General features: G+C 66.9%; 40 protein-coding genes and 3 pseudogenes. 19 read left to right on the top strand and 24 right to left on the bottom strand.

Annotated features, from left to right (window positions below; translation table 11 throughout):
• Nucleotides 1–254: 254 nt before the first annotated feature.
• Nucleotides 255–620, top strand: coding sequence for a DUF1428 domain-containing protein (locus HQN59_RS24335; protein ID WP_176071737.1), 366 nt, complete (start codon nucleotides 255–257; stop codon nucleotides 618–620).
• A gap of 56 nt (nucleotides 621–676) precedes the next feature.
• Here HQN59_RS24335 and HQN59_RS24330 read toward each other — a convergent pair whose 3' ends face one another.
• Nucleotides 677–1318: a Crp/Fnr family transcriptional regulator gene (locus HQN59_RS24330; protein ID WP_176071736.1), complete on the bottom strand. Its 642-nt coding sequence runs from the start codon at nucleotides 1316–1318 to the stop codon at nucleotides 677–679.
• A 399-nt stretch (nucleotides 1319–1717) separates the two neighbouring features.
• Complete coding sequence (locus HQN59_RS24325; protein WP_176071735.1) at nucleotides 1718–2956, bottom strand: DUF7453 family protein; 1239 nt, start codon at nucleotides 2954–2956, stop codon at nucleotides 1718–1720.
• Between the two features lie 896 nt (nucleotides 2957–3852).
• Between HQN59_RS24325 and HQN59_RS26650 the strand changes: the two genes are divergently transcribed.
• On the top strand, nucleotides 3853–3981 hold the full coding sequence (locus HQN59_RS26650) for a hypothetical protein (protein WP_259372779.1): 129 nt from the start codon (nucleotides 3853–3855) through the stop codon (nucleotides 3979–3981).
• A gap of 197 nt (nucleotides 3982–4178) precedes the next feature.
• Here the strand turns inward: HQN59_RS26650 and HQN59_RS24320 are convergent, their stop codons facing one another.
• A complete protein-coding gene (locus tag HQN59_RS24320; protein ID WP_176071734.1) occupies nucleotides 4179–4925 on the bottom strand; it encodes a TSUP family transporter in 747 nt (248 codons plus the stop codon).
• An 81-nt stretch (nucleotides 4926–5006) separates the two neighbouring features.
• On the opposite strand from HQN59_RS24320, the gene HQN59_RS24315 reads away from it, so the two are divergent.
• From HQN59_RS24315 to HQN59_RS24295, 5 genes are all read left to right on the top strand, one after another.
• Complete coding sequence (locus HQN59_RS24315; protein ID WP_176071733.1) at nucleotides 5007–5915, top strand: LysR family transcriptional regulator; 909 nt, start codon at nucleotides 5007–5009, stop codon at nucleotides 5913–5915.
• A 121-nt stretch (nucleotides 5916–6036) separates the two neighbouring features.
• Nucleotides 6037–6282 carry a hypothetical protein gene (locus HQN59_RS24310; protein WP_176071732.1) on the top strand — a complete coding sequence of 82 codons (246 nt, stop codon included), beginning with the start codon at nucleotides 6037–6039 and terminating at the stop codon, nucleotides 6280–6282.
• Between the two features lie 671 nt (nucleotides 6283–6953).
• Complete coding sequence (locus tag HQN59_RS24305; RefSeq protein WP_176071731.1) at nucleotides 6954–7925, top strand: Bug family tripartite tricarboxylate transporter substrate binding protein; 972 nt, start codon at nucleotides 6954–6956, stop codon at nucleotides 7923–7925.
• Between the two features lie 9 nt (nucleotides 7926–7934).
• The gene (locus tag HQN59_RS24300; protein WP_176071730.1) at nucleotides 7935–9341 is read left to right on the top strand and encodes a CoA transferase; all 1407 of its coding nucleotides are present in this window, start codon (nucleotides 7935–7937) and stop codon (nucleotides 9339–9341) included.
• Nucleotides 9342–9396: 55 nt separating this feature from the next.
• Complete coding sequence (locus tag HQN59_RS24295; RefSeq protein WP_176071729.1) at nucleotides 9397–10986, top strand: carboxylesterase family protein; 1590 nt, start codon at nucleotides 9397–9399, stop codon at nucleotides 10984–10986.
• Nucleotides 10987–11062: 76 nt separating this feature from the next.
• Here the strand turns inward: HQN59_RS24295 and pcaB are convergent, their stop codons facing one another.
• Nucleotides 11063–12433 carry a 3-carboxy-cis,cis-muconate cycloisomerase gene (pcaB, locus tag HQN59_RS24290; protein WP_176071728.1) on the bottom strand — a complete coding sequence of 457 codons (1371 nt, stop codon included), beginning with the start codon at nucleotides 12431–12433 and terminating at the stop codon, nucleotides 11063–11065.
• Nucleotides 12434–12459: 26 nt separating this feature from the next.
• Nucleotides 12460–14007: an AMP-binding protein gene (locus HQN59_RS24285; RefSeq protein WP_176071727.1), complete on the bottom strand. Its 1548-nt coding sequence runs from the start codon at nucleotides 14005–14007 to the stop codon at nucleotides 12460–12462.
• A 127-nt stretch (nucleotides 14008–14134) separates the two neighbouring features.
• Here HQN59_RS24285 and HQN59_RS24280 point away from each other — a divergent pair, with 127 nt between their 5' ends.
• Nucleotides 14135–15040 carry a LysR family transcriptional regulator gene (locus HQN59_RS24280; RefSeq protein ID WP_176071726.1) on the top strand — a complete coding sequence of 302 codons (906 nt, stop codon included), beginning with the start codon at nucleotides 14135–14137 and terminating at the stop codon, nucleotides 15038–15040.
• Here HQN59_RS24280 and HQN59_RS24275 read toward each other — a convergent pair.
• From HQN59_RS24275 to HQN59_RS24225, 11 genes are all read right to left on the bottom strand, one after another.
• The gene (locus HQN59_RS24275) at nucleotides 15037–15942 is read right to left on the bottom strand and encodes an SDR family NAD(P)-dependent oxidoreductase (RefSeq protein ID WP_176071743.1); all 906 of its coding nucleotides are present in this window, start codon (nucleotides 15940–15942) and stop codon (nucleotides 15037–15039) included. The two genes, HQN59_RS24280 and HQN59_RS24275, sit on opposite strands and share 4 nt — an antisense overlap.
• 29 nt (nucleotides 15943–15971) lie before the next feature.
• Nucleotides 15972–17123, bottom strand: a complete 1152-nt coding sequence (locus HQN59_RS24270) for an acetyl-CoA acetyltransferase (RefSeq protein WP_176071725.1) — start codon at nucleotides 17121–17123, stop codon at nucleotides 15972–15974.
• The gene (locus tag HQN59_RS24265; RefSeq protein ID WP_176071724.1) at nucleotides 17116–17517 is read right to left on the bottom strand and encodes a Zn-ribbon domain-containing OB-fold protein; all 402 of its coding nucleotides are present in this window, start codon (nucleotides 17515–17517) and stop codon (nucleotides 17116–17118) included. The genes HQN59_RS24270 and HQN59_RS24265 overlap by 8 nt, the downstream gene beginning before the upstream one ends.
• Nucleotides 17517–18419 carry an SDR family oxidoreductase gene (locus tag HQN59_RS24260; protein ID WP_176071723.1) on the bottom strand — a complete coding sequence of 301 codons (903 nt, stop codon included), beginning with the start codon at nucleotides 18417–18419 and terminating at the stop codon, nucleotides 17517–17519. Before HQN59_RS24260 ends, HQN59_RS24265 begins: the two co-directional genes overlap by 1 nt.
• A gap of 86 nt (nucleotides 18420–18505) precedes the next feature.
• Entirely contained in the window at nucleotides 18506–19318 is an 813-nt protein-coding gene (locus HQN59_RS24255) for an enoyl-CoA hydratase/isomerase family protein (RefSeq protein ID WP_246295137.1), read from the bottom strand.
• Nucleotides 19296–19817, bottom strand: coding sequence for a MaoC family dehydratase (locus HQN59_RS24250; protein WP_425342771.1), 522 nt, complete (start codon nucleotides 19815–19817; stop codon nucleotides 19296–19298). Before HQN59_RS24250 ends, HQN59_RS24255 begins: the two co-directional genes overlap by 23 nt.
• Entirely contained in the window at nucleotides 19814–20794 is a 981-nt protein-coding gene (locus HQN59_RS24245; protein ID WP_176071722.1) for a Bug family tripartite tricarboxylate transporter substrate binding protein, read from the bottom strand. Before HQN59_RS24245 ends, HQN59_RS24250 begins: the two co-directional genes overlap by 4 nt.
• Nucleotides 20795–21320: 526 nt before the next feature.
• Nucleotides 21321–22310: a relaxase/mobilization nuclease domain-containing protein gene (locus tag HQN59_RS24240; protein ID WP_246295136.1), complete on the bottom strand. Its 990-nt coding sequence runs from the start codon at nucleotides 22308–22310 to the stop codon at nucleotides 21321–21323.
• Entirely contained in the window at nucleotides 22307–22843 is a 537-nt protein-coding gene (locus tag HQN59_RS24235; protein ID WP_176071721.1) for a hypothetical protein, read from the bottom strand. The genes HQN59_RS24240 and HQN59_RS24235 overlap by 4 nt, the downstream gene beginning before the upstream one ends.
• Nucleotides 22844–22951: 108 nt before the next feature.
• Complete coding sequence (locus tag HQN59_RS24230) at nucleotides 22952–23803, bottom strand: DUF932 domain-containing protein (protein ID WP_176071720.1); 852 nt, start codon at nucleotides 23801–23803, stop codon at nucleotides 22952–22954.
• Between the two features lie 44 nt (nucleotides 23804–23847).
• A complete protein-coding gene (locus HQN59_RS24225; protein WP_176071719.1) occupies nucleotides 23848–24270 on the bottom strand; it encodes a single-stranded DNA-binding protein in 423 nt (140 codons plus the stop codon).
• Nucleotides 24271–25324: 1054 nt separating this feature from the next.
• On the opposite strand from HQN59_RS24225, the gene HQN59_RS24220 reads away from it, so the two are divergent.
• Complete coding sequence (locus tag HQN59_RS24220) at nucleotides 25325–25933, top strand: hypothetical protein (protein ID WP_176071718.1); 609 nt, start codon at nucleotides 25325–25327, stop codon at nucleotides 25931–25933.
• 47 nt (nucleotides 25934–25980) lie between these two features.
• On the opposite strand, the gene HQN59_RS24215 is transcribed toward HQN59_RS24220, so the two are convergent.
• The 4 genes from HQN59_RS24215 to HQN59_RS24200 all read right to left on the bottom strand — a co-directional run bounded on the left by HQN59_RS24215 (nucleotide 25981) and on the right by HQN59_RS24200 (nucleotide 32240).
• Nucleotides 25981–28050 carry a TonB-dependent receptor gene (locus tag HQN59_RS24215; protein ID WP_246295135.1) on the bottom strand — a complete coding sequence of 690 codons (2070 nt, stop codon included), beginning with the start codon at nucleotides 28048–28050 and terminating at the stop codon, nucleotides 25981–25983.
• An 82-nt stretch (nucleotides 28051–28132) separates the two neighbouring features.
• Nucleotides 28133–29080, bottom strand: coding sequence for a HupE/UreJ family protein (locus tag HQN59_RS24210; protein ID WP_342451305.1), 948 nt, complete (start codon nucleotides 29078–29080; stop codon nucleotides 28133–28135).
• Nucleotides 29077–29940 (bottom strand): peptidyl-prolyl cis-trans isomerase, encoded by an 864-nt coding sequence (locus HQN59_RS24205; RefSeq protein ID WP_176071717.1) that lies wholly within the window; start codon nucleotides 29938–29940, stop codon nucleotides 29077–29079. Before HQN59_RS24205 ends, HQN59_RS24210 begins: the two co-directional genes overlap by 4 nt.
• Nucleotides 29941–30005: 65 nt before the next feature.
• Nucleotides 30006–32240 carry a hypothetical protein gene (locus tag HQN59_RS24200; RefSeq protein WP_176071716.1) on the bottom strand — a complete coding sequence of 745 codons (2235 nt, stop codon included), beginning with the start codon at nucleotides 32238–32240 and terminating at the stop codon, nucleotides 30006–30008.
• A gap of 257 nt (nucleotides 32241–32497) precedes the next feature.
• Between HQN59_RS24200 and HQN59_RS24195 the strand changes: the two genes are divergently transcribed.
• The 3 genes from HQN59_RS24195 to HQN59_RS24185 all read left to right on the top strand — a co-directional run bounded on the left by HQN59_RS24195 (nucleotide 32498) and on the right by HQN59_RS24185 (nucleotide 34297).
• Entirely contained in the window at nucleotides 32498–33145 is a 648-nt protein-coding gene (locus HQN59_RS24195; protein ID WP_176071715.1) for a PEP-CTERM sorting domain-containing protein, read from the top strand.
• Nucleotides 33142–33852, top strand: a complete 711-nt coding sequence (locus HQN59_RS26950; RefSeq protein ID WP_217704298.1) for a putative 2OG-Fe(II) oxygenase — start codon at nucleotides 33142–33144, stop codon at nucleotides 33850–33852. The genes HQN59_RS24195 and HQN59_RS26950 overlap by 4 nt, the downstream gene beginning before the upstream one ends.
• 67 nt (nucleotides 33853–33919) lie before the next feature.
• On the top strand, nucleotides 33920–34297 hold the full coding sequence (locus HQN59_RS24185; protein WP_176071714.1) for a hypothetical protein: 378 nt from the start codon (nucleotides 33920–33922) through the stop codon (nucleotides 34295–34297).
• Nucleotides 34298–34381: 84 nt separating this feature from the next.
• Here the strand turns inward: HQN59_RS24185 and HQN59_RS24180 are convergent, their stop codons facing one another.
• On the bottom strand, nucleotides 34382–36169 hold the full coding sequence (locus tag HQN59_RS24180; protein WP_246295138.1) for a fused MFS/spermidine synthase: 1788 nt from the start codon (nucleotides 36167–36169) through the stop codon (nucleotides 34382–34384).
• A gap of 327 nt (nucleotides 36170–36496) precedes the next feature.
• On the opposite strand from HQN59_RS24180, the gene HQN59_RS24175 reads away from it, so the two are divergent.
• From HQN59_RS24175 to HQN59_RS24155, 5 genes and pseudogenes are all read left to right on the top strand, one after another.
• Nucleotides 36497–37528, top strand: a complete 1032-nt coding sequence (locus HQN59_RS24175; protein ID WP_176071712.1) for a hypothetical protein — start codon at nucleotides 36497–36499, stop codon at nucleotides 37526–37528.
• A 126-nt stretch (nucleotides 37529–37654) separates the two neighbouring features.
• Complete coding sequence (locus tag HQN59_RS24170) at nucleotides 37655–38857, top strand: gluzincin family metallopeptidase (protein ID WP_176071711.1); 1203 nt, start codon at nucleotides 37655–37657, stop codon at nucleotides 38855–38857.
• 99 nt (nucleotides 38858–38956) lie between these two features.
• Nucleotides 38957–39286 (top strand): annotated as a pseudogene (locus HQN59_RS26400) (transposase); the annotation flags it as partial.
• 77 nt (nucleotides 39287–39363) lie between these two features.
• Nucleotides 39364–40539: a zinc-dependent alcohol dehydrogenase gene (locus HQN59_RS24160; protein ID WP_026070728.1), complete on the top strand. Its 1176-nt coding sequence runs from the start codon at nucleotides 39364–39366 to the stop codon at nucleotides 40537–40539.
• 197 nt (nucleotides 40540–40736) lie between these two features.
• A pseudogene (locus tag HQN59_RS24155) lies at nucleotides 40737–41221 on the top strand (IS5 family transposase); the annotation flags it as partial.
• A 33-nt stretch (nucleotides 41222–41254) separates the two neighbouring features.
• Here HQN59_RS24155 and HQN59_RS24150 read toward each other — a convergent pair.
• From HQN59_RS24150 to HQN59_RS24140, 3 genes and pseudogenes are all read right to left on the bottom strand, one after another.
• Nucleotides 41255–42009 (bottom strand): annotated as a pseudogene (locus HQN59_RS24150) (IS5 family transposase).
• A 284-nt stretch (nucleotides 42010–42293) separates the two neighbouring features.
• A complete protein-coding gene (locus HQN59_RS24145) occupies nucleotides 42294–43097 on the bottom strand; it encodes a hypothetical protein (RefSeq protein WP_176071709.1) in 804 nt (267 codons plus the stop codon).
• A gap of 605 nt (nucleotides 43098–43702) precedes the next feature.
• Nucleotides 43703–44380, bottom strand: coding sequence for a hypothetical protein (locus HQN59_RS24140; protein ID WP_176071708.1), 678 nt, complete (start codon nucleotides 44378–44380; stop codon nucleotides 43703–43705).
• A 1124-nt stretch (nucleotides 44381–45504) separates the two neighbouring features.
• Here HQN59_RS24140 and HQN59_RS26645 point away from each other — a divergent pair.
• Entirely contained in the window at nucleotides 45505–45633 is a 129-nt protein-coding gene (locus tag HQN59_RS26645; RefSeq protein WP_259372778.1) for a hypothetical protein, read from the top strand.
• 490 nt (nucleotides 45634–46123) lie between these two features.
• On the top strand, nucleotides 46124–47236 hold the full coding sequence (locus HQN59_RS24135) for a hypothetical protein (RefSeq protein ID WP_176071707.1): 1113 nt from the start codon (nucleotides 46124–46126) through the stop codon (nucleotides 47234–47236).
• Nucleotides 47237–47943: the final 707 nt, after the last annotated feature.

Here is a 47943-nt window from a genome sequence, read left to right as displayed (position 1 = left end):
CGCCGAGCAGCACCGCCGGCATGCCGGCGGTGCTGCTCACCAGTCCACGGCAACCAACGAGATCACGTAACCTTCAACCCGGACTCCTTCCGAAACACTGGTACGCCGGAAGGGGGCAGGTCAAGTGGGTCAGGCGCTGCCCGAATCCCATGCCGGTGGCGTCAGAAATCGAAATTCGGCCGATCTAGGTTGTCGCGCGGGGCGACAGCAGCAGAGACCTTTTTATACATTGATCAACGCGAAGGAGCCTGACCATGTCCTACATCGATGGATTCGTCCTTGCCGTTCCGACCGCGAACAAGCAGAAGTTCACGGAACACGCCAGTACGTCGGCCGCCGTCCTGCTCGAATGCGGCGCCAGTCGTGTTTTCGAGTGCTGGGGAGATGAGGTGCCTGAGGGCAAACAGACCGACTTCCAGCGCGCCGTCCAAGCCAAAGACGACGAAACCGTTGTGTTCTCGTGGGTCGAGTGGCCGGACAAGGTCACCCGTGATGCCGGCATGCAGAAGATGATGAAGGACCCGCGCATGGACCCGAAATGGAACCCTATGCCGTTCGACGGCATGCGAATGATCTTCGGTGGCTTCGTGCCGGTTGTTGAGCGCGGCCCAGCGCGCTGAGGGGTAACAGGATCTGCTGCAGGCAAAGCGATTGCAGCGAGCAAGGCGGCACCAAACTACTGCTGGATAACGAGCCAGCCGTTCGCTTGGATCCGAACAGTGCCACGAGCTTCCAACTCCTTCATGACACGGCTGATCATCTCCCGTGAGGCACCGACCGTCTGGGCCAGTCGCGTGCGCGACACCGGTTCCCTGATGACGCGTTCCGTGCCGACGCTCTCGGACATGCTCAAGAGGGTCTCAGCCACTCGACCCTGAACGTCCAATAGGGCAAGCGACTGGATTTGCTGGTTGGCGGACCGCAGGCGCTGAACCAAGCCACGCATGAGACCGTACGCCAAGCTGGAAGGCTCGGGCATCAAGCGACTGAACTCTGCACGCCCAAGGACCAGAACGTCCGTTTGCGCCTCAGCGCGCACGCTTGCGGAGTGCGAACCTTCGTCGATGAGGCTCATCTCGCCGACGTAGTCGCCTGCTCTCAGTCGCGCCAGATGGACTTCGCGGCCCCGGCGATCGACCTGCAGGACACGAGCGCGCCCGTTGAGGAGCACGAACAACGCTTCGGACCTGGCGCCGTGCTCCACCAAGAACTCACCCCGGCGATAGCGTCGCCTGAGAGAGCGGTCGCAGATGCTCTGCGCCTCATCAGGGGTCAAGGCAGCAAAGACCGGCAACCGCCTTAGCGTTTCGATCGTCAACCGCCCGTCCGAGACATTCCCCTTCACGTCGCACCCAGCCCACCGTCACGCCAAGACCGAGCAGTTTGGGCGGGTCGCTCGAGCTCAGGGGCGCCGCAGGTCGACCGAGGCGACCCGACGTGACATCCACACGAAAGCGCGTGATCCAATGCACAAGGCGCCGTGCAGCAGCGCGCCGAGGCAGGCTTGTGGATCGATCCACCCTACCGAGGGCGCCCGCGGGTGCCTGACGAGGGCCTAGCGGCGATGAGAGGCTCGACCCGAAGCCCCGCAGCCCCGCGCCACTTCCTGCGGCCCGGCGAACCCACGGCCCCCCGCTGACCGGCGTGCGGAGGGAGCGAACGCGCGGGTCGGCGGACTTGTGAGTCGACCAATCGGCCCGCCGCACTCACGGGCGCGTCATGAAGCCGTCGCCTGCGGACTTGCTCTACGCGCCAGCCAAGCCAGCATTCCCAACCCGATGCCGAGCAATGGCAGCGTTCCCGAGACCGGCAGCGCCTGCGCAACCACCGGATCCGCCCGTCCGATTCCCCGCGTCCCGTTCGCCAGCTCGAAGTAGAACGCCAGCTGCCCCGCATCGTTCAGCGCATCGGTGAACACGTCGACGAACGCGACCGAGCCGCCGAATAACGCGTCGCCCGTCTGCAGCACCTTGTCGAGCAGCGGGTCCGGCCCCGTGAAGATGCCGTCGACGCCGGAGTCGAGCGTCGCGAAGAACGCCACCTCGCCCGCCGCGTTGATCGAGTAGAAGCTGCCGAAGTTGAGATACGGGCCGAACGTGTCGGCCACCGTCCTGATCGGGTTCGGCACCGTGCCGTCGCCGATGAAGAGGCCCTGCCCGCCCGCATCGAGAAGGGCATCGAACAGCACGGTTCCGACATTGTTGATCGCCGGCGACGGGCCCACGGTCCTCAGCGGGCCGGTGTCGTCGGCGATGGTCGTCGTCACGTTCGGCGTGCTGCCGTTGCCTTTGACGATGCTGATCGTGCGGTCGTTGAGATCCGCACGGAATGCCACGCTGCCTTGCGCGTTGATGTCCGTCGATTCGCCGAACCCGAAGAAGCGGCCGCTGCTGTCGGCGACCGTGGTGGTGGCGTTCGGCACCGTACCGTCGCTGGTGAAGATGCCCGACGACCCGCCGGCGAGGTTGCCGAGGAACGCGACCGTGCCCGCATCGTTGATCGACGGCGTGACCGACACGCGGTTGAAGCCGCCCGTGGTGTCGGCGATGGTTCGCGTCGCGTTCGGCACCGCGCCGGTGCCGGTGAAGATGCCCTGCGCGCCCGAGTCGAGCACCGCGCGGAACGCCACCGTGCCCTGCGCGTTGATCGATGGCGCCGAGAAGCGTTGGAACGCGCCGCTGTTGTCGGCGATCGTCGTCGTGACGTTCGGCACCGCGCCCGTGCCGGTGAAGATGCCTTCGCTGCCGTTGTCGAGCCGGGCCGAGAACGCGACGGTGCCGCCGGCGTTGATTGATGGCGGCTCGTAGCCGGCGAAGCTGAAAAGGCCGGTGCTGTCGGCGATCAGCGTGAACGTGTAGGCCCCGTCGGCGTGCGACACCGCGCCCAGCCCCAGCACCAGTGCGGCGCCGCAAAGCCCCGCACGCCGTGTCATCCAACCCTGTGCTCGCATGGCCATCTCCCGCTTTGGAAAGGTTCCCGGGCTGTGCAGGGTCCAGGTCCTGCCGCATCGGGTGGCGCGTGCCGAGTATCGACAGGCCGGGTCACCGCGGTATCGCCTGGTGGGGGGAGAACCGTTCGCGGCCGGGCGCTGCGCGGTCGCAAGCAGGAGCTCCGCGTCTCGGCTCGCGACTTCAGCGCCGCGCACGCACACGCAGGCGTGCCTAGCCTGCGTTCAGCAGCCCGAATCGTTGCTGCGCGCGCTTCGGACCCGCCGGCCTGCGGCTGCCCGCCAAGCCCGAAGAACACCGGCGCGATCGTCCGCCGCAGCCACTAGTTGCCGGGGTCGGCGTTGCAGCGCTCGTGCCAGTGCTGTTTCACCTCGTAGCGCGGCAGCTTCGGCGGCGGCGGCGCGAGCACCTGGATGCGCTCCTGCGACAGGTCTCGCTTGCGCCGCTCCTAGCAGCACCACACGTAGCGGCTCAGCGAGGACGCCTGTCCGGCAGCGCCCGCAGCCCTTGAGCGAGCCCGGCGGTCGATCCCCGTCAACCGCGACGTGCGGGCGAGCAAGACGAACGAGACCTTCGGATCGGTCTTCGTCGTGGTTCAGCTCGATCGTCAGGGGCCTGTGGTGAATGGCGCGGAGGCGAACGCAAGCGTTCTTCAGCGCCTTGACGACGACCTGCAGAGCGCATGCCCTGAGGCATTCGGCAAGAGGTCGCTTGAGCGACAGCTATTCGTAAGAGCCGACGTTCGGGCGGCGAACGTGATCGTCCTTGGTCAGTCTAGAGCGGTGTTGCCGTGGAACGAGGGCCTAGAACCGCCTGCCACGCGCCCATCGCGAGGTCTCCGGGGGCCGCTGGCCTCCCCCATCGGCACGATGCGATGTCACCGCGGCAGAGCCAGACTGCCGCCATGGCCTTGCTCGAACCCTTCGACATACACCATGAAACCGGGGATGCGCCCTCGTGGAGAAGCCTGCTCGTCGCACTCGTGCTCGTGGCTGCCGCCGCCAGTGCGGCCATCCTGACCCAAGCGGGGTGAACGAGCTCCTGAGATGCACACCCACAAAATATCGGGCGCGAGAGACGGTTGGCGCAGGCTAAGGGCAAACCACCCCTGTACCGCAGCGGGTTGGTTTCTGGTGCTGGTCGCGGAGCTCTTGCGAGTCATAGATGCCGCAGGGTGACTTGCCTATGTTGATGAATCCAGCGGATGACCCCTTCCGCTGGTCCTTCGCTTCAGGTAACCGCCTCATAGCTCCCGTGCGACAGATTCGCTAAACCGAGCACGATGAAAACATGGAAGAGCCCGCGCTGGAACGTGGCGGCGCCCATCCGGCCACGCACATGGGCCCCCACCCACATTCCCGCGAGCGCGGCGAGCAGGGCCACTGCTGCTTCAGCCCCTGGCATGAGCGTTTGCCTGTCGGCATGCAGCCTGACGGCGAGCGCGAGTGTGGCGAGGGTGAACGAGAGCCCGAGCGCTTGCACCATCTCGTCCTTGCCGAGCCGAAGCGACTGCAGGTAGGGAACGAGCGGCATGACGAACACGGCCGTGATCGCCGACACGGCGCCGGTTGCGAGGCCGGCTGCCGCGCCGAATACGAGCGTGCGCCCGGAAAGGTCGGGCAGGCGCGGCCGCCACAGGCCCCACGCACCATAGACGACGAGAACCAAGCCGAGCACAGCATGCGGCCCCGTGCCAGTGCCGAACACGAGCACGGTCGGCATCCAGATCGTTGCCCCGGCGAGTGCGCACCACGCGGGCCATAGTTGGCGCGCCAGGGGAAGCAGCCCGGGCCCGAGGCATTGCGACAGGTTGGTCGCCAGCGATGGCAGTACCAGCAGCGAGGCCGCCGCGGCGGGCGGCATCCACAGCCCCAGCAGGCTGACCGCCACGGTCGGCAACCCCATGCCGGTCATGCCCTTGACCCCGCCGGCGAAAACGAAGACGAGGGCGATCAGCGCGGTCGAGGTGATGTTCATACGGGGATGCTGAAGCGGCGCACAACGAGCGTCCATCTCTAACCGCAGCACCTATCCTTCGCGGATGCCGAAGGAACCCGCATGAGCGACCATCCCCGTGCCGCCGCATACCGCGTCTTACCATTCGACCTGCGGCTGTTCGCCGCAGTTGTCGAACACGGCAGCATCACGGGCGCCGCCTCCGTCATGAGCCTGTCGCTGGCTGCAGCGAGTGCGCGCCTAAAGGCGCTCGAGGCGAGCGTTGCCGTGCGCCTGCTCGATCGATCGAAGGCCGGCGCGGCGCCGACGCCTGCCGGGCGCGCCTTTGCCCGCCACGCAGAGCGCGTGCTCGCCGAGCTCGAGTCCCTGCACTCGGCGATGGCCAGGTTCGGGCGCGGGCTCCGAGGAACTATTCGCCTGCTCTGCAACACCGCCGCCATGGCCGATCCTTTGCCGCCGCGGCTCGGCCGCTTCCTGGTCGATCACCCGGATTTCGACGTCGCTTTGCAGGAGGCGTCGAGCGACGCCGTGCTCGATGCGCTGCGAAGCGGGCGAGCCGAACTGGGGATCGTCGCCGACTACGTCGACCCGGAGGGCCTGGTGTCGATCCCTTGGCTGCCCGATCGGCTTGTCGCAGTGGTGCCCGCGAAACATGCGGTGGCACATCGACGCACTGTGAGCTACACCGAGCTGCTCGCGCATCCGATGGTCGGGCTCTCGCCTGAAAGCGGGCTTAGCCGCTTCTTGACACGCGAGGCACAGCGCGGTGGTCGCACCGCGCAGCATCGCGTGCGCGTGAGCGGGTTCGACGCCGCAGCCCAACTTGTCGCCGCCAGCGTCGGCGTGGGGGTCATGCCGGAACGCGCCGCCGAGCGTTCGAGTGGGCAAGCGGTGCGAGTCGTTCCCCTAAGCGACCCGTGGGCTGAGCGGCAGCTTCTGATATGCCTCAACGAAGAGGCGCGTCGCTTTCCAGGTGTTCAGGCGCTCATCGAGTCGCTCTGCAGCGCGTGAGCGTAAAGAGCCGTCGGGAGCGCGGCCGCGGCGGCACTGACCGCGCACTGCCACCACTTCGATTCTTGCTCTTGGCTCACGGGCGCCGGTGGGTCCGATGCCGTCGACGCTACGATGCCGCGTGTTCAGACAATCAGGGTGCCCGTGGCTGGCGCCGGCATTTTTGACCCAGATGGTCGTGGCTGCCGCAGGCAAGGATTGGGGCGCGCTAAAAGAGCAAGGACGTAAGGATGCTCAGGCCGGTATCAAGGCGAAGCTGAACAAAGAGGTGGCGAGTCGCATGACCGCTGCTCAGCTCACCGAATCCGACCCGAACGGTTGCGTCCGAGGCTTTTTGCGCAGGATAGGCGCAGCCCTGACGGCATGACGGCGGCCTGTCCGAGAAGAAAAGCTCACCGGGGTCACCGGCGAGTTGAATGGCGTCTCGCTGTCCTCGCGTGACTTCACCATCTAAGGGAGGAAAAGCCGGGCCGGCGCGAACACCAGTGATGCGATGGTCCGCGCCATGCCACTCGTCCTGGTTGGGGTCACCATCCGGTCGGCGTTTCGGCGCCGACCTCTGATGTTCATGAACCTTAGCGTAGAGCGGAAATCGAAGCGGCCGGCTATGCCAGAACTGATAACACGCGATTGTCCATACTCAGGTCTGCAGCATGCAGCAAAGCTGCCGTTCGTGAGTGGCAGTTCCTGGCCGTCCAGAGCCCTTGGCCAGCGTCCGGTTCGAAGCGGTCCACGATCAAGGTCTGCTTGCCGGAAGCCCGCCGAGGCTCTCGGGGGCACGCACCGACCCGAGAGCGACATTCGCTGTGCTGAACACCGGGTCTCAAGCGGTCGTTCGGACCGACGCCGGGTGAGGTGTGGGGCTGGCGCGGTGGGGTCGCTCGCAGGGCTTGCTGCAATCCTGTCTCACCAGGGTGAACGACTGGTGAGACCGTGTAGGTCTCAGCGGCTCGAAACAAAGCATTGGACCTGCCACGCCCCCGCTTCCGATACTGCGCTCGGAGTGCCTAGCGCGCCGGAAACCACAGGAGACGCTTAATGCTGCAACCATCACGTCGGGCGCTACTGCTCGCGACCACCTACGTCTTGCTCCAGGGCCTGCCCGCCTTGGCGCAGGACTTTCCCTCACGCCCCATCAAGTTCATCGTGCCGTTCGCGGCCGGCAGTATCACGGACGTGTCCGCGCGCTACTACGCGCGACAGCTGACCACGCTTGCGGGGCAAGCCGTCATCGTGGACAACCGGCCCGGAGCCAACGGCCTGAATGGCGTCAACGCCTTGCTGAACGCCCCGGCAGACGGCTACACGGTTCTGATCGGCACGACTTCCACGCTCGCGACCAACCTCGCCCTGTACAAGAAACTGCCGTACGACCCGGTGGCGGATTTCGCGCCGCTGGGGATGATGTCGACGATTTCCACAGTGATCGTCACGAACACCCAGAGCAGCATTGCCACGCTGCAGCAGCTGATCGAAGCGGCGAAGACGGCGCCGGGAAAGCTGAACTATTCAGCCGGCGCCACCAGCTACCAGCTGATGGGTGAACTGTTCAACGAGCGCTCCTCAGTCAAGACCGCCTTCATTCCCTACAAGGGATCGTCCGAAGCGCTCAATGCCGTCCTGGGCCAGCAGGTGGACTTCTCCGTGCTGGACATGAGCACCGCGCTGGCCTCCATCAAGGGCGGCAAGCTGCGCGCACTCGCGGTTGCCGGGGAACAGCGCTCGTCGCTGCTGCCCGACGTCCCCACCGCGGCCGAAGCCGGCGTGCCGGGATACGTGGCCTCGACCTGGGTGGCGGGAGTGGTCTCGGCGAAGACGCCGAAAGCCGAGCTCGATCGGCTGCAGAAATGGTTCGCGCAGATCGCCGCGCAGCCCGAGACCAAGGCGTTTCACCATGGTATCGGTGCCGATGTCACCGCCGGCGGGCCCGCGAAGCTGCAGGAGATCCAGCGCCAGAGCATCGAGGTCTGGAAACGCGTGGCCGCCAATGCCCGCATCGAGCAGCTGTAAGGAGCCGGCATGACGAGAGCCTCCGTGCCTGCAACCGGCAACATCGCCCGCACTGCGTTGCACGAGGTGCTGCAAAGCGTCGGCCTCAAGACCGAGGATTCCGGCGGCGAAGTCGACATCGCCGGCAGCGATCCGGCCGTCGCCAGTCCGCACCGGCTGGCCACGGCGATGGCAGTGGCGTCCGCGGCACAAGGCACGGCTCTCGCCGCCCTGCACCGCTTGCATTCGGGTGTCGGCCAGAACGTGATGGTGGATCTGCGGGACGCCGCGCACGCGATCCATCCCTCGCGCTACCTGCAGCAGAACGGCCACCCGATCGGCTTCGACTTCACCTATTCGGAGCCGGGTAACGGCTACTTCCGCACCGCCGACGACCGCTGCTGCTACCTGGTCTCGACGCGACCCAACCTGCGCAACGGCTTGCTGCAACTCCTGGATTGCGCCAACGAAGCGGGCAAGATCGCCAAGGCAGTGGCGCGCTGGAAGGGGCAGGACCTCGAGGACGCTTGCGCGGCCCGGGGCCTGCCGGTGAGCCTGGTGCGAGCGCCCGAAGAATGGCGGGCCCATCCGCATGCGCATTGGCTGGCCCGCCAGCCGCTGGTGTCGATCCGCCAGATCGGCTCGGGAAAGCCCATGCGCAAGCTGGTCGGCGACCGTCCCCTGCGCGACCTGAAGGTCCTGGACATGAGCCACATCCTGGCGGGGCCCGGCCTTACCCGCACGCTCGCCGAACAGGGTGCGAACGTGCTGCGGCTGTCGGCGCCACGCCAGACCGACCCGATCAACTTCATGCTCGACACCGGGTTCGGCAAGAAGGCTGCATTCCTGGAGCTCGACGATCCGCAGCAGAGGCAGCGCGGTCGCGAACTGGCGCGGCGGGCCGACGTCATCGTGCAGTCGTACAGCCCCGGGAGCCTGGCGCGACGTGGCTTCTCGGCCGAGGAGATCGTGCGCGACCACCCCGGAGTGGTGTATGTCACGCTCAGCTGCTTCGGCGCCGGCGACGGCCCCTGGTCCGACCGGGTCGGCTTCGACCACAACGCGCAATCCACCACCGGGATCAGCTGGGTCGAAGGCGGCCGCGACACCCCGCGCCTGCCTGACACCACGCTGGTCGCCGACTACATCACGGCCTACCTCGGAGCGCTCGGCACGCTGGCGGCGCTGATGCGCCGCAGCATCGATGGCGGCAGCTACGAGGTCAGCGTGTCACTGGCACGGACCTGCATGTGGATCCAGGACCTTGGCCTGCTGCCCCGCGACCTGCCACTGCAACAGGGCGCGCCGGTGATCCGTACGATGGACAGCCCCTTCGGCGAACTGCAGTACCTGGCGCCCATCACGCAGTTCTCGAGAACGCCCGCGTTCTGGGACTCGCCCCCGCTTCCGCTCGGTGCCTCGCGCGCGCAGTGGTGAGTCGACGCCGTCGGCTCGCGCAAACGGCGCGGGCCCGCCAACAACAGGAGACATCGTGAAATTCAAACGCACCCCCAAGCTGCTCGGGGCGCTATTGCTCGGCGCCGGGTTCGGTTCCGGCACCGCCTTGGCCGAGGATCTGTTCACCAACCTGCGCGCCGGCAAGCCGGATGTCGTCCGCATCGAGCAGGGCGAGCTGCAGGGCTACCAGAGCGCCGGCGCCAGCTCGTTCCTGGGAATCCCGTATGCCGCACCACCGGTCGGCGCAGGACGTTGGCGTCCGCCTGCACCGGCTGCCTCGTGGGCGGGCGTCCGTGACGCAGGCAGCTTTGGCAGCAGCTGCGTCCAGGTCCATACCTTCGGCGACTTTGCCGAGAAGAGCGAAGCGGAAGATTGCCTCTACCTGAACGTGTTCGCGCCTGCGACCGGCCGCGACCGCCTGCGCCCGGTGATGGTGTGGCTGCACGGCGGCGGCCTGATCAACGGCCGCAGCAACGACTACGACGGCCGCCGGCTGGTGACTGACGGCAACACGGTGGTGGTGAGCCTGAACTACCGCCTCAATCTGTTCGGTTTCCTGGCGCATCCGGCGCTGGACGCCGAAGGCCACCCGTCGGTGAGTTACGGCGTGCTGGACCAGCAAGCCGCCCTGCAGTGGGTGCGGCGGAACATCAAGGCATTCGGCGGCGATCCGGACAACGTCACCCTCTTCGGCGAATCCGCCGGCGGACTCGCGATCCTGTTCAACATGGTCTCGCCGTCCGCCGCCGGCCTGTTCCACAAGGCCATCCTGCAAAGCGGCGTTTCGGTCGCACCGCAGATTCCGCTCGAGGCTGCGCAGGCGCACGGGACGAAATTCGCCGCCGCTGCCGGTTGCGCCGACCAGTCCGCAGCCTGCCTGCGCTCGCTCAGCGTCGCGCAGATCATCGAGCGGGCGAACAGCTACACCGCCACCGCGATTCGCGCCGTCGACGGCAGGGTGATGAAACAGCCGGTCCAGCAGGCCTTTGCGGAAGGCAACTTCCACAAGGTGCCGGTGCTGGCGGGAAACAACCGCGACGAATTCAACTGGTTCATCGCGCTCAACGAGCTGGCGGCCGGGAAGCCCTTGCGGGCCGAAGAGTATGTCCCGACCCTCATCAAGCAGTATGGCGAGGAAAAAGGCCAGAAGATCGCAGCGGAGTATCCGCTGGCCAGGTACGGTTCGCCGAGCGAGGCGCTGGCCGCGGCACAGACCTCCTGGTTCTTCATCTGCCCCTCGTTCCGCGCGATGCGCTCCATCGCCATGCATGCGCCGGTGTACGCCTACGAGTTCATCGACGCGCAGGCGCCGCCCGCCTTCAAGCCCGTGTCGTTCCCGTACGGCGCCGGCCACACGCTGGAAATCCAGTACGTCTTCCCGCGCTTTCACGGTGCGCGCGGCACGCCGCACGACCTGTCCGGCGCCCAAGCCAAGCTGTCGGCGGAGATGACCGGTTATTGGACCCGCTTCGCGGCCAAGGGCGACCCCAATGGCGGATCGGCGCCGCGCTGGGATCGCTTTGCCGGCAAGGAAGGCCCGGTGCAGTTGTTGTCGCCGGCGGGCACGCGCACGGCGGCGGACACCGGCGTCGATCGCAAGTGCAGCATCTGGGACGCACTCTAGCCGGCACGACAAAAAGCCCGCAGGAGCGGGCTCTCGACAGGGACACCGACGGTCGCCCGCGGTGTCCTTCTTCTCGTCAGCAGTCCACCGTTTCGGACAAGGCAATGGCGCGATCCACCATCTGCGGCGCCAGCCCGAGATAGTTGGATGGGTCGGTCAGGCGGTCGATCTCCGCCGGGCTGAAGTGGGCCGTGACGACCTCGAGCGCTGCCAGGGCTTGCGCCAGCGTGCCGCCGCCGTCGTTGACGGCCCGGCAGGCGTCGTAGACGACGTCGTGCGCCTGCTGCCGGCCCAGCGCCGGCGCCAGGCCCATCATCACGGCTTCGGCCACGATCAGGCCCTTGGTGATGCCCAGGTTGTGCCGCATGCGCTGCTGGTCGACGACCAGGCCGCCGAGCGCGAACTTTGCCTGGTGCAAGGCACCGGCCGTGAGGATGAAGCTCTCCGGCAGCGCGACCCACTCCGCGTGCCAGGGGCCGGTAGCGCGTTCGAAGTCCTGCACCATGGCATCCATCATCAGTCCGGCGTGCTGGCGCACCGCCTTTGACGCCGCCAGCATCAGCTCGCTGGAGATCGGGTTGCGCTTCTGCGGCATGGTGCTGCTGGCGCCGCGGCCCTTGACGAAGGGTTCGTACACCTCCGCGAACTCGGTCGACGCCATGAGCATGATGTCCAGTGCAACCTTGCCGAGCGAGCCGGTGACCAGGGCGAGCAGGTTCACCGCCTCGGCCAGGCCGTCACGCGCCACGTGCCAGGTCGTCGCCGGAATGCCGAGTTCGAGCTCGGCGGCGAGGGCTTCCTGTACCTTCAAGCCCTCGGTGCCGAGCGAGGCCAGGGTTCCGGCAGCGCCTGCGAACTGCACGACCAGCACCCGGGCGCGCAGTTCCGCCAACCGCTGCTGGTGGCGGTCGAACATGGCCAACCAGATGGCCACCTTGTAGCCGAACGTCACGGGCAGTGCCTGCTGCAGGTGCGTGCGGCCGGCCATCGCCGTGTCGCGGTGCTTTCTCGCCAACTGACGCAGGATGCCGCGCAGCTCCACCAGGTCGCCGGCGACCAAGTCGAGCGCAGCGCGCACCTGCAGCACGTTCGCAGTGTCCATGATGTCCTGGGTGGTGGCGCCCCAGTGAACGTACTTGCCGGCCTCTCCGCACTGATGCACCAACTGGTGAACCAAGGGCAGGATGGGATACCCGACGTTGTCCGTCTCGTGCCGCAGCAGTTCCCAGTCCAGCAGGTCGGTGCGCGATTCGCGCACGATCGCTTGCGCGGCCTCGGCCGGGATCACGCCGCACCGGGCTTGCGCTTGGGCGAGGGCGATCTCGACTTCGACGTAGCGCTCGACGAGTGAACGGTCGGAGAAGATGTGGCGCATGGCCGCAGTGCCGAAGGCATCGCGGAAGAGCGCGGAGTCGAAGACTGTGCTGGATGAATGCAAGGCGGACACGGCGGTCTCCAGTGGGTATCGGATGTTCAGCCCGCCGGACCGGCTTCGGACTGGAAGCGGTGGCGCAGCGCGAGCTTGTCGACCTTGCCGGCACCGTTTTTCGGTAGCTCGTCAAGGATGATCACGCGAGTGGGATGTTTGTAGCGTGCCAAGCGCCCCTGCAGGTGGTCGAGGACTTGTTTGCCGGTGATCTGCGCACCGGACTTCGGCGCCACCATGGCCCACACGGTCTCGCCCCACTTCACATGCGGCACGCCGATGACCGCAGCTTCGAGCACGCCGGGTGCCTCTGCGAGGCGGGCCTCGACTTCGGCAGCGTAGATGTTCTCGCCGCCCGAGATGATCATGTCCTTGCAGCGTCCGACGACGCTGAGATAGCCCTCGGCGTCGATGCGTCCGAGGTCGCCGGTGCGCAGCCAGTCGTCTTCGAACGCAGCGCGGGTGTCTTCCTCGCGCATCCAGTACCCCTGCATGACATTCGCGCCGCGCGCCTGGATCTCACCGATGCCTTCGGCGTCGGGCCGCGCGATGCGCATTTCCAGAAACATGCCGGGCAGTCCCGCCGTCGCGGCCTTGGCCCGCGGCGAGCCAGGGGCCAGGCCGGTGACCAGCGGCGCCGCCTCGGTCAGGCCGTAGCGCTGGATCACGGTGACACCGCGCTGGCGATACGTTTCGATCAGTGCCTCGGCCACCGGCGAGCCGCCGACGATGATTCCGCGCAGGCTGGCAAGGTCAGCGCTGGCGAACTGCGGGTCGGCCGCCATCATGGCGTACATGGCCGGAACCCCCGCGACCATATTGATCTTCTCCGCCGTGATGCGAGAGAGAACCCGCTCGGACTGGAAAGAGCGTTCCAGGTGGATCAGCGCCCCGCGCAGGAAGGCGTCGAGAAAGCTGGACACGGGCGCGGCGTGGAACAGCGGGGCCGAGATCAGCATGCGGTCGTCCGGCATGCCGCCCTGGATCAGGATCGTGTTGATCGTGTTCCAGAACAGATTGCCATGACTGAGCCTCACGCCCTTGGGCTTGCCGGTGCTGCCCGAGGTATAGAGCAGGAAAGCCGTCTCATCCCAGGACAGGTCGGCGGGTCCATGTTCCTCGCCCGCCGCATCTTCCAGGATGGCATCGAACGCTCCGGGCGACTCGCGATCGGACAGCAGCGTGAGCACGTCGGGCAACTCCTGTCGCAATGCCGGAAGCGCCGGCTCGAATGCGCGCCCGTGAACGACGACTCGCGCCTGGCAGTCCTGGAGTGTCTGGACGAGTTCCGGAACCGCCAGGCGGAAATTCAGCGGCACGAAGATCGCGCCCACATAGGCGGCGGCGAACATCGTGATGCAGAAGCGAACGTCGTTGAAATCGTGGAAGACGACGCGGTCGCCGCGCTGCACGCCATTGGCGCGCAACCATCCCGCCAGTCGGCGCGCCGCGACATCGAGCTCGGCGAAGGTCCAGCGTTCGCACTCCATAGCTGAGGTCCAGTAGACGATGCTCACGCGCCGCGGCGTCAGCTGCGCATGACGCGCCAACCAGAAACCGAGGCTCTCGTTGGGAGGGCGGTTGTGTTTCATCATTCGACGAGTATCCGAAGCGACGCCGCTCTGCGTCCAACACTTAATTGCGTTTGCATCAGACCTTCGGTGTCTCAGGCAGGCGCAGCGGCGCGCGCACTATGATCCGCGACGACTTACCCCACAGGCAATGGAACTCCGCCAGCTTCGTTACTTCCTCGCCGTAGCCGAGGAGCTCCATTTCGGCAAGGCCGCAGAGCGCGTCCACATCGCGCAGTCGCCGCTGTCGCGGCAGATCAAGCAGCTGGAAGACGAACTCGGCGTACAGCTGTTCCGCCGCACCAAGCGCAGCGTGGAACTGACGGACGCAGGCCGTGCGCTGATCCCGGAAGCCGAAGACATTCTCAGCGCCACGCGGCGTGCCAAGGAGACTGCCGTCGGCGCGCAGCAGGGGCGCATCGGCCGCCTCACGATCGGCTTCACCCAATCGGCCATGTATACGCCACTGCCGCGAATCCTCAGGCAATACAACACCATCGCACCGCGGGTCGAACTTCATTTCCGTGAGCACGTGCTGACACCCGAACAGGTGCTGGCGCTTACCACCTCGCGCATGGACCTCGGCTTCCTGCGCCCTCCGGTGGCGAATCCGGACATCGAACTGTTGCCTGTGATGCAGGAGAAGCTGGTATTGGCCGTGCCGGAAGGCAGCGCCCTGGCGCGCAAGCCCGTACTCGCGTTGCGCGATGTCGCCAACGAGAATTTCGTCACCTTCAGCAAAAGCATCGACTCGTCGCTCTCCGCTGCAGTGCTGGGCCTGTGCCAGGCCACCGGCTTCCAGCCGCGCATCACCCAGGAAGCCAAGGAGGTGGCGACCATCGTGATGCTGGTGGCGAGCGGCCTCGGCGTGGCGCTGGTCCCGGCCTCGGCAGAGGCCATCCGCCAGGACGGGGTGGCGCTGCGCCCCATCGAAGGGGAGACACCGACCCTCACGGTGGCGCTCGCCTGGAACCGCGCCACGCGGTCAGCGGTGCGCGACGAGTTCATCGCCGTCGCCCGCGAGATCGTCGCGGCACCGCGCCGCCCACACTCCTAGATCGGATCCCAGGAAAACACGTCGGCCGAACGTTCGAGCGGGTAGAAGTTGCGCTCGAGCGCCGGGATTGCCGTTGCAGCGATGCTCTCGGGCGTCCAGCCCTCGGCACGGTGCGTCGAGCGCAAGGGGCGGTTCTGGCTGATCAGGAACAGCTCGTTGGCTCGCACCGCGAAGATCTGGCCGCTGACCTTGGCGGCCGCATCGCTGGACAAGTACACGGCCAGCGGCGCGATCTTGTTGGTCTCCATTGCCTTGATCTTTTCGACTCGCGCCTTTTCCTCAGGCGTCTCGGTGGGAATCGAGCCGATCATGCGGCTGTACGCGAAGGGACAGATCGCATTGGAAGTGACGCCGTAGCGCGCCATGTCCAGCGCCAGCGACTTCGAGAGTCCCACCACTGCCATCTTGGCCGCTGCGTAGTTGGCCTGGCCAAGGTTGCCTACCAAGCCGGACGCTGAAGTCATGAAGATGAAGCGACCCGTGTTCTGGTTGCGAAAGTGCGTGGCGGCCGCGCGACTCAGGTAGAAGGCTCCGTTCAGGTGCACGTCGATGACGGCTCGCCAGTCGTCCAGCGTCATGTGGTGGAAGATCCGGTCCCGCGCGATGCCCGCGTTGTTGACGATGACGTCGACGCGCCCGAAGCTCTCGATCGCGGTGGCAACGATCTGCTGCGCGCTGTCCCAGTCCGCGACGCTGTGCGTGCTGGCCACCGCGCTGCCGCCAGCGGCACAGATCTCCGCCACCACCTGCGCCGCCGGGCCTGCGTCCTGGCCGTTTCCGTCGAGCGATGTGCCAAGGTCGTTGACCACGACTTGCGCACCGTTCTTCGCCATTGCCAGCGCCATGTCGCGGCCGATACCCCGTCCCGCGCCGGTGACGATCACCACTTTTCCCTGCAGCATCATTCTCGATTCCTTTTCGTTGCCCGCGCTCATAGCGCGTCCTCACTACCGAAGATGGCCGTGCACTGGCTGGACAGCACGGCGCCATTGCCATGGGCCAGCGCCACGTTGCAGCCCCGCACCTGGCGCGCACCGCATTCGCCGCGGATCTGCCGCACGGTCTCGATCATTCCCAGCAACCCGTACATGCCGGGGTGGCAGTAGGACAGGCCGCCCCCGTTGGTGTTGACCGGCAGCTTGCCGCCGGGGCCGATCGCGCCGCCGGAGACGAAGCGCCCGCCTTCACCCTTGGGGCAGAAGCCGAGGTCCTCGAGGAACAGGATGGGCGTGATCGTGAAGGCGTCGTACAGCGACAGCACCTGCACGTCGGCCGGGCGCATACCTGCCATCGCGAAGGCGCGGGCGCCCGACTCGCGTGCCACGGTGGTCGTCAGGTCGGGCATGTTGGCGATGGTCGCGTGGCCCAGCGCCTGGCCGACGCCCAGCACGTGCACCGGCATCTTGCGGCCGCGCGCCGCGCGTGCCCTGGAGGTGACGACCATGGCGCCGCCGCCATCGAGTACGAGGCAGCAGTCGCGAACCGACAACGGGTCTGCCACCATGCGCGCAGACAGCACGTCCTGCACGCTCAGGGGTTCCTTCTCCCACGCCATCGGGTTCAGCAGGGCCCAGTTGCGTGCGGCCACCGCCACTTCCGCGAGGTGCTCGCGGGTTGTGCCGAATTCGTGCATGTGACGGCCGGCGGCCATCGCATACGCGGCTACGGGCAGCATCGGCTTGAACGGCGCCTCGTACGGATTGAAGTCCGGCGGTGAAGCCTGGCTGCGGGAAACGGAACGCTGGGTGCTGCCGTAGGCGATCAGCGCGACCTCGCACTGGCCGGCCTCGATGGCCAACAGGGCGTGCGCCAGATGCGACATGAACGAGGAGCCGCCGACTTGGGTGCCATCGAACACCTTGGGTGCGATACCCAGGTATTCGGCGAGCACCATCGGACCGAAGCGCGCCTGCGCGGTGGCGACGAACAGGCCATCGACATCGGCCAGCGTGAATCCCGCGTCATCCAGCGCCCGGATGCTGGCCTGGGCCATCAGATCGATCGGCGTGGTGCCGGGAGGAGAAACGCCGAGGTCGGACTCAGCAACCCCGACCACGCTGGCGCGCACGTGCCGCTTAGCCATGCGCCACTTCCTCGAGAGGTGTGAACAGCGGGAAAGAATCGGCCCCTTCCGTTGCCGGCGTCCCCGCATGGAACTGCACGCGCTGGCCGATCCGCACCTGCGCCGCATCCGGGCCCTCGACGCGGCTCATCAGGCGAAAGCCCTCATCCATGTCGATCAGCGCCAGATTCAGCGGCGGCTCGCCTCGCGCGTACATGGCGGTCGTGGCGTAGACGGTGCCGAGCCCACGCGATACGCGCCATTCGAGTTGCGTGTTGCCGCTGCCCGGCGCCGCAACGCGCGGGAAGAAGACGACCTGTCCGTTGGCAGCGATCTGGTAGGCCAGCCGGCCTTGGCGCAGGTAGCCAGCGTACGTTGCGTAAGGCGAGGCCTGGAGGGGCTCGTACTCGCCCATCACGTGGGCACCTTGTCCGAAGCCGCCTCGACGGTGCGCATGGCCTTGTCCTTCTCGTTCTGTTCCCTGATGCGCTCGCGGGCATCGGCCCACTGCGTGTCGGACCACTCGAGGTAGTCGGTGAAGTACGCGCCCTGGGCCAGGTGCTGGCCGCCGTCGATGGCGATGGTCTCGCCGGTCAACCAGCGGCAGCCGTCGGCGAACAGGAAGGTGGCCAAGTTGGCCAGTTCCGGAAGCTCGCCCAGGCGCCCCGTCGGGTTGCCCTTGCGCTCGCGCGAGTGCGGGTCTGCGCCTGGGCGCAGGCGCGCGGTGGCGCCCTCGGTGGCGAAGATGCCGGGGGCGATGGCGTTGAGGCGGATGCCGTAGCGGCCCCATTCGATGGCCAGCGAGCGCGTCATGGTTTCGACACCGGCCTTGGACATGGCCGAAGGCACGACGAAGGGGGCGCCGGTGCGCGTCCAGGTGACGACGATCGAGACCACGCTCCCTGGGAGCTTCTCGGCGATCCAGCGCTTGCCCACGGCGTGCGTCACATAGAAGGTGCCGTGGAATACCGTGTTGGCGATCGCGTCGAAGCCGCGCGGGGACAGATCCTCGGTGCGGCTGATGAAGTTGCCGGCGGCGTTGTTCAGCAGGCCGGTGAGCGGGGCATGCGTCCACGCCTCGTCGACCATCGCGCTCACCGAGGCGGGGTCGCGGAGGTCGCACGCGGAGTAGGTGGGGCGCGTGCCGGTGAGCTTTTCCATCGAGTCGGCGGCCTCTTCCAGCACCGAGCTGCGGCGTCCGCAGATGTGCACCTGTGCGCCCAGCTCCAGCAGGCGCTCGCTCATCGCACGGCCAAGGCCCGTACCTCCGCCGGTGACCAGGATGCGTTGGCCTTTCAAGACGTCGGGGCAGAACATGAGCTTGTTCCTTCAGTGGTGATGTCGCGGCCAGTATCGGCAGCGCCTGGTGTCGAGTCCAACACCTTGTTGGAGCCCTTTCAGACTCAGGCGGTCTTAGGTTCGGATGCGGGCGGGGGCCAGCTCAACCGCGGCGCTTCCTTGGCGAAGAAGCGCTGCACGGCTTCGGTGTGGTAGTCGCTCGTGTAGGCAATGCCCTGGGCGTCCGCTTCCATTCCCAGCATCGTGCCGACGTCGGATTGGAACGATGCCAACAACATGCGTTTGGCCAGACTGAACGCCGTCGGCGAGCCGTTGGCCAGCAGCAGCGCAAGCTCGCGCGCCCGCTGCAACGCCGCGCCCGAGTCGCACACCTCGGTGACGAGTCCTTGCTGCAGTGCCTCGGTTGCCGCGAGTTCGCGCGCCGAGAAGACCAGCGCCTTGGCACGTTGCAGACCCAGGATGCGCGGCAGGGTGAAGGCCGTTGCGAAGTCGGGCACCAAGCCGACCCGGGCGAATGAGCAGCAGAAGCGCGCGTCGCCGCCCGCGACGATGAAGTCGGCGGTCAGCGCAAGGCCGAAGCCCGCACCCAGGGCAACGCCTTCGACTGCCACCACCAGCGGCTTGTCCAGTTGCAGCAGGGCAAGCACCAGCGGCTGCAGGTCCAGCATGCGCTGCCGCCCTTTGTCGGCGCTGGCGACCTGGCCCATGGACTTGACGTCGCCGCCGGCGCAGAAGTGGCCTCCGGCACCGGTAAGGACCACGGCCTGCACCTGCGGGTCGCGCGCCATCTGGTGGACTGCCTGCAGCAGCTCCTGGCGCATCGCCATGTCTATGGCGTTGCGCTGCCGGGGCCGGTTCAGGACGAGCGTGGCGACGCCGTCGGCGACGCCGAGTTCAAGCGTGGTGTACATGCCCATTTCCCCAGTGACGCCGACTGACTGTCTCGGCGACGCAGACCGTCTTGGTCGAGCCCTCGCGCTCCGCCGTCAGCTGCCAGACGATCTGCCGGCCGGGCGTGCCTTCGAACTCGGGCAGGGGCTCGCTCGCCAGCAGCCTGGCGCGCACGCGGATGCGCGAGTCCACTGGCACGGGGGCCGTGAAGCGCACCTTGTTCAGGCCATAGTTGACGCCCATCTTCATGTGCTGGAATTCAACGGCGGCGTCCAGCAGCACCGGCAGCAGCGAAAGCGTGAGAAAGCCGTGCGCGATGGTCGTCCCGAACGGGCCTCGCGCCGCCCGCTCCGGCTCGACGTGCAGCCACTGCCGATCGCCGGTGGCGTCGGCGAAACAGTCGATGCGCCCCTGGTCGATCTGCAGCCACGAGGAGACGGCGATTTCCTGGCCGACGAGGGCGTCCAGCGCCTCGGGCGAGGAGATCGGGCGACGCTCCGCGGCCCCGGTGAGGAGGCCGCTCACTCCGCTGTGAGACCGAGTTGCCTTACCTTGTCGCCGTAGACGGTGTGCTGTTCGGCGATCAGGGCCTTGAACTGCTCTTGCGTCGAAGGTGTGAGGAGAAAGCCGGCCTTGGCGGCGGCGGATTGGACCGCGGGGTCCGCGAGGGCCCGGTTCAAGGCGGCCGTCAGCAACGTCACCGTGGCGGGTTCCATCTTCGCCGGGCCCACGATTCCGGCCCACGGCACGATGTCGAAGTTCTTCAGGCCCGCTTCGGCGAAGGTGGGAACCTCGGGCAGCAGCGGACTCCGCTCGCGCGACATCACGGCCAACGCCCTCAGCTTGTGGTCGCGCACGAAGGGCACGCCCATGGTGGTAGCGACGATGGCGTCGATCTGCCCGCCGATCAAGTCGGTGAACGCGGGCGGCTCGCCACGGTAGGGGACGCGCTGCAGTTCGGTGCCGGTCAGCTGGCCGATGTAGCCGAAGGCCAGGAAGTTGGTGTTGGATCCCGTGCCATAGGTATAGCGCCCCGGCGCGGACTTGGCGGCGGCGATGAACTCCGAGAACGTGTTGGCGGGGAACTGCTGCCGCACGTACAGGATGTAGGTGTAGCGGCCCACGTCGGCGATGGCCGTGAAGTCCTTGCGCGGATCGTACGGCGGCGGAGTTCGCAGCTGCGGCGCCACCGACAGGTTGCCGGAGGTGGCAAACAGCAGGCGGCAGCCGTTGGGCGGGCTGCGCATCACGTCGGTGGCGGCGAGCTGCCCCTCGGCACCTGGCTTGTTTTCGATCACGACGACCCGTCCAAGGTCGGTGGACAGCTTGGTGCTCAGGGCGCGCGCGATGGTGTCGGTGGTCGAGCCTGGCGGAAACGGCGCGACGATGCTTACCGTACGACAGGGTAGGGGCTCCGACACGGACTGGGCATGGGCAGGGTTGATTGCAAGCACTACTGGTGCAAGCGTCAGCAAGGCCTGAAAGGCCGTCGAAACGTTCATGGCGGGGGTCTCCGGGACAACGCCTAGCCATTGTTCCGCTGCTGGCGGTTCGTTTGATGCTGATTGCGAATGCGGTGAGATGTTTGCGGTCCTGTGCGGTTCGGCGCGAACGTTGACGTGCCCGGCAACGACAGGAGCCGACTTGGCGCCCTTGATCGCCGGGCATAGGCGTTGGTGAGGTCAGATGACCTGACGCCCGGGGTGGGAGGGCGAGCATCTCGGCTATACCGCAAGCCATCCGCCCCCGCGCGGTCCGCCTAGCAGCGGCGCTCAACGCACCGATGACTCACCATGAAGGACTCGGTCGCTACGGCTTGCGCTCGTCCGGCTCTGTCGCACTCCCATCTTGCTCCCGATCGCCGACTGCTTGTGGCCAATTCGGATGCCGAATAGCTGCCAGTGGTTAGCGACCGCTGATGGCCGCTGAGAGACGATCGTGAACGGCAGCTTCAAGGCGGACCGCTTCGGCCATGTGGCCCTGCCCCGTCGCCGCCAAGGGAGTTATCCTCTGCCACCCTCACGCACTTCATCGCCCGCCCTGATCGAGAAGAACGTCTCGCAACGGCCTCGCTTCGAATCGGTCCAAGCTGGATGGCTGTCGTGTGGGCCCGCCCTGCTCCTTCCCGAACCACATGGGCGTCTCCTGTACGAACCGCTTGATTGACGCAGCCAACTCGAGGTTCCGCGGCTCTTGCGTTTCGGCAAGCGCCCGCCCGATCTGCATCCAGGCGGTGAGAGCGTCAGCACGCGTTTTCCGCGCAGAAATCGTCGACTTCGACACCCGCGGTTGAATCCGCAGCCGTCCGTCCTCGGCAGCCTTGACGCGCCAGATGGGATCGACGTTCCGGCTGCGCCCCCGGCTAGCCTGACGCGTGGCCTCTGCGTCGATCCCGCGCACGCGCAGCTTCTCTGCAAAGGTCTCGCGCCAGCGGTGCAAATCGGCCTTGCGGGGGTTAAGGCGCTTGCCGTTCCGCGCCTCGGCGCGGACGCTGATGTGCACGTGCGGGTTGGCTTGGTGGTCGTGGAGCACCATCACGTACTTGTGATCGGCGAGCTCCGCCCGCGCGAACTCGCGAGCCGCCCACTGCACGCTCAACGGATCGGTTCCCCGCGGCATCGACAGCATGATGTTGTAGGCCTCGCGCCGCTCAGCGACATCAGGGATGTACGAGCCGCCGAAGCGCCAGTCATCGCCGATGTCGCGTAGCGCCTCCTTGCCTCGCATCTGCTCGCCGCGCTCATCCTCCATCTCCAGGCGACCGTTCCTGCTGATGTAGCGCAGGTGCGCGGCGATGGCCCGCATGCCGCGACCGCCACCCGTAACCTTCACCATCACCTGAGGTGCGCGGCGCACGGCGGTCGCCTCGATGCGCTGGCGGATCGAGGCGGCACGCTTGGCGCCGGCCGAAGCGCCGAGGCGGGGCTCTCGGCGCCCGCGAACGATTCGGTTCCCCGGGTAGAAGAGCCGGTCACCCCACTGGATCAGCACCCCGTCGATGTTGGCTGACTGGCTCATGGTGCACGCTCCATGTGGGCGACAGCGAAGGGGTGCTCTGCCGACCTGCCCCGCCGAAGCTGGAGGTCGGCGAGCGCCCCGGACGCGAGCGCCAGATGACGCCGTACGTCCCCAACCAGCGGGTCCAGCATGGCGCGGTACTCGGGCGCCGCTGGCACGCCGCCTCGTCGCAGCAGCGCGCTGAGTTGGCCGATGTTCCGGCTGAAGGTCGCCAGCTCAGCGGTTGAGGCCACCAGTGCAGAACGTTGCTCGGCGGGGCGCAAACCGCACTCCGTGGCCGACGCATCCGCTACAAGCATCGCGACGCACTCGCCAAGCGGCACCCCTACCCGCTTCGCGCGCGCCCGCAGGAAATCTGCGTCCTCGTGACCCATGCGCAGGCAGACGCGCACGCGAACGTCCGCCATGTGGCTCTTGCGAGGGGTGGCCACGGCACCCTCGAACGCCCGTTCACACCCCAACGCATCTGCAAGCACGTTGCGGACGAGCTCGGAGGGGCACTGCCGCGTGTCCCAGTTCTCAAGTGCGGCCAAGCCCGGAGCTTCGATGGCCGCGGGCTTGGCACAGGCGTGCCGTGCCGGTGAGCGAGGGCCCTTCTTACAGAGTGCCGAACCCCGGCTGGCGTTCAGCACTCGTGCGGATCAACCCTTGAGCTTGCGCATCTCCTCCGCGAGCACCCACAGGGCCCGGTTCAGGTTGACGCTGCGATCGATGCTCCCCACGCCCCTCGTCTGCAGCCGCCGTCCCGCCGCGCTCCGCCCGGTCTGACCGCCACGCGTCGTGTTTTCCTGGGTGCGCTGGAACACCGACCAAACGCTGTGCCCCACGTCCTCCACCCGGCGCGCCTCGAGCAGCTGCTCGGGCGTGACCGGTGCCGGGGGCTGCCCCTCACCGCGCTCCCCGAAGCGCAGTGTCAGCGCTGCGGTCGCGTAGGCGCGCTCCTCGTCCTCGCTCAGCTCGAGCGCCTTCATGCCGTCGATCGAGGCATCGACCGCTTCGAAGTCCTCGAGTACCCGGAACGCGCCTTCGATCACCTCGTGCTGGATGTTGCCCTTGTGCGGGATCCGGATGTCGTTCGTAGCGCTGCCGACCACCAAGCCGTTGCAGCAGACGAAGCGGAACGCGCCGGCCAGCATCTGGTACGCACTCGCGCCGTCGTGGCTGTTGATGAGGATCACCTCGTTCGCCTCCGGTCGGCTGCTGACCTGGCCCGCGTGGCGCATCCGGATCAGGTGCTTGGTGTACTCGGTCTTGCCCTCGACGCGGCTCTGGCCCTGCGCGACCATGAAGGGCTCGAAGCCCTCCCGTCGCAGGCTCCGAAGAACCTCGATGGTCGGGATGTAGGTGTAGCGCTCGGAGCGGCTGGCGTGCTTGCCCTCGGCGAAGATCGACGGGGCGGCGCGTCGCATGGTGTCTTCCGGGAGCGGCTGGTCGCTTCGGAGAACGTGGGTGCCGCGAGCGAAGCGGGTCGCCAAGCTAGGCGTGGTGTTCATGGATGGCTCCTGGTGCGCGGGCGAGACCGCTCGCCCGCTGGGGTTCAGAACGGGACGTTGTCGTCAGTCGGGGTGGCCGGCCCGGCGGGTGCCTTGGGCGGGGCGCTGGCCTGCCGCGTGCGCCGCGCCTCCGCCTCGGCCTTGCTGTCGAGGTAGTCGATCTCCTCGCAGGTGAAGCCGTAGCCGTAGACGGTGATGCCGCTGGCGTCGGTGTAGTTGTTGTTGCGCAGGCGCCCGATGACGTTCACCCGGGAGCCCTTGCCGAGGTACTCGGCCGCGTTCTCGGCCTGCTTGCCCCAGAGGGTCCACGGGATGGCGGTCGCTTCCTCGGGCTCGCTGCCGCGGCGCACGTTGCTGATGACGGTGACGGTCCCGCGGGCGATAAGACCATCGCGGCCGTTGACCTGCTCGAGCCGGATGGCCGAAGCCAGGCGGGCGTTTCTCTGTTCGACTCTGACGAATGCCATGCTGATCTCCTCGAACGAAGGCGGCGCAAGCCAGACCCGGTGCCCGGCTCTTCAAACGATCCACCTTTGCTTGGAAACCTCTCGTTCCCGCCCACGGGCGGGCGGAGGGTGGGCATGGCCCCTTCCCTCACGGGAAGGGGTTGGGGATGGGTGGGGGAAGAAGCAGCCGAAGCGATGAGCCGGCTACCCGGCCCACCGCATTGAAGATCCCCCACCAGTCCCCCTCACAACGGGACGGGGGCGCAGCTGGGGGAGCGCGGTGGGTCAGCCCGGCGCGAACGGCTGGAACAAAGAAACGGAGGGCCCACATAGCGGACGCTGTGACAGGTCCCCTGGCGCAGAGCGGCCGCGCGCAGGCGCCCGCCCACGCTCCCGAGCGCCGGCGGCTCTGCGGCCGACGTGACACCAAGCGACAGCGACTGGCGCGGCGGACGAGCCGGCGCGAGCACTTCCAAGAAGGCGGCCCGGCTGCGGGCGTGGCGGGTGCCGGAGGTGACGATCTGGCCGGCGCGGGAGGAAGCAACGCGCAGCGCTGCGCGCGACGCGCTGGCCAGGTCGTCAAGCGGGCGTCGGTCGTGTACCCGCGACGGACATCAGGCCCGCGATCCTCTGGCACGGGAAGGGCCGCCTTGATTCATGCCGTGGATCATGCGAGCCCAGGGGCAGTAGCGAAAAACCATATGCCGCAGCACGGCGAGTCAGGATCATCTCCAGGCAGCCGCTTTAAGCGACGGCTACAGGAAGACAACGCGTACGCAGCGAGGATCGACGCAAGCAGACGCGCCCTGGCTAAAGCACGAGTGGGACGGCGACGAAGCCGCTTCGAATGCGCGCTGACAGTACCTGGACCACGGCCACCGGGCTGTGCTCTACGCGGGTTTCGGCGAACGCATGGCCGGGCGGGCAGTCGTTCGGCCGACCGCCAGGCCGAGTCGCATGCTCAGCCGCGCCGACGCATACGCTTGACGCGCGACGCGGTTCTGAGTACAGAAGCGCTTGTTGGATGTACGGGCTGGCAAGAGGGAGCCGTACTCCGCTAGCCTGAGGAATCGCAATGACGAACGACCCGGAAGTGCCGCAGGCGATCCTTGAGCGACACGCGTCATGGTCGCGGATTTCGCTCCGGCTATCGACTCTTCAGTACAGCGTCGGCATCATCGGTGTGGCTTGCGCCGCACTCGCAGCAGCAGTTGGTGGCGAGCCCGGCAGGGTGCTGGCCGCAGCGTCAGGCGTCTGCACGGCGGTACTGGGCTTCGTTCGCCCCGAGCAGCGTTACCTGCGCTTTATCGCGGCTTGGCGCGCGCTCGACGTCGCGATCCTGAAGTTCAAGCTCCAGCAGTCGGATATGTCAGCCTGGTCGCTGCTGTCGAACAGGGAGAGGCGATCCTGGCCGAGCCGGTGGAGACAGGACGCCCCAAGCGCAGATGAGACTGACAACGCGGCGCGGCACGATCTCACGCCTCCCGACGCCGCGCTCGAAGCTGGGCTGCGGACACGCCAACCCCTGCACGGCTCGGTCGCAGATGCTGCATGGGATGGCGAAGAACCCGGGAGCTCGCACGGTCACCATCGCACGACCAGAAATCGCGGTGCCAAGCCGAACGATTCTTTTCCGCCGGTGGGTCGACCTGTCCGCGCGCGCTGTCCGCGCGCATCGGGCTGACCGAATCCAGACTCGCGCAGCCTCGTTCGTGAAGCCCGATGTGCCGCCTAGAACGCCGCATTCAGCGTCACGCGCACCCTGCGCGGCTCCACCGGATGCGAGTGGCGATCGGGGACGCCCGCTGCCTCGCCGGCGAGACGCGACTCGTAGCAGTAGTCAATGTCGCTCGCCTTGCGATCGAACAGGTTGAACACGTCGACGTCGAGGCGGACCTTCGGATTGAAGCGGTACCCCACTCGGAGATAGGCCAGCGTCGTCGCCTTCGAGCGCTTCGAGGCGTCTTCCACGAGCGGCCGCGGCCCGAGGTAGCGCAGCTGGAACTGCCCCGACCACGGCCCGCGGTCGAGCACCGTCACGCCGAGTGAGGCGACCTTGTCGATCGAGCCGGGGATGTGGTTGCCTTCGGGCTCATCACCGGTGAAGCGCGCCCGTGACGCGGCGAGGTCCGCGTCGAGCAGCAGCCACTCGGTGGCGCGGTAATGCAGCCCAAGCTCGACGCCGCGGCGCCGGCTCGGCCGACTCGCCTCGGTCTCGCCAGCGTCGCCGACGAACAGCAGCTCCGAGCCGAGGCGCAGCTGCCAGAGCGCGAGCGAGGCCTGCAGCCCCGGCACGATTTCGCTGCGGACGCCGAGCTCGGCGCCTTTCGAGCGCACCAAGGGCGTTGCCGGCTCGACCGCCTCGTCCGACTTGGCCATGCGCCTGGCGGTGGCACCGCGCGCGTCGTTGCTATGAAAGCCCTGACCGTAGTTGACGAAGACCTCGGTCCGGGCCCACGGCCCGAGGATCAGCGAGAGCTTGGGCGAGCCGATGCCGGCACTGCGCTTGCCGCTGTTCTCGACGATCGAGCTGGCGACGTCGAAGTGGTAGCGGTCGGCACGCAGCCCCGCGACGCTGCGCAGCCACGGCGTCCACTGCAGTGCCGACTCGCCATGGATGCCGACGCTGGTCTGCTCGGCTTCGCTCTCCTGCGTGATCCCGGTGCGCTGGCGCGCGACCGACGTGTACAGGCCCACCGGGTCGAGGCGATCGTGCCGCACCTGCAGTCCGAGCGTGTGAACCATGTCGACGCCCCCGAGCCGCGCGTTCCAGCTTCGGCTCGTCGTAAGCCCGAGCGTGGTGCGGCGCTCGGCCTGCTCGAACTGGTCGCCCTCGGGGCGCTCGAGGAAGTAGGTGAAGTTCGAGAACAGGTCCAGCCTGGAACGGATCGCATAGGTCTGCAGGCGGAACTCGCCGGTGGCGCTGCGCTGCAGGTTCTCGAACGAAAGGCTGGCGCGCTCGGTGCGACCACCGTCGCTCGGGTCGACCGCTCCGTAACGGCCGACGAGGCCAGCGTCCACCGCACGCTGCGGGATCTGATCCGTCGAGTTCCAACGTGCCGAGTAGCCCATTGCCGTCAGCGACCAGCGTGCGTCGGCGCTGCCGCTGCTGTAGCGCAGCACGCCATTGAAACGCCGGAAGTTCTCCGGACGTTCCCAGGGCCCATCATTGTGCGCGGCTTCGAGCGCGTAGAGCAGCTCGCCGCCCCCAACAGGCGCCGAGTTGGCGACGAGCGAACGCGCGAAGCGGTCCTGACCAAGCGTGACCGACGCGATGCCACGCGGAAGCGCGTCGAAGAGCTCGATGCGGGCCGACCCCGCCGACGAGAAGTCGCCGTCCTCGGCGGCGTACGGCCCCTTGCGATAGCGGATGCGGGCGACGAGCTCGGGAATCAGCCAGTTGAGGTCGGTGTAGCCGTGGCCATGCGCGTGCGTCGGCATGTTGACCGGCAGGCCGTCGACGAAGGTCGCGAAGTCGGTGCCGTGGTCGAGGTTAAAGCCGCGGAGGAAGTACTGGTTGGCCTTGCCGTCGCCGCTGTGCTGGGTGACGATGACGCCGGGAACGAACTCGAGCACCTCGCCCGGGCGCAGGGCCGGGCGGTTCTTGAGGAGCTCGCTGCGGACCACGCCCGCCGATGCAGCGTCGGAGGTGCCGACGGCGTTGTCGTAGTGGCCGGTAATGCTGATCGGCGCCAGGGCGACCGCTTCGCCGGAAGGTGCCTCGGGTGCAGCTGCAGCTGCAATCCCCGCGGCGCCGTGCAGGGCGAGAGCAGTCGCCGCGCGCATCGCGCTGAGTTTCAACAAGTTCTCCAATGGGTGAGGACAAACCGACGGCGCACGCCCGCTGCGACGTCGGCGCGCTGGTTCAGGTGCGAGTGGGCGGTCAGGTCAGGATGGCGACGATGCGACCGATCGACCAATACGCCGCCACGCTGCCGATCGCGTAGAGCGAGGCCGTGCGCCAGCGCGCCATCCAGGCTGAACGTGAGCCGATGCGGTAAAGCGCGTACGCCGCCGCGACGACGAGCAGTTGACCGAGCTCGACCCCGAGGTTGAACGTGAGCAACGCGACCGCGAGATGGTTCTGCGGCAAGCCGATCTGCTGCAGCGCGCCGGCAAAGCCGAGCCCGTGAACCAGGCCGAAGCCGAAGGCAACGAGCGCGGGCCAGGTGCGCGCCAGCGTCTTGCCTCGATGCAGCGCTTCGCCGGCGACCAGCATGATCGACAGTGCGATCGTCGCCTCGACCGGCGGCGGGCGCAGCGCGAGCCAGCCGAGCGCGCTCGACGCGAGCGTCAGGCTGTGCGCCAGCGTGAACGCCGTGATGGTGGGTATAAGGCGCCGATTGAAGCCGACCAGGAACAGGAGCCCGATCACGAACAGCAGGTGATCGAAGCCGCCCAGGATGTGCTCGACGCCGAGCACGAGGTACGCGGTCGCGATCTCGCCGATGCCGCGCCGGTCGTCGGCCGAGCCAAACAGCTGCACGCTCGGCTGTGCTGCGGTCAGCGTGTAGACGCGCGAGCCGCCGTCGCGCCAGAACACCTTGACGAGCGCGGCCGAGTACGTCTTGCCGACGTTCTGCATGGTCAACGTGCCCTGCAGCCCTCGATCGCCGCAGTGAACGGCGTTCTCGTCGGCGGTGCAGCCCTCGGGCCACAGCGGCTTGAGCGTGTTCGTGGCGGCCCGGTCCACCGCCGTCCACTGCCAGAGGAACTCGCCCGGAGCGATCTCGCGAAGCTCCATTTCGGCCATCGTCATCTCGTGGGCACTGGCCGGCGGCGCGCCGAGCCAAGCGAGCGCTGCGAACACGACGGCGAGCAAGGCTTTCACCGCGCGCCCTCGACGCTGACCCGGTACTTGGCGGCCATCGCGCGAACCGCCGCGGTGCGCTGCTCGGCCATCGTCACGTCGATCCAGTCGTGCATGACGACGCCGCGCAGCGGTTCGAACGACGCTGGTTTGGCAGCGACCAGCGCGTCCAGCCGCATGGCGCGCCAGCCGTCGCGGGTGGCGTAGGCGCGCCATTCGCCGGCCGGCGCGGCCTCGATCGCGCGCGCGAACGCGTCGCCATAGCTGTCGACCAGGTTGCCGTGCGGGCGTCCCTTGAAGACGCGCAGTCCGGCGTTCAGCTCGCCAGGCGTGCCGCGGTTCAGGGTCTCGACGAACCCGCGAACCGCAGCCTCCGACGTATCGCCGGCGAGCACCGCCTCCTGGAAATCCACACGGGCCGGCTCGTCGTATTTGGCCCGGTTGCGCTCGAACCACTCGCGCAACTTGGCGTCGTCGACCTCCGGACGGGCAAGGCTCGCATCGACGACGCTGAGTGCCTTGAAGATCACGCGCTCGCGGATCGCCGGGTCTCCCCGATCGACCTGCAGCGCGAGCCCCTCGCGGTACAGCACCTCATTGTCGAGCCATGTCTGGCGCAGTGCAGCCAGCTCCTGTGCATCGGGGTCGCGACCCCGGCTGGCCTTGAAGAGATCGCGCGCCTGGCTGTCGACCGTCGCGCCGATCACGATGCTGCGTGGGTCGTCGACCTGCGACGCGACCAGATGGTCGACCGCGAAGAGAAGCGCGCCCAGCACGACAAAGTGCAGGAGCGGCTCGCGCAGCCAGCGCGGCGCAGCCGCGGCGCGCCGTTCGAGCGAGGGCAGGCGAACGCCCGAACGAGGAAGGGTAGTCGATGGCATGAGATGTGAAGCTGAAACAGGAACGGCGCCGCGGTGACGCGGCGCCTCAGTGCGGTCGAATTGCCTTACTTGACGCCCGCGACGATCGTGGATCCGGCAACCTCGACATAAATCGGGTTGCTGTAGAACCAGAGGTCAGCCCACGCCGCCACGTCGTAGCTCAGGTACTTCTGCCCGTTCACGGTCTGCAGGTGGTTCGGGCAGCCGTTGATCGCCGTACCGGTATAGGTGGTGCCGTTCGCCGGAACGTTGGTGCCCGCGACACTGCAGGGAATCTTCAGCTGCGTGGGATCGCTCGCATTCGTGTAGAGGTCGAGCATCGGGTTGCCGTTCGCATCGGTCTCCCACGGCACGCTCGGCGGCAGGTTGCTGCCCCGCAGGCGCAGGTACTGCGAGGCGCTCACTGCCGGCACGCGGAACGTCATCACCTTGTACTCGGGGTTGTTCGCAACGCTGGTCCACGTCGCGCTGTTGAAGGTGCGCAGGATCCCGGCAGTCAGGTTCTTGGCAGCCGCCGGTACCGTGTTCAGGTCGGGGTTGACGCGCCACGTGTTGGGCCACTGACCGGCATAGTCCGCCGACCCGGGCTGTTTGTAGCCGCTCACCATGCCGCGGATCACGTCGACGTGGTCGAGCACCGGCGTGTTGAGCGGTTGCTGGATTCCGACCTGGGCCAGCGACGGATTGTTGAACGTGTACGGCGCGTAGTTGGTCCCCGACGGATCGCGAACGACGATCGACACCACGATCTCGGCGCCACGGCGCACCACCAGCTTCTCGCCCATCGCGGCGCAGCCGGCGACGTCGGTGTCGGTGTTGCGCGTCGCCGCCGCGACCGCGATGGCTTCGACTGCGGCGTTCGTGCGCGCCGCCGGCCCAGGGTACGAGGCGCACGCGACGAACCCGAGGCGATCGATCAGCTGGCCGCTCGCGGCGAATGCGTTGCCGGTGCGCAGCCCGTCCACGATGGTCTGCGGCCGCAGCTTCGGGTCTCCCCCGTTGCGTGCCATTACATACGTGCGCTGATACTCGCCTGGATAGAAGTCCTGCGTGGTGCGCCGATCGTCGGGGCCGAAGCTGCCGCGGTTGTGCCAGTCGGAGCTCGCGAAGAACCACCAGTTGCGGCCCTCGCCGAGCAGCGCGTCCCAGACGCCACCGATCTGTGCGCCGTAGACGCCGGTGCCGCCGTAGGTGGTACCGCCGACCGAGTCGACCGGAACCCCGTTGATGCTGTTCCGGTTGACCGCGTACTCGCCACGGTCCGAGGAGGCGCCGTGGCCCGGCTGCGTTTCGAACCCGAACGCGATGGCCGGACCCGCGTTGTTGAAGTTGCGCAGGTGCTCGATGTTGAAGCCGTTGTTCCCGTTCGGGTTGAACGGCCCTGCACGCTCCAGATGCGCCGGCACGTAGTAGCTGGCGTTCGGATGGTTCTGAGCCATCCACCTGATGCCCTCGACCGTCTTCTGGTGGCCGCGCTCGCCGGTGCCCGTGCCTCCGGCGGGAATGAGCTTCTGCGCCGTCGTGTTCCAGCTCGGGTCGCCCGAGTTCAGGCTGCCCGGCACCGCGCAGGTCCAGTTGTTGCCGACGCCGCTGCCCACGGCCGTGTTGCCGCGGCTCGTATCGGTGTCGTTGCGATCGAAGCAGTACTCCCACTGCGCAAGGGCCGTGGCGTTGCCGAGCGCCGTGTAGCCCTTGGAGGTCGGCAGGTTGCCGGAGTCGATCGAAAGCGGCATCTGACCGGTGATCACCGACATCGACGAGTGCTCGTGGCCGGCCACGACCGATTCGACACCGACGAACATCGGCTTGTCACGCAAGCGCGCCAGGTACTCCAGCAGCGGGTACTGGAACTCCTGGATCGACTGCCAGCGCCACATGTTCTGGTTCGGGGCGGTTCCCGAGACGAGGCCCTTGGGCTGCACCGGTGGGTTGGTGTTCTGCCAAGTGGTGGTCGGGCCCTGCAGCGCGCCGCTGCCGGAGAACACGAGCGAGTACGCCGGCGTGGCCAGGCTCGCGTCTTCCGCGAGCGTGCAGTTGCGGTTGCCACTGCCGCCGTGTCCGGCCTGCACAAACCAGTCGAGGCCCCACGGGGTGTCCGTCTTGTCGGTCGACTTCTTCACCAGCTTCTGCATCGAGATCGAGCCGTCGGAGCAGGTCGTGTGGTTGTGGAAGTCGCCCGCCACGTACGTGCCTGAGGTCTTGGCCGCGCTCGCGGTGGTGGGCGCGGTGCTCATCGCGGTGGTGCCGAGCGCGGCGGCGGCGGCAAGCGCGATCGGACTGCGGGCAGAAAGGACTCTCATGGGTTCTCCTCGGATGTTCGATGTTTGGGATTGGCAGGAAGAAGCTGCGGACGCTACGCAGCGCATGTGACGCGTCGATGACGCGGTCCAGTCGCGCAGCCGTCGATCTCGCGAAGCCTTTCGGGGCCACCCCCTGTTTCGTCACATGCCTGTCGCAATCCGCCGGCAGACTGCCCGGCGGCTCTACCGGCCGGCCTCGCCCGTGCGCACTCCGCTGCCTGGCCTCGATATCAAGAAACCCCTGAGGAGAACCCCCCATGAACTGGCTCGCCGTCACCGCCCTCTCCGCTGCATTCGCCGCGGCACCCGCGCTCGCCGCGCCGATCACGATCGACTTCGAGGGCGTGACCAGCTTTGCGCCGATCGCCGACTACTACAACGCAGGTCGCGATGGCGCCGGCGTCGCGGGCCCGGCGCTCGCGCCAGGACAGTACGGCGTCTCATTTGCGGGCGACGCGCTCGCGCTGCAGAACGACGTGCTCGGCCCGTACTTCTCCAACGCCCCGTCGCCGCTCGGCGTGATGTTTCCGGCCGGCACGGCGGCGACGCTGAACTCGGTCGGCGGCTCCGGCTTTGTCGGCACGCTGAGCTTCTACTACTCGTCGGCGACTGCGGTCGCCAACGCGGTCCAGCTGTGGAGCGGCCTCGATGGCACCGGCGCCCTCCTCGCCTCCTTCGATCTCGCGGCCAACGCGCAGCAGGGTGGCTGCAGCGACAGCTCGTACTGCAACTTCGGCCTGCTCTCTGGATCGTTCGCCGGCATTGCCCACTCGGTGACGTTCGGCAATGCGGCCGGCTTCGCTGCGTTCGACAACGTCGGGATCAACGTCGTTCCGGAACCTGCCACCGCCCTGCTGCTCGCGCTGGGGCTCGGCGGCCTGGCCGCGACGCGTCGGCGCCGGTGAAGCCGCGCGACCCGCTGGCGGTCGCCGCCGCGGTCGAGGCGCGGGCGCCGGCGTCGGCGCTGCAGCTGTCCGCGGCGCACGAGCCCGGCGAGGTGTTCGGGCTGTTCCCGACGCCGGTGATGCGGGTGCCGCGACTGCTCGATCAGCCCCTGCTGGACGGGCTGCTCGAGCATTTCGCCGAACGTGCCGACATCGACAACAACGCTTCGGCGCAGCTCTCGCACACGGCGATGCTCAAGCCGAGTGACAGCCCGCTGCTCGGCGTTGTGGCGCAGCACCTCGCGCCGCGCATCGCCGAGTTCGGCGCCGTGCTGTTCGGCGAGCAGCTTGGCTGGTCCATCAAGGAGATGTGGGTCAACGTGCTCGATGCCGGCGGACGACAGGCGATGCACAACCACGCCAACAGCTTCGTCTCGGGCGTGATCTATCTCACCGAGACGCACGCCGACGCCCGCACGGTATTCATGAAGTCGCCGGGCGGCGCGGACTACGCCTTCAAGAACGATCACGCCGGTGCCCAGACCGGTCCCTACAACGCCGACAAGTGGATCAGCCCCTCGCCGGAGCGCGGTGACCTGGTGCTGTTCCCGAGCTACCTGCTCCACGCCGTGCCGCCCAACCCGGGCGCGCGGCGCATCACGATGGCATTCAACGCGATCCCGACCCACCTCGATTCGTGGGGCTACCGCATCGGCTTCAGCGGCTGACCAAGGCCGCGATCACTCCCTTCACATTCTGAACATGCGCGCTCTAAGTTCTGCCCTGCTCATCTCGATGGCTCTGCCTGCTCCTGCCGCCGAGGTTACCCCGCCGCTCTCGGCGAAATCGGCGTGCAGCGAGACGTCGCGCCTCAACGATCGTCGCGAGTTCGCCTGCATCGTCGAGCCCGCCGGCGGCGCGCGCCTGCTGCGCTTCGAGGCGCGATTCACCGGCGGACACGACGACACCAGCGCCAGCATCGAGCCGGTGCTCGACGAGCAGCCGCTCCAGTGCAATGCCGGCAGCAAGACACGCCTGTTCGGCGAAGACGGCGACGTGAGCCTGCACTGCGACTTCAGCGCGCCGCCGCCGGGCAGCCAGCCGGCGGTGTTCAAGGTGCTCGTCAAGTGGAACCATGCCGAGTACGCCGACTTCGACTTCGGGCGCCGCTGAGCTCTCCTGCCGCGGGCCCACAGGATGCGCGTCTTGAGATCGACATCCGCGGCTTCGGCGACGCAACCGCGCCGCGCCCGCGTTTCAGTGCATTCCTAGTTCCAGCAGCTGCCGTGCGGCCTCTGGTCGTGTCGGTTGCAGGCGCCTCAGCTCCGTCAGCAGCAAGCGGGCGGCCGCCGGATCCCTGTCGGCAAGCGCGATGGCCATGCGCAGCAGGGGGTCGTAAGCCGGCCTGAAATCCGGGCTGATCCGCAGTGCCGCCACGAGAGGCTCGCGCACCTGGGCCAGCATCTGTTCGACGTCGTTCGAGGGGCGCACGTCGCGTCCAGCCTCGATGAAGACGTCGCGCGCCTGCCAATAAGCTGCCAGACGCGATGCCAAACCAGCGGGTGGAGCCGCCAGCAACTCCGCCGGAACAAGACTCAGCTCCCGGAGGAGGTCGACAAGCCGGTCGCGCGGGCGCGAGCCCGGCGCATAGGTGATCCGCGGCGCCAGGTAGGCGACCACCGGCAGGTCATCGGTGTTCGCAGGCGCCTCTGCCGCGAAGCGCGCCAGCGCCTTGGGCCCGGCGACGAATGCGCCGAGCAGCGCGAGTTCGTCGTCGAGACCCAAACGGGCGGTGGGGGCGAGATTCGCGTGGGCAAGCCGCGAACGCACCTCGCCGAGCTCGAAGCGGCCGCCGTCCGCGCGCGCGACGAGGCCCAGCACCGGCGTGTCGAGGCTATGCGTCGCGAGGATCGCGAACGCACCCGGGTTGGCCACGAGAAAGCTCTTGATGATGCTTTGCAGGGTGGCCCGGTCGAGCTGATGCAGCGGCAGCCATTGGCAGAACAATCCGCGCTGGCCGAGCCGGTCGCGCACGGCACGGAAGTGCTCGACGGTGTAAAGCGCTCCCGATCCGCCGCGCGCCGGATGAAAGTTGTCCGCGACGATGAGGTCGTAACGCTGCTGGCCCACCCTGACGAACCGGCGCGCGTCCGCGGCCATGACGTTCATTCGCGCCGCAGCGGCTCCGGAACTTGCGAACCACGCCGACGCCTCGATGACCTCGGGAAGCAGCTCGACAACGTCAACGTAAACGTCGGGGTCCTCGGCCGCCGCGGATGCGGTCACGCCGGTGCCCAGACCCAGAAACAGCGCGCGGCGCGGTGCCGGGTGCAGCAGGAGCGGCAGCAAAGCCTGGCGCGCGTCAGCCGACCGTGTCGCGCTGCTGCCCTCCTGCTGACGGTTGTCGATGCGCAGCGTGGCGACCCCGGCGGCGTCTTCCACGACGCTGACGGCGCCGAGCGCACCCTCGTGGTAGCTGACGAGCTGCGCGCCGCTCGGCAGCGCGACGAAGACCAGTGCCGGCGTCAGCAGCGCGAGCGCTGCCGCGAGGCTCGCGGTCACCCACGGGCTCGGCGCGGACCCGGCGCGGCGCGAACAGAGTGCAAGGTAGGCGCATGCCGCGAGCATCAGGGCGGTCTTGGAACCGAGCGCGGGCTGTACGACGACGCCGAACACGAACGGGGCAAGGGCAGCTCCCACGGTGTTCGCAGCGAGCGCGCGCCCGAGCCCCACGCCGGAGGCGATCGCCATTGCCGCTAGATGGCTGAAGACAGCGCCCATGACGACCGTGGGAACCAGGAACGCTGCTGCCGCGAGGATGGACTCCGCCAGGAGGGCAGCGCCCATGCTCGTGCCGAGCAGATGCAGGACGCCGGCCTTGACGAACTCGGCGCCCCAGAGGGTGGCTGCACCGAAGAGGCACGCGGCCGTGAGGCCGCACAGCAGGCGATCGCGAAGTCGTGTCGCGTCGTTCGAACCCAGGAGCCAGCGGTGGTAGGCGGCCGCACCGAGCGCGCTGCCGATCAGGTAGATGGCCAGCAGCATCGCGAAGGTGTAGACGGTGTTCTCGGCAACCTGGCTCAGCACGCGAACGACGACGACCTCGTAGCCGATCCCAAGCAGGCCGGTGACGGCGAGGGTGACGAGCACGCGCGAACGGGCGGCACCCGCCGGCACCGACACCGCGGGTGCGACCTGTTCCCGCATCGCCAGCGCTGCGGCCGCTGCGGCCGCGATCAGGTTCAGCGCCGCACAGACGATCGCCGAGCGCAGCAGCCCGAAGCCGGGGATCAGCCAGAACGCGACGGCCACCACGCCGAGCACGGCGCCGAACGGGTGGTGCTGACGAGGAAGCGTCATGCGACCGATGTCGTGACGACCCTCTCCGTGGTCACGAGCAGCCAGTTCAGGTCCGCCCTGGACGGCACTGCTCCTGAGAGGGGCTCCGAGCGATCGTCCGAGACGCTGACCGACAAGGTCCGCACTCGTCTCGGGCAGTACGGTTACACGCTGACCCAGGACTGCGGAAAGGATCCGCAGTCGCCCGCGCCCGGCGAGGACAGGCAGACGGCGGCCTCGCTTCAGCTCCTTCGCGCAATGGACAGGAGCGACTACAACCAGATGCGCCGCTGCCTCGGGTTGAAGGACACGCTTGACAACAACGAGGAGGTCTCGCTGCGACGATTCCTGGCGAACCTCATCGAGATCCAGGTCGACAGCCGCTATTCGACCCTGGTCGTGCCCTTGAGGGAGATCGAGTGGCCGACGCTTCCGGCCACAGGTCAGCTAGTCCTCGCCAAGGAGGACAAGCAAGCACTGACCGTGGTGGTTCGCGGCGGAAAGGCCCTGTCGGCCCGGGACGTGGGCGCCAGACTCATGCTTCCCTCCGGGTTCGCATTACCACTCACCACCGGTGTGACCGGTGGACGCCACGTGCAGATCACGTTTCCGACGCTTGCAGATCTCGGGACCACCGCAGGTGCACTTCCGCGGACGCCGCTCGAACTCTCGCTGGACAGCCAAAAGGCAAGCTACACATTGCGGGTCCTGCCGGGTGAACGACCTGCGACCTCCACTCCCCTGCGCATCGACAGCGCCGTGATCGTGAGCGACGAAGGTGGCAACGGTCGTGTCAGCCTCGCGATCGGCAAGCTGCCGGATGGCGTCAAGGGAAAGCTTCGCCTGACTGTCACCGGAGCGGACGTGCGCGACAACGCGACGACCGCGGCCGGCCTTTCGCATTGGGGCATGCCGCTGCAGCCCGAATCAGTGCTCACCCTTGGCCTCGCGAACCTGTCGCCGGCGCGGCCAGTGGTCTTCACGATGTTCGCCGATGACGTCAAGCTTGGAGAGGGTGTGCAGATTCCGGTCGAGCGTTCGCGTCCCACCGCATCCGCACGATGACAGGCCGGCCGCAGTCAGATCTGTCAAGCAGGCGGCCGTCATGTTGCAATGTCCACCTTCATGCGGCCGAAGCATCAGCTCCTGAGTCGCACCGCCACTCGCTCTGAGCGAGGAACGGGAACCAGCATGACGACCGACACCCTCGTTATCGAGCCGTCGCAACGCAAGCTGAGGATCTTCGCTCTGAACCCGAGCCTCGCCGCTCAGTTCGGAATGGAGAGCATTGCAGAACTGACGATACGGGTACCCTGGGAAGCCGACCTGCGGGCCGGGCCGGTGGGGGAGTACGTCGAGGTCGTCGATGTCGATCCAGCGAGCGGGGCACTCTACAAGCCCGTGGATCTCAACGATCCTCGGGTGCTGGCACAGGACGGCCTAGCGCCGTCCGAGACGAACCCGCAGTTCCACCAGCAGATGGCGTACGCCGTGGCGATGTCGTCGATCGTGCACTTTGAGCAGGCTCTCGGACGGCGGGCGCTATGGGCTCCGCACCGGGAAAGCAACAATGACGGATCGTTCAGGAGCGAGCGCTTCGTCCGTCGCCTGAGGATCTATCCGCACGCGCTGCGCGACCAGAACGCCTACTACAGCCCACAGAAGAAAGCGCTGTTGTTCGGCTACTTCCCCACCGGCCTGACCGACGAGAACAACACAAAGGACACGCTGGTGTTCACGTCGCTGTCCCACGACATCATCGCGCACGAGACGACGCATGCGCTGCTGGACGGCGTGCACCCCCGATTCAACCTGCCCGTCAACCGCGATGTCCTGGCCTTCCACGAAGCCTTCGCCGACATCGTCGCGTTGTTCCAGCGTTTCTCCTATCCGGGGGTGCTCCGTCACCAGATTGCCAAGACACGCACGGTTCGGCGCGAGCGCGGGGGTCCCGGCATCTATGGGGCCCACCTGGCGTTCCCTAGCCGTGCCGAGCCCGGGGATGGCGGGCAGGGCCGCACGCGCACACGCGGGCTGGCGCGCCCGCTGGCTCTGCTGGAGCCGGCGGACCGCTCAGGCTCAAGGCCGCTGGCTGTAATACGTGGAACGCCCCTCCAGGGAACGTCGAGACGCTCAGCCGATGCAAATGTTCTATCCGCGGAACTGGCTGCGAACGTTATGGGATGGCGGGGACCGCGCCATCAGTTGACGGCTTCGGGTCGCTTGCTCGCCGCCACGTGCTTCGCAGCGTTCCGGGAAGCAGCCCTTCATCGTTGGACAGCTTCGGAGCAATCGCTGGCAGCGTCTCTGAGCGGCCAAAAGCCGCCTACCGCGAAGGGAGGCTTGTGGGAACTGGACAGGATGACAACCCCGAAAGCGCCAGCGTTCCCTTGATCGCCGGCCGGGGACGACGCTAGGGTCCAAACCCAATCAGAAGCTTGATTCTGCAACGGCGTGCTGATTCAGGAGTCTCCAGTTGAGGAGGGTCTGGGCATGGCGGGATCGTTGTTTTGGTTGTCGGATGCGGCGTGGGCGGCGATCGAGCCGCACTTGCCGAAGAACCAGCCGGGGGCCCGGCGGGTCGATGACCGACGGGTGATATCGGGTATCGTGCACATGCTGAAGTGCGGCGGTCGCTGAGCCGACTGCCCGAGCGAGTATGATCCCTCGACGACCATCTACAATCGCTGGAACCGCTGGAGCCGACGCGGCGTGAACTGTATCCTGGCGGCCTTGACCGAGGAAGGGTGGAGCGCCTAGACCGGCCAGATCGACAGCAGCTATGTGAAAGCGCACCGGTGCTCCGGCGGCGCAAAAAGGGGGGACCCGATCACGCGCAAGCGCGTTAAGGTCTTCGGAATGGTCCGCCGGTTGGACCGGTTTTCTGAATGGAGAGAATTATGCGCGCACTGTGTTGGCACGGTAAGGGTGACGTTCGCGTCGACACCGTCGCGGATCCCGAGATCAAGCACCCCCGTGATGCCATCATCAAGGTCACGGCATGCGCCATTTGCGGGTCCGACCTTCACCTGCTCGATGGTTACCAGCCTACGATGGAGGCAGGTGATATCCTCGGCCACGAGAATATGGGGGAGGTCGTGGCGCTCGGTTCCGAAGTGACGAACCTGAAGATCGGCGATCGTGTCGTCGTACCCTTCACGATCAGCTGCGGCGATTGCTGGTTCTGTAAGAAAGGCTTGTTTGCAGCTTGCGACCGGACGAATCCGAACGCCGAGATGGCAGCAAAGGCCATGGGCCATTCGCCCGCAGGGTTGTTCGGCTTCAGCCACATGATGGGCGGCTACTGCGGCGGTCAGGCGGAATATCTGCGCGTGCCGATGGCCGACTTCGGTCCGATCAAAATCCCCGACAACATTACGGATGAGCAGGCGCTGTTTCTATCCGACATATTTCCGACCGGCTACATGGCCGCCGAGAACGCACAGATCGAGCCCGGCGACACCGTCGCGATCTGGGGTTGCGGCCCAGTCGGTCAGTTCGCCATCCGATCGGCCCTGATGATGGGCGCGGGCCGGGTGATCGCGATCGACGAGGTGCCCGAGCGGCTCGCCATGGCCGAGGCGGGCGGCGCCGAGACGATCAACTTCGCCGAGACCGATGTCTATGACGAATTGCAGGCGCGGACCAAGGGACGTGGCCCGGACAGCTGCATCGATGCGGTCGGCTGCGAGGCGGCAGGTCACGGCGCGGCCGACGCGGTGATGGACAAGGTCAAGGCGAGCTTGATGCTCGCCACTGATCGGGTGCATGTGCTGCGCCAAGCCATCATGAATTGTCGCAAGGGAGGCACGGTGTCCGTCCCTGGCGTATATGTCGGCGTGGCCGACAAGCTCCCACTCGGGGCGGCAATGAACAAGGGACTGACGATCAAACTCGGTCAGACCCACGTCCAGCGCTACACCAAGCCGTTGCTGGAGAAGATCGTAGCCGGTGCAATCGATCCCAGTTTCGTGATTACCCACCCGGCAAGCCTCGAGGACGCGCCGGAAATGTACGCCAAGTTTCGGGACAAGGAAGAAGGCGTCATTAAGGTGGTTATGCGCCCGCACGGCTGACGTGCGGATCTGATCTGCCCCCGCCGAGCGGACCGAGCGGTTTGTTAGCACAATAAGCTCGTCGCCGTCATGTCCGGACGGAGGTGGAGCGAAGCGGAACCGGAGGCCGGAGATGGCGGTGGAGCCATCTCCGGTGCCGGCGGTCGGCAGGCAGGCTGCCATGGGGCCCTATAGACCAGAAAGCCGACCCGCAGGCCGACATGATCGACGCAACCTATCTCAAGGCCGGCCGCACGCCTTCCAGCCTTGGGGTAAAAAGGGATCTCGGGCCCCTGATTGGACGGACCAAGGGCGGCATCAACACGAAGCTGCACGCCGCGACTGATGCAAACGGCCGCCCTTTAAGCTTCTTCATCACGGCCGGCCAGATCAGCGATTACACCGGTGCAGCTGCCTTGCTTGACGATCTGCCCAAGGCCAAGTGGATGCTCGCCGACCGCGGCTATGACGCTGACTGGTTCAGAGATGCGCTGGAGCAAAAGGGCATCAAACCGTGCCTTCCGGGCCGCAAATCCCGATCTCTGCCTGTCAAATACGACAAGCCGCGGTACGAACGGCGTAACCGCATCGAGATCATGTTCGGCCGCCTGAAGGACTGGCGCCGCGTGGCAACGCGATATGACCGCCAACCGTCGGCTTCTCCGCACTAGCACTGGCCGCCACCGTGCTCTTCTGGCTGTGATCAGTGAGTCCTAAGCCTAGGCTCCAGACTCATTCATAGCCAGAAGGCGACCAGGATGGCGAGTGCGACGCCGGAGAGGAAGTTGGCCGCGAGTTTGTCGTAGCGGGTGGCGACGCGGCGGTAGTCCTTGATCCGGCAGAAGGCGTTCTCGACGCGGTGTCGTTCTTTGTATCGGGCCTTGTCGTAGATGACGGCTCGCTTTCGATTGGCCCGGCCGGGGATGACGGGAACGGCCCCGGTCTGGCGCAGCGAACGTCGCAGACCGTCGGCGTCATATCCTTTGTCAGCAAGGACGTAGCGGGCGTCGGGAGCGCGGGCGAGCAGGGTCGGAGCGACGGTGATGTCGGAGACGTTTCCTGGTGTCAGGATCAGGGCGAAGGGACGTCCGACGACGTCGGTGAGGGCGTGAACCTTGGTCGTTTGGCCACCGCGCGACGGGCCGATGCCCTGCGTCCGGGCCCCCCTTTTCCGCCGAAGGCCGAGCGTTGCGCCTTGACGTAGGTCGAGTCGATCGAGGTGCTGCGAGTGACCGCGCCCGCATCGGCCAGCGCCTCCAGCAGCTTCAACCAGAACCGTTTGTGGGACCAGCGATTGAACCGGTTGTAGACGGTCGTGGACGGGCCGTATTCGGCGGGGCAATCCTGCCAACGACAGCCGATCTTCAACACATGAATGATGCCCGAGATCACCCGGCGATCATCGACCCGCCGAGCGCCTGCCTGGTTCCTCGGCAGATGCGGCTCGACTGCCGCCCATTGATCATCTGACAGCCAAAACAGCTTGCTCATCACCGGCTCCAACGCGATCAAGACGCATCGGAATCATGATTTGCCGTCAGGCTTCAAGTGGGTGATTGGGTTTGGAGCCTAGACGAAGACATGCCCGGTGGTGGAGCGCTGGAGCGGCGCTCGCGACGACAAACTCTAACGGGGCTGGCCTGGCGCTGGCCGTCGACTCCCGATTGCCTGCAATTGATTCGGTGGGACTGCTGATCGGTTCGGTGGGCGCCAAGCGGCGTCTGAGGCGTGCCTTGCGTTGCCGCCCGGAAATCAGGATTTGACGAGTCCAGAGGTCACGGTGATCGCCTTGATACTTCGCTCATTACGGTTGCCTTGATCAGTTTGTCCAAACCTTCCTCGGCACCTCGAAGCGCCGCGGCCTGTCTCGAACCCGGGGAAGTCGCCTTTCGCTGCAGCTCGCGCAACTCGTGGAGGCCCTTCTCGATGTCGATCCTTGACTTTCCGATATTGAGTTCGTTTAGCTCGCGGGTCTGCTGCTGAATGGCGATCGCCAGAACGCCTTGGAATGTAGCGACGCCGCGATCGATGACCGCGCCCAAGAGCAATGCCGCCAGCCCCGCAGCCAGTGCCCCCTTGGGAAGCCCGACCTCGACGTCGCCCGCACGAGTGCCGATCGTCGGCTTCCACCCTGTCCGCATGACGAACTTGATCGACTCGCCGGTTTGCGCGAACTCGATGTTCAGCTGAGCTTCCGGATGCGCCTTCATGAGCGCCTCTGCGGGAACGACGGGGCCGGCGGAGTTCGCTTCTTTCGAGGCCGTCTCTACGAGTTCCTCTTGCATGAGTAGGAACACGGCTCGGTAGAACGCGTCGATGGCCTGAAGGATCTCACCCAGTCTTGCGGCACCGAGGCGGTCGTACCGCAGGTATAGCTCGAAGGAGTTCGGGGCGAGCGCGGGACGAACGAGGTTGCCCAGAACCGAGCCAGCCAGTCGCGATACCAGTGCGTCGGATGCGTCCGCTCGCTGGGCTGTCTTCAGCGCGATGGCCTCTAGACTGCGCTGCGTTTCGGTTGCTCGCCGGACCGCGAAGAGAGCAAATACCATTGCAGTAAGACCGATGGCGATGACGGACACGACCGTTACCAGCTGCTCTCTGCCCACTGCCAAAGGAACAGCCCACCAGTAGGCGGCAAGCGCCCCCAGACCGCCGGCGCCTACCGAGCTTCCCGTGGCGACTGCAACTTGCTCCGAAGTGGAAGGTCGAGCGGGAAACTCGTAGACGCGGGAAGTTTGCTCAGCCACTGTCGATTCCCCCCACCATGTTGCGTGACGGGCGATTCTGGAGTGTCCGGGGGAATTGAACAAGGCGACGCGGCAGCTGTCTCCCGATGCCGTCGACCCCTTGTGGACTTGACGAGGCGGGATGGAGTTGCAGACCTTCGATGAATGCGAGGGCGTCCGACCGGCAGCTTCGGGGTCGTGGGATCAGCCCGGTGGATTTCGGCTCCGGGTCGGCGGCCGTCTCCCCGCCTGGTCAAAGCTGCCGCTGGCGATCAAGACTAACTACGACCGGCTGCCTTGATGGGCTCGGCCGCCGTTGAACGTCGGCTATGAGACATGTAGCGGTCGACCGAGGCCGCGGTGATCGAGCGACCGGTTGCGAGCGCAGCCGCCGTTCGGGCCGCAAGCGCGAGTGACTGGGTCCAGTCTTGAGCCGTCGGTCCGCAGCGGCCCACGGGCTATCTAAGCGAGGGTGTAGCAGCTGCTGGGGACGGCAAGGGCGTAAACGCCCCTTCCGTGCCTTGGCCCGCCCCAGAGGCGCGCGTCGCCGCGAGGTAGGCCCTGGCGGTCATGCCGGAAGCCGCAAAGCGTTGACGCAAGTTCTCGAGCTCTCCGAGTCTTGCGCCACGCACTAGCATGGCTTCCGAATCCCGCAAGCTCTCGCAGGCGAGGGTCTGCTGCGTGAACACGTCGGCAGCAAGTTGCTGCAAGGCCGTCGCCTCCTCCTTTATTGCAGCAATCTCCTCGGCAGGTCGTCCGGCCTGCTGCAGGACACCCGCTCCAACGATCTGCGTCACAAGGTTGGTTCCCTTCGACAGGAGCATCGAGCCAAGAGCCTCGCACGCCTGCCGCCGGTTGACGTCAGCCACGTCCGCCTTGCTGCAAAAACCGAAGGGTGAAAACGGAAACGTTGTCGAGTTTGCGACCATGGCGATGGTCTCCAACGTGCTGTGGCGTTCAAGCGGCGTTAGATCCGCCGGCAGAAGCGGCGCGATCCAGCCAACGATTTCATCGGTGTAGGCACGATATGCCTGCGCAGAGGCCGCCCTGTGCACCGCCTCGGCTTGCGTCTGCAGGTCCTTGCGCGCAGCAGCGCCCGCCACGTGCAGCCACGGTACAGCGTTACCTGGATCCATGCGCGCCCATTGGTCGGCGCTGACGAGTTGGCATGCACCCCCGGGCCCGCCAAAGCCACTGCGACAGGCCGCGTATCCGATGGCGTAAACGGCAGGATCACGAGTCGCTGCGGCCTGGCGAGCCAACGCGTCCCGCGGAGGCGCCGCAGCGGCGTGGACGGCAGCATCGTGTTCACGTGAAGCCTGGTCTTCACACACGGCGTCCCCTGCGCAGGCTCGCCCGCGCTCGAGAAACGGTTCGGCAAGCCGGCCGATGGCAGCATACATTTCTAGGAACAGGCCGGCTGCACGCACCTTCTCGTCTCGACTCTCCGAGAGGGCTCCAAGCACGTGACGCTCTAGCGCCAACTCGGGCCGAGTGAGCGAGGCTAGGAACTCCGGCTTGCCAAGTTCCTGGCGCGCCACCATGCCGATGCCGCAGACGTTGACACGCCCGTGATCAGCCAAGCCAGGGCCAGGACTGGTGCTCGTGGCGGATCGCGCGACGAGCTTTGCGACAGCGGGAGCCGCACGCTGCGGCGGTGAGGCTGCCGAGGGCACAGACGGCTGTACGAGCCCGCGTGGGTCGACATGCGGACGGGTGAACATTACGGCCACGAGGACGACACCCGCGAGCGATGCAAGCGCCACAAGAGATCGAGCGGGAGGTCTCATGAGCTCAGTGCCTGCTTGCCCCTACGGCCTCGGCCCAAGCATTGTGTTCCTGGGGGAGCGCCGCCACACCCCTGCAGCATGTTTAGCTGGCGCTCCAAGAGCATCGCTGGAGGCCATGAGCGCGATCTCGGCCTCCTTCTCGCAGTGCACGGCGAGGATAGCCGGGGATTTCACGCGTCCTCCGGTCTACCCCGCGCTCGCGAGAACCTACCCTTCGTTCGCGATAGCCCCTGGCGTCGGCGCGTGTGTCAGAGGTCACCTACGGTTGCTCACCTCGTGAGCATCGATGGCGCTGGTGCAGCGGCTGCGGTTCATTCGGATCGGTGCCGTGACCTCACGCTTTCCGAAGGTGATCCCCGGGCGGCCTCAGGTGACGAGGATGCCAAGACGGCCCGGCGCCACGTCGAGGGCTTGGTTTGTCCCCCATCGGCACGATGCATGCTTCTTCCCGATAGACCCAGACTGCCGCCATGGCCTCGCTCAATCCGTTCCAGATGCACCAGGACACCGAAGACGCCCCCTGGTGGAGCAGCCTGCTCCTCGCCCTGGTGCTCGTAATTGCCGCGGCGAGTACAGCGGTCCTGATCGAAGCTGGGTAAAGGGTCCCGCCATGCACACCGTAGACGATCAGGCGCGCGGAACCGGGTCCGCACGCTCCAGGGGAACCCGCCCGCGTATCGCAGCAGTGTCGTCCTGGTGCTTGCTGCAGTGCTCATCGTGGCTGTGGGGTCGCTGGCTCGTCTACACGGACAGTATGGAGGCGTTGACCCGCGGGTTCCTCGTAATGTGGCCGCGGTGAGAGCCCCGTGCGGCTTTGCTACAAAGATCGCCGCTCAGCAGCCTTGCGCGACAGGTTCAAGACGTGGACGAGCCAGCCACTCGTTCCCCCATCCCGTGACCGTTGCGGCGGCCAGCGACATTCACGGACCGCGAGCGAAAGTCGCAGACCCAGTCTGAACCCGTGGTTCCGTCCCTCCCGGTGGGGCGCTCCGCTGCCAACGCAAGCTGGCCAGAAGCGGCGGGCGTGTTTCATCGTTCTACGATGCCAGCCCAAACCCTGCAGCAGCGCTAGCAGCACTGGCGACGGGCATGAAGAACACCAAGATCTATTCCTTCGGGCTCTACTTCAATGCCGGCAGTTCCTGTATGGGTGACCTACCCGCGATGGGATCAATTAGCCAGGCGCCCTGGCGCGCTCGGATGATCCCCGCGCACAGGGTTGCCATTGACACCTACGAAGACCCTCACGATCCGCGAGATCGGGGGGCGGCGGCGCAACGCATGGAGTCGGTCCGACTGTACATGGTGGATCAAGGTGTCGACTCGAGCCGGCTCGAGATGCAGGTGCACGCGGGCACGGCAGGCGCCAGCCCGACAGGTGAGTCGGCACGGCGGGCAGACGTCACGCTGTTCCCGCGAGTTGCAAGCCTGACGAGCCGCCCGGGAGATCCCGACCTCAACCTCGCCGAAGTTCGCTGCTTGCAGCGAGCCCGCGAGCTGGCGCTTTTCCCTGATAGCGAGATGCGCAGCTTCTTTGAGGAGCGATGGCGCGAGATCGACTGGATGCGGGTGGTGGGGCACCCGTCGTTCGACGACTGGGCAGCCCGTGGTGCCCCTCATCCGCTGTACGAGCCGCCCCAGCCGGCAGGCGCGATCGCGGTGCCAACGGCTGCCGATCTCGAGTTTGCCTATCGTGCGCGGCCTCGCGAAGTCGCAAAGCTGACCCTCGGGAGCCTTGCTTGCGGTCTCGTCGCCGCCGTCGTGGCGGGGTACCCGTCGCTAACCCAGGGTCGGTTCTCACGCTTCTTCTTTTACGGGTTGGCCGCCTTCCTGCTACTGTGCGCCTGCGCCGGCGTTTGCCAGCTGCTCTGGGGGCGCCACACCAGCAGGCGCGTGGTCCTCACCGATCAATGGCTGATCGTGCCGCCCCCACCCATCCCGGTACTCGGCAGTGAGGCACGCATCCACTACCAGCTAATCGATCAGTTGCGCCCCGGGCTGCTGTTGGGGCAGCGCGTTCTCTGGGTCGATCACGCTGGCGGGCCGACTGCCATCGAAGTTGGCCAGTTCGACTCGGACGCATCGTTCGAACGGTTTAGCGAAGCTCTGCACGCCCGGGCCGCTCGGCAACGGACGGCAGCGAACAGCGGCCGTTGGCTGCACCCGGCAAAGCCACCTGCCAATGAGCATACCGGGGGTTGACGGCTCGAGCGATGAACCGACGCGTGACGCTTGCCGCCAGGACCCCGCCGCGGAGCCGGTACGCGGCGGGAACGTTCGGTGCCTCTGCGTGGCAGGTCATACGCGCGCCTGTGACTCGCGGGCGTCGATGTGGTGCGCATGGCTGTAGCTCCGCTCTGCAGCGGGAGCGGTCCGTCGCCTTCGACCCTCGGATGCCCGGTCTCAGCAGCACAACCGTCATTCAGGCGCACCGGGCAGTTGCCGCGCAACGGCCGCTCCAGGCGGTGTAGCTGACGCTCAAAGGGCGGCAAGCGCCGTCTTACCAGGGCCGTGGCTCGAATGTCCGCTCCTCCGGCCGGCGGACTCACGCGGCCGACCCACAGCGGAAACTCGGAGGCTGGGTTGGGCAGCCCGACAGCTGACACTAGCCTAACGTTGCCTGTTTGCAGCAACGAACGAGAAGTGTCGTCAGGAGCGTTGGGCGACAACGAGTGGTGCGCCAGAGTCCGAAGCCGCCGGCCGCTGCACAATTGGCTGGAGAGCGCGGCTTGGCGCGTCTTGACCTCTGGGGAGCGATCCGAAAATCGCGCTATGAACTGGTCCTACTGACCTGCCCCCCTCCAGCCGTACCAAGGTAATAGAAGGGAAGTCCGCTCATCAGGAGAATGGCGGGCATGAGGAAGAGCAAGTACAGCGAGGAACAGATCATCGGGTTCCTCAAGCAGGCT

This window comes from Rhizobacter koreensis (genome assembly GCF_013366375.1).
Classification (GTDB): Bacteria; Pseudomonadota; Gammaproteobacteria; order Burkholderiales; family Burkholderiaceae_C; genus Schlegelella_A; species Schlegelella_A koreensis.
This window is presented reverse-complemented; position numbering and strand designations above follow the sequence as displayed.

Coding starts and splice junctions, on each gene's coding strand:
- HQN59_RS24205 (WP_176071717.1), bottom strand. CDS start 29,940: ATGCCATCGACTACCCTTCCTCGTTCGGGCGTTCGCCTGCCCTCGCTC.
- HQN59_RS24170 (WP_176071711.1), top strand. CDS start 37,655: ATGACGACCGACACCCTCGTTATCGAGCCGTCGCAACGCAAGCTGAGG.
- HQN59_RS24315 (WP_176071733.1), top strand. CDS start 5,007: ATGAGCGACCATCCCCGTGCCGCCGCATACCGCGTCTTACCATTCGAC.
- HQN59_RS24265 (WP_176071724.1), bottom strand. CDS start 17,517: ATGGGCGAGTACGAGCCCCTCCAGGCCTCGCCTTACGCAACGTACGCT.
- HQN59_RS24300 (WP_176071730.1), top strand. CDS start 7,935: ATGACGAGAGCCTCCGTGCCTGCAACCGGCAACATCGCCCGCACTGCG.
- HQN59_RS24200 (WP_176071716.1), bottom strand. CDS start 32,240: ATGAGAGTCCTTTCTGCCCGCAGTCCGATCGCGCTTGCCGCCGCCGCC.
- HQN59_RS26645 (WP_259372778.1), top strand. CDS start 45,505: ATGGCCTCGCTCAATCCGTTCCAGATGCACCAGGACACCGAAGACGCC.
- HQN59_RS24245 (WP_176071722.1), bottom strand. CDS start 20,794: ATGAACGTTTCGACGGCCTTTCAGGCCTTGCTGACGCTTGCACCAGTA.
- HQN59_RS24285 (WP_176071727.1), bottom strand. CDS start 14,007: ATGATGAAACACAACCGCCCTCCCAACGAGAGCCTCGGTTTCTGGTTG.
- HQN59_RS24275 (WP_176071743.1), bottom strand. CDS start 15,942: ATGCTGCAGGGAAAAGTGGTGATCGTCACCGGCGCGGGACGGGGTATC.
- HQN59_RS24325 (WP_176071735.1), bottom strand. CDS start 2,956: ATGGCCATGCGAGCACAGGGTTGGATGACACGGCGTGCGGGGCTTTGC.
- HQN59_RS24320 (WP_176071734.1), bottom strand. CDS start 4,925: ATGAACATCACCTCGACCGCGCTGATCGCCCTCGTCTTCGTTTTCGCC.
- HQN59_RS24140 (WP_176071708.1), bottom strand. CDS start 44,380: ATGGATCCAGGTAACGCTGTACCGTGGCTGCACGTGGCGGGCGCTGCT.
- HQN59_RS24220 (WP_176071718.1), top strand. CDS start 25,325: ATGACGAACGACCCGGAAGTGCCGCAGGCGATCCTTGAGCGACACGCG.
- HQN59_RS24260 (WP_176071723.1), bottom strand. CDS start 18,419: ATGTTCTGCCCCGACGTCTTGAAAGGCCAACGCATCCTGGTCACCGGC.
- HQN59_RS24135 (WP_176071707.1), top strand. CDS start 46,124: ATGAAGAACACCAAGATCTATTCCTTCGGGCTCTACTTCAATGCCGGC.
- HQN59_RS24255 (WP_246295137.1), bottom strand. CDS start 19,318: ATGGGCATGTACACCACGCTTGAACTCGGCGTCGCCGACGGCGTCGCC.
- HQN59_RS24225 (WP_176071719.1), bottom strand. CDS start 24,270: ATGGCATTCGTCAGAGTCGAACAGAGAAACGCCCGCCTGGCTTCGGCC.
- HQN59_RS24240 (WP_246295136.1), bottom strand. CDS start 22,310: ATGAGCCAGTCAGCCAACATCGACGGGGTGCTGATCCAGTGGGGTGAC.
- HQN59_RS24335 (WP_176071737.1), top strand. CDS start 255: ATGTCCTACATCGATGGATTCGTCCTTGCCGTTCCGACCGCGAACAAG.
- HQN59_RS24270 (WP_176071725.1), bottom strand. CDS start 17,123: ATGGCTAAGCGGCACGTGCGCGCCAGCGTGGTCGGGGTTGCTGAGTCC.
- HQN59_RS24160 (WP_026070728.1), top strand. CDS start 39,364: ATGCGCGCACTGTGTTGGCACGGTAAGGGTGACGTTCGCGTCGACACC.
- HQN59_RS24180 (WP_246295138.1), bottom strand. CDS start 36,169: ATGCTGCTGGCCATCTACCTGATCGGCAGCGCGCTCGGTGCGGCCGCC.
- HQN59_RS24195 (WP_176071715.1), top strand. CDS start 32,498: ATGAACTGGCTCGCCGTCACCGCCCTCTCCGCTGCATTCGCCGCGGCA.
- HQN59_RS26650 (WP_259372779.1), top strand. CDS start 3,853: ATGGCCTTGCTCGAACCCTTCGACATACACCATGAAACCGGGGATGCG.
- HQN59_RS24280 (WP_176071726.1), top strand. CDS start 14,135: ATGGAACTCCGCCAGCTTCGTTACTTCCTCGCCGTAGCCGAGGAGCTC.
- HQN59_RS24185 (WP_176071714.1), top strand. CDS start 33,920: ATGGCTCTGCCTGCTCCTGCCGCCGAGGTTACCCCGCCGCTCTCGGCG.
- HQN59_RS24230 (WP_176071720.1), bottom strand. CDS start 23,803: ATGAACACCACGCCTAGCTTGGCGACCCGCTTCGCTCGCGGCACCCAC.
- HQN59_RS24305 (WP_176071731.1), top strand. CDS start 6,954: ATGCTGCAACCATCACGTCGGGCGCTACTGCTCGCGACCACCTACGTC.